Origin of the sequence: Mycobacterium sp. E342, assembly GCF_001667665.1 — a bacterium.
Taxonomy (GTDB): Bacteria; Actinomycetota; Actinomycetes; order Mycobacteriales; family Mycobacteriaceae; genus Mycobacterium.
This window is the reverse complement of the sequence record NZ_LZJM01000075.1, coordinates 1-55440: the sequence shown is the minus strand read 5'-3', so window position 1 is coordinate 55440 and position 55440 is coordinate 1. Positions and strand designations below refer to the sequence as shown.

Sequence of the window (55440 nt, the reverse complement as noted above, 5' to 3'; positions counted from 1 at the left end):
GCGAGGACCACAAGAAGTGGCGGCGCCTGCTCGACCCGATGTTCGCGCCGAAGCAAGTTGCGCGCCTGGAGGCGCAGGTGCGCGACCTGGCACGGGAACTCATCGACGGCTTCGCGCCCACTGGCAAGGCGGAACTGTACGAGGATTTCTGCACACCATTGCCGTGCCTGATCTTTCTGCGCCTCGTCGGCGCGCCCGTCGAGGATCTCGACTTCTTCCTCGAATTCAAGGAAGGCGTCGTTCATCCGAAGGGCGAAACCACCGAAGAGATCGACGCCGACATGGCCGCTGCAGGCGGCAAACTGATGGAGTACTTTGTCGGGTTTCTCGCCGAGAAACGCAAGAACGCCGACAGCGAGGACGACGTCATCGCCAACCTGATCAGGTCAGAAATCGACGGGCAGCCACTGGCAGAGTTGGACCTCGTCAACATCCTGTTCCTGTTCATGTTCGCGGGGCTCGACACCGTCACCTCATCCATGTCGTGCATCTTCGGCTGGCTGGGCCGGCACCCGGAGGAGCGCAAACGGCTCGCGCAGGACATGTCATTGATCACCGCGGCGGTCGAAGAACTGCTGCGATACGAGTCGCCCGTACCCTCCGGAATGCGATATCCCACAGAGGACATCGACCTCGGCGACGGCCTGGTGATCCGGGCGGGGGAGGACATCAATGCGTTCTGGGCCTCGGCCAACGTTGACCCGACCTTCTACGACGATGCGTTGACGGTCAAGCTCGACCGCGGGCGCAAAGATCACATGGTGTTCGCCACCGGTACCCACCGATGCCTTGGCTCCCATCTGGCACGGCTCGAGCTGCGATTGGCCGTCGAGGAGCTGCTCAAGCGGATCCCCGACTACACGGTCGATACCGCGGCACTGACGTACGACAACTGCGCGGTGCGGGCTGTGGAGAATCTGTGGATCTCGTTCCCGCCGAGTTCTACGAGATGATTGGAGGATGATGGACAAGGGCGAGCGTTACGACCCTCGGCTCTCGGAGTGGGTGCTGGCCATGGCCAGCGAACCACACCCGCAGCAGCACTACCACGACAAGGCGCGGGATGTGCGTGCCGAGCGTTCGCCGGACGGTGTCCTCTGGCTGTACCGACATAACGACATCGTGGCGATCAATCGTCACCCCGGAGTCACGGGCGCGGGCGGCCGCGGCGGCAGCTTCGGCAACGACAATCCGTTGATTCCGCTGGAGATCGACGGCGAGGAACACAAGAAATGGCGAAGGTTGCTCGATCCGCTGTTCGCGCCGAAACGTGTAGCGCTGCTGGAGAATTCGGTTCGTCAGTTGGCCAGAGAACTCGTCGACGAGTTCCTGCCCAAGGGCCAGGCCGAGTTGTACAACGACTTCTGTGTACCGCTTCCATGCCTGACGTTTCTGCGACTCGTCGGTGCTCCCGTCAGCGACCTGGACTTCTTCCTCGAGTTCAAAGATGGCGTCATCCATCCCCAAGGGGCCACGATGGAAGAGATGCAGGCCAACATGGCGATCGCCGCGGGAAAGATCTACGAGTACTTCGTCGGGTTCCTCGCCGAAAAGCGCAAGACGGCCGAACACGAGGACGACGTTATCGCCAGCCTCATCAAGTCCGAGGTCGATGGCGAGCCCATGCCGGACCTCAACTTGGTCAATATCTTGTTCTTGTTCATGTTCGCGGGACTCGACACCGTGACATCGTCGATGTCACTCGCTTTCGCATGGCTGGGGCAGCACCCGTCCGAACGCGACCGGCTCGTCAAAGACAAGTCTCTGATCCCGGCAGCCGTCGAGGAGATCATGCGCTTTGAGTCGCCGGTTCCGGAGGGCTTTCGGTATGCGGAGGAGGATATCGATCTCGGCGACGGCCTCGTGATCTTGGCCGGCGAGGTGGTTCACGCGAGTTGGGCTGCGGCCAACGTCGACCCCACCTTCTACGACGATCCACTCACGACGAACTTCGACCGTGCACGCAAGGACCACCTGGTCTTCGCGAGCGGCACCCACCGGTGCTTGGGGTCGCATCTCGCGCGTTTGGAAATGCGGCTGGCTCTAGAAGAGCTTCTCGACCGCATTCCCAATTACACGGTGGGGCCGGAGGATTCGCTGGTTTACGACAACGTAGCGGTGCGGATGGTCAAGCACCTGCCGATCACTTTCCCGGTGCCAGCGGTTGCAAGTAGTTGATCAAGGCCGATATCACCGTCGATGTGACACTCGCCTGCAATATTGAGCGGCCGCTTCGTATCGTCGCGACAATCTGCCCGCCCGAACCGGAGCGGCGACAATGGCGCTGTCGCACTGAGGGTCACGGCCACTGGTGAGCAGATGCAACAGTGCCCGATTTCGCCCTGAACTAGGCAGTTTCGCGTCTGCTCCCGGTTCGGCTTCGCCGGCACGGACTTGGCCAGCGCGTCGCGTCGTAGCACCGGCAACCGTTGGGCGAAAACGTCGCTGGGCTTGCTGAGCCGACGGTTCAGAGAAGTGCAGCCGCGAGCTGGCGCACTGATCGCGTGGGAACCCCTCGTCATCCGTGGTCACCACTTGCAGGCACACCCGGTCGCTGCGAACCTCGGCCTCTAGTGCCCTGCTCCGACCGGTGAGGTCGACCAGGACGCGGCGTTCATCGTTTCGGTCACGTTGGCGTGTGACCATTCCGGCGGCTTCCAGCCGTTTAACGACAGGCGTGATGGTGCCGGTATCCATATCCGGGCGCGCGCCCAATGCGCCCCACGGTCTGCGGCGCTCCGTCAACCAGCGCCAGGATGACGAGCTACTGGGAGACGTCAGGCCTGGCGGTTCGAGAATGGGTTTGTGGAAACGAATCATTCGGTTCGCCGCCCGTACAACGCGAACGACAGCTGCCGGCCCAACTCGTATCGCGAACCCCTTCTAGTGCGCTGTTTCACAGCGCGCTAGATACTAGTACTAGTACCTAGGCGGGCGCATCGTCTCTAGACCGTGAATCCGGCGACACCATTGCGAGGCGGTGGAACTACGTGGACGCGATTCCCGCGGTTCTCCGAGATATCGCGTCACGTCTCCGGTTACAGCCTCGGCCGGTTTTGCCGGAGTATGGATTTCACTTCGCGCGGTTCATACCGCTTGGACACCTGTGACGCGCTAGTCGAGGGGAAGCTGCTCCCCGACTGGACTGGTCGGGCTGAAAGTCACTGGCAACGTCGAATATCCGTTCACCTGACCGAGTGACGGATACCGTTGTGCCGCAGCAAGGTCAACCTTGAGATCCGGCAGCCGGCGCAGCGTGACCTTCAGAACTTCCTGAAACTGCACCCGGCCCAGATTCGAGCCGAGGCAGCGGTGTGCACCAAGCCCGAAGGCCTGATGACGGTTCGGCCAGCGCTCCAGATTGACCTCGTCGGGATTTTCGAACACCGAGTCGTCCTGGTTCGCCGAAGCCCACGACAGCAGCAACCGGTCACCGGGGCACAAGCGTTGGCCGCCAAGTTCGGTTTCGGTCGTCACCGTCCGGGCCAGCGCAGGTGCCGGCGACGCCCACCGGAGGAACTCCTCGGTGGCGCGCTTCAATAGCTCCGGCTCATCGATGAGCCGCTGCTTTTCCGCCGGATGCTCCGATAGCCAGGCGTACGCGTGAGAGAGCAGGCCAGTACTGGTGTCCACACCACCGATTAGCTGCAGGAAGCAGATCTTGAGGATTTCCTCCTCGGACAGCGGTTCATCATTGATCTTCGAGTCCAAAAGGAACGTCAGCAGGTCCTCAGCGGGCGTGTCGCGGCGCTTGCTCAGCTCCTCGGACAGCCGCCCGAGGACACGGAATATGCCCTCAATCGCGCGTTGATACATTTCAGAGCCCGGCACCGCCCAGGAAATCTCGTGAAAGGGAGTGGCAACATCCTCCCAGTCGGCCAGTGGTAGTCCGAGCAGCTTCATCGTGAGCATCGCCGGCGCGGGGCTGGCGAGGTCCTTGACGATGTCGCATTCGCCGGCTTCGCAGAATCGATCGATAAGAGCGTTGGAAACCTGCTCGATGAACGGGCGCCACTGCTCGGCCGCGCCTGGCGAGAACTTAGGATTCAACAACTCGCGGTATTCGTTGAACCGTGGCGGGTCGACCTCGAGTGGGATCAGCTGCATTGGGGGCGACGGGATGGCGGTTCCCTTGTACCCCTTGCGCTCGCCCATCAAGTCGTTGTCCGATGAGAAGGTGTGATCGTCCAGCGCGACCTTCTTCACGTCGTCGTAGCGGGACACCACCCAGTAGCCGCCGTGCGCCTCGGTCCACGCGACGGGGCATCTGGACCGGAGGTCCTTGGTGACTTCGCGCCAGTTGTCGGCGAATACGGCCGAATGATGATCGAAATCGACGGTCGGGCGTGCGGTCGGATTCTCGGTCTCAGTCATGTTCTCTCGATTCAGGTCACATCAGGTTGACGAAAACGTTTTTCGGCTGCGTGAATTCGCGGATCCCGTCGAATCCGCCCAGCCGTCCCCACCCGCTCTGCTTGACGCCACCGAACGGCACCGATGTGGGAATGCCAAGGAAGCCGTTAATCCAGATCAATCCGACGTCCAATTGCTGGGCCACCGCGTGGGCGCGCTTGAGGTTCGACGTCTGGACGTAGGCGGCCAACCCGAACGGCGAGTCGTTCGCGATCCGCACGGCCTCCTCCTCGGTGTCGAACGGAATCACCGCGACGACGGGGCCGAAGATCTCTTCTCGGGCCAGTGGTGAGGAGTTGTCGACGTCCGCGAACACGGTCGGTGCGATGAAGTAACCATCGGAGAGGTCACCGCCCAGTCGCTCGCCGCCGGCCACGACGCGCGCTCCGCTACTCCTGGCGGTGTCGATCACGCGCATGATGCGTTCTGCGGCACTGGCATTGATGACCGGTCCGAAGAAGGTCGAAGCAACCAGCGGGTCACCGACCTCGAGAGTCCCCAGCACCCCCTGCACCAAGGCCAGCACCTCTTCGTAGACCGGTCGTTCTACCAGTACCCGCGTACCGTTGATGCAGCCTTGACCGCTGCCCTGCATGCCAAGGATGGCCTGCATGGCGGCGTTGTTGAGGTCGGCGTCGGCGAAGATGATGTTCGCCGACTTCCCGCCGAGTTCCAGGCCCACTGGCTTGAGCACGTCCTTTGCCGTGTCAAGGATGTGTTTCGCGGTGGCGCCGCTGCCGGTGAAGTGGATCTTGTCGATGCCGGGGTGCGCGACCATCGCCTGGCCACCCTCGGGGCCGGCTGTCACCACGTTGAGCACGCCGGGCGGGAATCCGGCCTCCAGGAACAGCTCGCCGATACGGATCGCCGCGTAGGGCGCCAACTCCGGCGGCTTCAGCAGTACGCAGTTGCCCGCGGCAAGCGCGGGCGCCACAGTCATGCCCACGGCGTAGATGGGACCGTTCCACGGAATGATGATGCCCACAACGCCGTAAGGGTTGAGCGTCGCATAGTCGAGTGATGGTGTCGGCCAGGTCGGAATGACGTCGCCGACCACCTTGTCGGCCCACCCCGCGTAGTACGAGAAGGCGTCCGCCGCGTTCGAAGGGCCACCGGCAGCGGCGAACACCGGCATGCTGTTGTCGATCTGTGAGATCGCTATCAGTTCGTCTGCGTTCTCGCGGAAGACTTGTGCTGCGCGAAGCAGGAGCTCGCGGCGTTGGTCGGGGGAGGTCGCGCGCCATGCCGGCAACGCCGATTGCGCGGCCTGTACCGCAAGGTCGATCTCCCGAGCCCCCGCCAGCGTCACATTGGCGGTGGTCTTGCCGGTCGCGCCGTAGACATGGTCGAAAACCCCGCCGGAACTGTCTTCGATGCGCTGGTCTCCGATGAGAAGCGCTGGCTTCGGCAGCTTCTCAAGCGGTGGAGCGGTGATGGGCACTTGGTCTCCTGGGTGTGGCGTGGCTCTCGAATTCGGGCCGTAGGCCACGCTACCGCCAATCGAGGTTTCCTGACAAGAGCGTCGATTCTGTCCTGTCGGAATGACAAAAACCTGTGCGGGTGTTGCTGTGTGCGGCCGTGTCGGTCGCGGTTGCCCGCGCCTACGGCCCGGACATGTCAAAATCTGTGTATGCCCAGGACCTCCCCGCGGCCGCAGACGACTGTCCGACAGACCGGACCGGTGTCGGACATCGGTCGAAAAGGACTTCGGACCAAGATGCGCATCATGGTCGAGACAAAGCGCCTACTGCTGGAAAAAGGCTACGACGCCACCTCGATCAGCGATATCACCGAGGCCAGCGGCATTCGACGTGCATCGTTCTACACGTACTTCACCAGCAAGCAGGACGTGCTTCTCACCATCGGACACGATGCCGAGGAAGCTGGCATCGTCGCCGCCGAGGGTTTGCGGCAGATGGACCACGCGGCCACCATCGACGACGTTGCGGGCTGGGTGGAGGAGTACCTCGCCTTCTGGGACGAACACGGATCCTTCGTCCACGCCGCGTTCCAGGCCGCGTACGCTCACGCGGAACTACGGGAATGGAGCATTACTGCCGAGATGACCGGCGCCAAGATCTTGTCTCAAGCGCTGATCAAGCTCCGCGGCGGCAAGCGCCTGCCGGGTATCGATCCGATGGTGCAAGGGCTCGCAATACAGTCGATGATCGAACGCTTCTGGTACCACTGGCGCGTCGCGGGCGCTCCGGTGAAGGAAGCGGCAGTCTGCCGCAGTATCGCCCAGATCATTTGGGCAAGCGCGCACAGTGGTCCTGCGAACTGAGACGCTGCGAATTGTTTAGCCGCTAAGTAACGCGGGCGGAGGGGCCCGCCAGACGCTTTGCCGCGCAACCTCATGCATGGCGACGCGTGGTATCCGTGCCTTCTTGACAACAGCGTTGACTTTTGTTTGCCTCAGCCGAGGGCTACCTCGGGGGGTGAGGGGAATTGGTGTGGTGACAGGAACGAGCCGGAGCGACGTACGACCTGCACACCAGGGAGGACTTATCCCGACGGCCGCGATTGCGGCCAGTGGCATCGCGCTAATGGCCTTGGTGCTCTTTACGGCAGGGCGTAGCGGAGGCACTCTCGCTGATCCGGTGGGAGCACGCCTGTGGGCGATCGCCATGTGGGCAGTCGCTGTCGCGTTCCTGACCATCGGTGTCGTGCAATCGTTCCGCAAACGCAAGTTGAGCCGCGTCTTCCTAATGACGGTGGCATCCGCGTCGGCATTCTGGCAGGAAACCTATGGGGACTGGGGCAGCTATCTGCTCTACAGTCCGAGATTCGCCAGGTACGGATGGGGCGAAACTATCTGGACGTCGCCGGTGCGGTGCTGGTGGTTCATCGCTGGCTACGTTTTCTTCTACGTCAGCTTTTTTCTAGCGCTCGAGAAGGCGTTCTACGTCGTCAAGGATCGCTGGCCCAACTCCAATCCATACATGACGACGACGATCGTCTCGTTTCCGATGTTCTACCTCTTCGATCTAATCGTCGAAGGCGCCGCACACGGCTTCGGCTGGTGGCACTATCAGTTTGCCTTCGGCCCGACCATCGCCGTCGGTGACGGACACTTCCCACTTGTGTGGCCGATATTGGAGCAGGTGCCGTTCATGGCGCTGGTCGTATTCGCCGCCACCTGGCGAAATAGCAACGGCGAAGACATCTTCCAACTGCTGGCGCGCAAAGTGGTGAAGCGGCGGCCCGGACAGCTTGCGATCCTGGCGTCGTGGATCGTCACCCTGAACGTCACATTCCTGTTGACCACGATCCTGCCCTTGATGGCTTTGCGCTGGCTGGCGGGCCCGGCCAGTCTGACCATCCCATGAGTCAGCGTTGTTCGGGTCGGGAGCGTGTGTGCCGCCGCCGCTCGCGCCAGGCGAAGCCCGCGGGCTCCTGTCGGGTACAAACCAACTAGTGTGTCGATAAAGTGCCGACGTGAATGGAGTAGAGGATGACCTCAGACGGCGTCGGCGCCAGGATCCGAGTTGCACATGTTGGTACCGGACTCACGGGTCGGGAGGCATTGCGCGGGATACTCGCGAACGATCGCCTGGAGTTGACGGCCCTCTGGGTGTCGTCAGAGGAGAAGATCGGTCGCGACGCAGGCGAGCTCATCGGGGTCGACCCTGTCGGTGTCGCCGCTGTCGGGTCGTTCGACGAACTGCTGGCGACGACGCCCGACGTCGTGAGCTACTGTGCGAACGGGCTCGGTCGAGAAGTTGAGGTGGTCGCCGAGATCGCGCGGGCGCTGTCGGCCGGCGTCAACGTCATCACGATCTCGCTGTTGGGCCTGTTGTACCCGCCCGCTGCGCCCGAGAATTTGCGAAAGCCATTGGAGGAGGCTGCGGCTCAGGGTGGTTCGACATTCCTGTCGACGGGACTGGACCCCGGCTTCTCCAGCGACGTTCTGCCGCTTGCACTACTGACGATGTCGGATGAGGTCGAGCATGTGCTTGTGCAGGAGATCGGGATCTACGACCACTACGACGTCGAGCCGGTCATTCGAGACATCATGGGTTTCGGCCGCCCACCCACTTACGAAGCACCGATCACCGCCGGCGGTGCCTTCGAAGCCTTCTGGGGTCCGATGGTTCGTCAGCTGGCCGACCGCCTTGGCGTTGAACTGGACGAGCTGGTGGGGACGTCGGATAAGGCTGTACACGACGAGGATCTGAATACCTCGGTCGGCCTGATGGAGGCGGGCACCGTGGTCGCGCTGCGAGTCGCCTGTGAAGGCCGGGTGGCCGGACGCGCCGTGATCACCGCCGAGCACATCACGCGAATGGCTGCCGAAGTGGCGCCGGAATGGCCGACATTCGACGGTGTCGGTGAATCGAATTATCGTGTCACGATCACGGGCAACCCGAACATGCGGTGTGATCTCGACCTCGGGCGCGCCGGCGACGTGTGGGGATCGGTCAGCGGTACAGCGATGCGCCTGGTCAATCTAATCGGCGAGATGCCGAATGCGCGATCGGGTCTCATCTCCGCACTTGAGTTGCCGCTGGTTCCATCGCGCCACGTCGTCACGGCTCAAAGGGTGAGCCAATGAACAACCGCACCCGCGTCGTCATCTGGGGCCCCGGCCGTCTCGGCGGATTCGTGCTACGGGTGCTGCTGCAGCGACCAGAGGAGTTCGACGTGGTCGGAGTCTTCGCCTTCTCGCCCGAAAAGGAGGGGCGCGACATCGGGGAACTCGTCGGCCTGCCCCCGCACGGCGGTGTGACCGTCACCCGCGATCGCGATGAGATCGACCGGCTGGACGCTGATGTCGTGATCTTCACTCCGCTGGTGGCATTGGAGCCCACCCAAAGCCACGCGGACGCACTGCGACTGCTTGCCGGCGGGAAGAATCTCCTGCTCGCGCACGATTACTTTTATCCGGCAGGAATCAGCGACGGGTACGCGCGTGAAGTCGACGACGCCTGCCGGCGTGGAAACTCGTCGGTATTGGCTGTGGGTTCCTCTCCGGGATTCGTCGCCGAACGGTTGGCGACCACTTTGGCCGGTCATACGTTGGAGGTGGCCCACGTCGATGTCCTCGAGCGGATGGACTGCACCGACCTCGATGCGCACGTCTATCCGCTTCTGGGTTTCGGCGCGAAACCCGATGACTTCCCGCGCGATCAGATCATCGCGATGTTCGACCACATGTACCGGCAGACACCGCATGCCGTCGCCGCGCAGCTGGGGCAGCGGCTCGACAGGGTCGATGTGGATGCCCGCTTCGCCACGACCACCCGGGAGTTGACCGGGGCGAGCGCGCCGGTCCCGCCGGGAACGGTCGCGGGCACGGAGTTCTCCTGGACCGGGATCATTGACGAGGAGCCGTTCGTGACGGTCATCTGCCGGTGGGTGTGCGATTTGGAGATCGCCGGTTGGGAGGCCGACAACGACTGGATCATCACCGTGGAGGGCACGCCTTCACTGCAGATCCGGTATGCCCGGGGACTTTCGTTCGCCAACGGAATACGGCACGGCGGGCATGTCGACGATCCCGACGGTGAACACTGGATGGACTCGCAGTCCTGGACGTCGGTGGCGGCGTTCGTCAACGCCATTCCCGGCGTGATCGCGGCGCCACCAGGCCATTTGCTGGCCCCGGTGTTCGGCATCCCGCAGCATCGCCGAATCGGTTCGGGCTTGGCGATGCGCTGAGCGGACGACCACGCGCATACCACTATCGAAGGAAGGTTCACAGTGCCCAACCTGCTCGACGGCGTACGCGTGGTCGAATCGGCCGTGCTGCTCAATGGCGACACCGTGGGAATGCTGCTCGGTGACCTCGGCGCCGATGTCATCAAGGTCGAGTCACCCCCGGCCGGTGACTACCTGCGCTACTTTCTCGGCCAGATCGTCCCCGGCGTGAGCGTGCCGCACGCCCAGGTCAACAGAAACAAGCGCTCGGTGCTGCTCGACCTCACCGAGGACGCCGACCGGGACACATTCTGGCGACTGATCGACACCGCGGACATCTTCGTCGACGGCAACCGCCCCGGGGTCTGCGACAAGCTGGGGGTGGGTCCGGACGCGATGCGCGCCCGCAAACCGAGCCTTGTGTACGTGCAGCACACTGGTTTCGGTGCCACCGGCCCCTACGCCAGCATTCCGACCCACGGGATGCTGATGAACGCCCTCGTCGGTGCCCACGCCGTACAGCGCGGCGAGGACGGTCTGCTCGAGCGTGGTTCGTTCGAGGACGACGGAGCCAACCTCGGTGGTGAGGCGACGAGCGTGGGCGGCCTGCATGCCGCACTGCAGGCCGTGGCGGCGTTGCTTCGGGCCAGGGAAACCGGCGTAGGCGCCTACATCGATGTCGCGGGTTCGGATGCGACCGCCATGACGGCGTGGTTGCCGATAGTGTTGCAGCGCAACGCCGAGCGCATCACCGACCGCTCCGGTATGGCCGCCAGATCCGACGGTGAGATGACGGGTTCGCGCTACCAGTTCTACGAGACCGCGGATAACAGGGTTGTCCTGTTCGGTTGTATCGAGCAGCGCTTCTGGGACAAGTGGGCGGCGGCTGCAGGGCGCGACGACCTGATCGGCCGACAGGCCGACACGTCCAACGATTCGGTGGACTGGGGCGATGAGGCGGAGCGCCGTCTGGTTGCCGAGGTGATCGCCACGAAGACGTTGGACGAGTGGCTGAGACTGGCCGCCGAATACGGCTTCGCGCTCGGGGCGGCCCATCAGAGCGTCGACGAGGTCGCCGCCGATCCGCACATCGCCGGCCGCAACGTCTTCGTCGAGGGCCAACATCCGGTGGCGGGACCGATCTCGTACGTGGGATCGGCCGCAATCGTTGACGGCGAACCTTTTACGGTGCGTCGCCACGCACCGGCCCCGGGCGAACACACCGACGAGATCCTCGCGGAATTGGATATTGCCCGGTAACCGAATCAGCGGCCCGCCGCACCTATCGACGAGCCGCCGTCGACACTCCACACCTGACCGGTCACGTGCGTGCACGCGTCGCTGGCAAGAAATACGGCGACCTCGGCTATCTCCTCCGGGGCTGCGATGCGGCCGTCCGGAATCGCGGCGGCCACCTGCGCCCGCACGTCGTCGTCGGCCGTGCTCAGCAAGTCCGTGTCAGTGGCTCCCGGAGCGACGACATTCACCCGAATTCCTTTGTCTGCGTACTCGATCGCGGCGTGGCGAGCCATGGCGTGGGTCGCCGCCTTACTCATGCCGTACGCCGATGCTCGGGGTGCCGGACGAAGCGCGCCGAGGCTGCCGACGACGACTACGGCACCTCCTCCTGAGGCTGACATCAGTCGAATTCCCATTTGCAGACACAGGTATGTGCCGCGGATATTGGTGGCGATGATGGCGTCGAGGTCTCCGACGATGTCTCGTGCAGCATCGCATTCACTCCGATGGCGGAGTTGCAGATCAGGATGTCCAGCCCACCATTTTGCTGCGCGATGTTCTCAGCAAGATGCTCGACCGCTCGATGATCGGTGATGTCGCAGACGTGCGTCGCCATGGGAGAGCTCGCCAACGATGCGGTCTCGGCCAGCCGGGCAGCTGTGCGACCCACCACCGACACGTGAGCGCCATCGCGGGCCAGCTGCAGCGCGATCGCCCGTCCGATCCCCGCGCCACCGCCGATAACGACGGCAAACCGACCTGCCAATCGGTTGCCGGTCAACGCGGAACGCCGATCTCAGGAACCAGCGCGTGCAACTGCTCGAGCGTGCGCAGGTACGCGGCATGGTCGTCCAGCCTCAGTCGGGCGTCGTCCAGTACCGCCGGGTGAGTGTGAGCGATGCTGCGACCCTCCTCGATTGCTGCGACGAGGATCGATGCGGCCTGTTCGGGTGTGATCGCGTCCGCGAGCGCCGCGCGGGCATAGGCATTCGTCTGCGCGTGCTGCTCCAGTAGTGGCGTCCGCATTCCCTTGGGGCAGAACGCAGTAGTGGTGACGCCGGCCGCGCCGTAGGTCATGGCCAGCCATTCCACGGCCGCGAGTTGAGCGTGCTTCGTCATCGCATAGCCCATGGAGACCGGGTTGGTGGTCAGCGCGTTCGAGGACACGACGGCGACGAAATGTCCGCTGCCGCGCTTCAGCCAGCCGGGCAGTAATGCCCTGGCCGCCCACACTTGCGACATCGCATGCAGGTTCCACATGAGGGAGAAGGTGGCGTCGTCCGTGAACGGGTCACACGTTATCCCAGTGCCGGCGTTGGCAATCCACATGTCGACTCTGCCGAAACGGTCGACTGCGGCGTCGACTACGGCCCGGACACCGGACTCGCTACCCATGTCCGCAGCAATCCCGTAGCTGTCGTACTTAGCGGCAGTCAGGTGGGCTGCCTCCTCGTCGATGTCGGCGATCACGAGACCACCCGGCGCTTTCGCGCTGATCGTGCGCGCCAACGCGGCGCCCAGGCCAAGGCCGGCTCCGGTCACGACGACAACCCGTTCGCGAATGTCGATGATCAGTCCTCCGATGACTCGACAGATACTTGACAAGTATGTCGAATAATTCTTAGCGTGACGGACAATCGAAGAACGGGCAAGGGGCAATATGAGTGATTCATTCCGGGTCGACGGCAGGACGGCACTCGTCACAGGCGCCGCCCAGGGCATCGGCACCGAGATCGCGCGGGTTCTCCATGCGGCCGGTGCCCGGGTCGCAGTCGCCGACATCCAGGTAGAGGCCGGGCGCGCACTCGCGGGAGCTTTGGGCGAGCGCGCGATGTTTGTCGAGTTGGACGTCACGGATCCGGACAGCTGGGCTGCCGCGGTCTCGTCCGTCCGCCATACGCTGGGCTCGATCGATGTTCTGGTGAACAACGCGGGCACGTCGGGCCCATTCGCCGATGTCGCCGACATCAGCGTCGTGGACTACCTGAAGGTGATTGCCGTCGACCAGCACGGAGCGTTCTTCGGGATGCGGGCGGTGATCCCGCAGATGCTCCAAGCGGGCGGCGGATCGATCGTGAACATCTCGTCGGTGTGTGGCCTGTCCCATGCTCCTTTCACACCTAACGCGGCCTACACCACTGCCAAGTTCGCAGTCCGCGGTATGACCAAGGCGGCCGCGGTGCAATACGGCCCTAGAGGGATCAGGGTGAATTCCGTGCACCCGGGTGGGGTCTTGACCGACATGCTCGCGCAGGTGCTCCCTGAAGACGCTCGTAGCGTCATATCGGCGGGCGTTCCGATGAGCCGGATGGCCGATCCCGCCGAGGTGGCAAGGATGGTGTTGTTCCTCGCCTCCGAGGCGTCGTCGTATACGACCGGTTCCGAGCTGGTCGTCGACGGTGGCCTGACGGCGGTCTGAGCGCGGTCGCGCTTTCGACCAGCTACCGCGAATCGACGGTATTGTCGAAGAACGTACCTGGTCAGGTGTCGAGCGAAAGGAGGATACCCATGGGCAGCGACGACGGCCCGGCTCCCGAGCACGATCCACTCGCCGAGGAAATGGACCTCATCACCTTTCAGGAGGCCGACGCGCGGCTGCACCGCGAGCAGGTCCACACCAGAAACCTCATCGCACGGCTGATGGAGGCCGCGGATCTCGATCGAGAGGAGATCGAGGCTCAACAGACTAGATTGGCAGCGCTGGACCGGGTGCAGAATCGCTTACAGGGCCAGCGCACCCAACCGCCCCTGCAGAAGCGCTAGGTAACCCGGCCATCACGTTGGTGGCAGTCGGCTGATCGGGGGGAGTGCGCTGTGGCGTCGTCGAGTGTTGTAGAGCTCAAGCCAGGGCGCAAGGGCGGAGGCCCGCTCGGCGTTGGAGCCGAAGACCTGGCGGTAGGCCCACTCGGTTTGCAGGGTGCGGTTGAACCTCTCGACCTTGCCGTTTTGCCAGGGGCAATGGGGCTTGATGAACTTGTGCGCTGCTCCTAGGTGGGTGATGGCGAGAGCTACGTCGGTCGATCGGCGGTAACTGAAATGGTTGTCGGTTATCACTTGCTCGATACGGGAAATGCCATGTGCTGCAAAGTGATCAGCAGCTCGGGTGATGAAGGCCGCGCAGGTGGGACCTTTCTCGTCAGCCAGGATCTCCGAATACGCCAGCCGGCTGTGTTCATCGACCATCGAGTGCACGAAGTCATAGCCGATGCCACGGCCACGGACTTCTTCGCTGCGCCCATGAGCGCGCCATCCCCCGCCGTCGGGGATACGGCCGAGCTTTTTGACGTCGAAGTGAACCAATTCACCGGGGCGATCCCGCTCGTAGCGCACCGCCGTGGTCTTCGATGCCTTGATCAGCACGCCGGTCATCGGTTCGCAGTCGCGCAGATAGGGTTCGCCGTGCCGGCGCAGGATGCGGGCCACCGTGCGCGCGGGGATGCCCAGCTCGGGTCCCAGCCAGTCCTGACCCCGGCGATGAGTGCGGCGAGCCGCCACGACTTGCTGCTCAATTTCGGCGGCCGTGCGGCGCGGTGAACGGTGCGGACGCGAACAACGATCCTGCAGCCCAGACTCTCCCTCAGCGCCATGGCGGCTGATCCAGGTATGCACGCACTTACGCGAGATACCCATCGCGTCGGCGATCTGGGCTTGCTTCCACCCGTCGTTATGGCGCTGCACAATTAGCAGTCGACCGTGAAACGTTGTGCGGGCTTTACGGTGGGACACGAGAACCTCCGGGCGGTGATGGGCCTTAGACAAGCCACACCCCACTCGGAGGTTCTCCTCAGATCAAGCCGACACGCCAGCTACCAAGGTCCTGGCCGGGTACACCTAGCGCCCGCAAAGTGTGCTATTCGACGAAAGTGGATGCGATTCAGATCCTGACTAGCACCCAGGCTCGCCCGCGAGGTATAGCAAGCCCCGCGAGCTCACTTGGCCAGCCCCAACTGGCAGCCTATTTGGTAGTTCCCGCGACGACACTGCTGACGTCGGGAAGGTCCCCGTTGGGGGTGGCGTCAATGGCGTAGGCCTTGATGGCCGGCGGTCGCTCGCCGTTGGCTTCGGTATTATCGAGGCGATGCTGGATGCCAGCGGCTTTGGCTTCTTTGGTCACCGGGAAGTTGAAGACCCGCTCGGCGTTCTTGTGGGTGATTTTGTCGATCTGCTCCGGTGTGAGGTGCCCCAACGCCTTGGCGACCTCGGTCTGGCTGGACGGCCAGGTGGTCTCCGAGTGCGGGTAGTCCGACTCCCACAGGATGTTGTCGATGCCGATGCGATCGATGGAATCCTCACTAAGCCCGAATGATTCGTTGACGGCGCACACAGCGAACTGCCGATGGAAGATCTCCGACGGAGTGATATCCCCGAACGGCGCCCAGAAACGATGCTTGCCCCAGACGAAGTCGGCGCGTTCGAGCACGTAGGGGATGTAGCCGATACCGCCCTCGGTCAGCACGAACTGCGCGTTGGGGAAACGCCGGGGCAGCGTCCCGAACAACAGGTCGGTGATCGTCTCGATGCCCACCACCGCGGGCGCTGCGGTGATCGCCACACTGAAGTGCGAGTCCGGCGTGGGAATGGGGATGTGGCCGCTGGAACCCAGGTGCATCGAGCAGACCACACCGGTCTCCTCGAAGGCGTGGAAGACCGGATCCCAGTGGTCGGTATGCAACGAGGGCAGCTTGAGGTAGCCCGGGTTCTCCGGGAACGATACTGCGCGAGCCCCGCGCTCTGTGCACCGGCGCAGCTCGGCGGCCGCGAGCTCTGGGTCCCAAAGTTGCAGGATGATGGTGGGCACGAAGATGTCCGGGGCCGCGGCACACCATTCGTCCATCACGAAGTCGTTGTAGGCCCGCACGCACAGGTCGGCCAGCTCCTTGTCCTTCATCTCGAAGAACACCCGGCCTCCGAATCCCGGGAGTGACGGGAATAGAACGCTGCCCACGATGCCGTCGGCGCGGAAGTCGTCGGCTCGCGCGGCGGCGTCGTAGCACCCCGGGATCAGATCGGTGAAGCGAACCGGATCGGTACCCCAGTCCTCAGGGGCCTTACCTGCCACCGCATTGAGACCCATGGTGGCCGAACGCTGGTCCTCGTAAACCCAGAATTGGCGACCATCGGCCTCGATAACGTGCGGGCCCTTCTCTTGGAACTTCTTCGGCAGCCGCTTAGTCCACACGTCGGCTGGCTCGACGATGTGGTCGTCGACGCTGAACAATCTGAGCATCATTCCTCCGATAGCTGCGGCGGGCCGAATCTGGATGCCGCCTATTGAGGCGCGCGTCACAATGCGCTAGATTCGACAATACCGTCGACTTTGTGGTCAATGCAACGCTCACTTGGTCACGGGTGCCACGTGAACCTCCCACGAGTGCAGCGTGATTGACATTGCATGCCATCAAACCAGGAGGCGCGACGCACGTGACGACACCGGCAGTAGCCAGCGCCAAGGTTGTTAGTCTCGCAGGCGAACTTGCCGGTGGGTATTGCTGCCGACTGCTGGCGGACGGGGGAGCGCAGGTGCTGCGGGTGGAAGATCCCGCGGGCGATCCGCTGCGGAAGTGGTCTCATTCAGGCGTCACGATTTCTGATGGCGCGTTGTTCAAGTTCCTGGCTGCTGGCTCGTCGTCAGCGATCGTCACCGACCCGGCCGAGCTGACCGAGACCCTGCGAGCCGCTGACGCGATCGTGTGGTCACCGCACTCCGATATCGCCCGCAGCCTGCCGCCCGACACGCTTCGCGGGATCAACCCTCGCGCTGTCGTCACCGCGATCACCAACTTCGGGCTGAGCGGGCCATGGGTGGATCGACCGGCGACCGATCTCACGATGCAGGCGATGTCGGGCGGCCCCGGACAGCGCGGTACGCCAGAACGTCCCCCATTGATCGCCGGTGGCCGGCTTCCGGAATGGACGGCTGGAATGTTCGCGGCCGTGCATACCGCGGCCGCCTTGTTCGGCGGCGGAGCCGAACTTCTCGACGTGTCGATCCTCGAATCACTGATCCTGACCACCACCGTGCACCCGGTGTCGTGGTTCACGATCGCCGGCCGCCCCATGCGCCCGATCCGTGCCCGCAATCTGCCCGACGTCCACCCCACCAAGGACGGCTACGTCGGATTCATGGTGGTCACCGGCCAGCAGTGGCTGGACTTTTGCTCGTTGATCGACCGAAGCGACTGGATGGACGACGCGGAGCTCGGCATCATGGCGAATCGGTTCGTTCGCCGTCACGAGCTGATGGAGGCCATCGACGCGTGGTCCGTCGAACGCACCACGGCTGAGATCCTCGAACTCGCCGACTTGCTGCGGGTGCCCGCAGCCAACATCGGTACGGGAAAGTCGATCCCTCACCTGGAGCACCTAGTGGAGCGACGGTCCTTTGAGACCAATGCCTCGGGTGGTTTCCTACAGCCGGCCGTGCCCTGGCGGATACACGGGCAGACGGCACGGCCGCGTGGCAAGGCTCCCGAGCTTGGCTCAAACGGCCTGCCCGGATGGACCCCGGGAGAACTGCGACCCAAGCGGGACAAGCCCTTTGCGGGAATCCGCGTCGCTGACTTCACTGCCAATTGGGCCGGTCCCATCGTGGGACATCTGCTTGCGACGTTGGGTGCCGAGGTGATCCACGTCGAGGGCGGCAGGCGCCCGGATGCGATCAGAAGCAACACGTGCAAGCCGATGAGTGATCCTGACTGGCCAGAGTTTTCAGGCATTTTCGCGGGAACCAACACCGGCAAGCGGTCGGTCACCGTCGACATGGGGACCGAGGAAGGCCGCGCTCTGGCGCGGAGCTTGATCGGCACCTGTGACGTCGTCATCGAGAACTACAGCCCGCACGTCATGGAGTCCTGGGGCCTGGGCTGGGACGAGGTGCACCGGATCAACCCGACCGCGGTCATGGTGCGGATGCCCGCGTACGGCCTGGACGGGCCGTGGCGCGACCGTGGCGGCTACGCCCAGACAATGGAGATGACCTCCGGCATGGCGTGGTCCACCGGATGGCCTGATTCCACGCCGGAGATCCCCAACGGGCCCTGCGATCCCATCGCGGGAAGTCATGCCACCCTGGCGTTGATCCTGGCACTCGAGCACGCACTGGCTGCTGGTGAGGGCGTTATGGTCGAGGCGCCCATGATCTCGGCGGCGCTCAGCGTCGCGGCCAACGTGGTCATCGAGCAGAGCGCCTACGGCGTCGACTGCGTCCGGTCCGGCAACCGTTCGAATAGCGTTGCACTGCAGGGTATTTACCCCACCTCTGAGACGGACCGCGTCGGGCTGGGGGACAGACGCTGGGTGGGCCTGTCCGTTACCGATGACGATGAGTGGCGAGCACTGTATGTGCTCCTCGATCGGCCGGAGTGGGCCATGTGGGGCGAGGCTGAGCGTCGGGCACGTCACGACGAGGTTGACGCCGTTATCACGGCGTGGACGTCGAGTGCCACCGTGGACGCTGTCATCGAGGCGATGACGGCACGCGGTATTCCGGTTGGCGAGGTGGTACTCGGGCATCTGGTGCCCGAGCTCGAACAGCTCGAGCACCGTAGGTTCTTCGAGCAGGTGGAGCATCCCAAGACCGGGGTGAATACCCACGCCGGCATGCCCGTGCGGTGGTCATCCATCCCCGGAGCGGTGCAGGTAGGCCCCGCGCCGATGCTCGGCGAGCACGACGACGAGGTATGGCTGGGGCAGGTCGGTGTGACCGAGGAGGACTACCGACGCTTGCGTGAGGCGGGCGTCATCGGACGCTCAGACATCAAAGCCCTTGTCTGGTAACAGTACTCGCTAATGAAGTATGAACGGAAGGCAGTCAATGACTATCGACACACCAATTGAGACGTCGTCCGGAAGCGTCATATCACCGCCGTCGCGTACCGCCGCCTGGTTGCCTTGGATGGTCGTGGCAGTGTTGGCCGCGATCGTGGTCGGCACCCTGGTGCTCACTGACAACAGTGCCACGGTGGTCGCGCCGCCGTATCCTCATGATCATCTCGACAATCCGCATCTGCCGTGGTTGTGGGGGTACGGATTCCAGGCGATCTGGACGGCCATGTTCATCCTCTTCGCGATCCAGACGTTCCGCGCCAAGAAGATCTCCATGCCGGCGATGCTGTTCCTCGCGGGAACCACGATGTTCTGGATCGAGTGGCCGGCTGACTGGGGGTCTTACCTGGTCTACAACCGCGAATTCTGGACCTTCACTGGTTGGACCTCGACCTGGTACCAGACCTACACCAAGCCGGTGATTGCCATTTTCGGCTACGGAATCTTTTTCGCCGTCGAATGCGTCATCTTGCTCAAGCTGGTACCGAAAGTGTCCGCCCTCCTGCAGCGTGCTGTACCGAAGGCATCCCCGACGGTCCTGCTGGTGGTATCGGCCATGGCGGTGTTTTACGCAATCGATATCCTCGGCGAGCGGCTGATGACTGTTGCCGGCTGGTATTCCTATGTCGAGGCGGTCGGACCCAAGTGGGAATCCGCGCATGGGACACTGTCATTCGTCTGGCCGGCGATCCCGTTCATGCTGTTCGCCGTCTTCATCTCGCTCACCCTGCGCGAAGATTCCGATGGAAACTATCCGAACGAAAAGCTGTTCAAGGTCCATACGTTGACGCCGGGATGGCAACGGGAATCCGCCAGGCTGGCGGTGTGGATCATCACGATGAACATCGCGATCTTCATCGCCCAGCCATTGATCCTCTGCGTCGGTCGCGCGTTGTTCCTGCACGACAGCGTCTACGTGCCGTGACCAACACGCAGACCGCGCTGCCTCACGAGGGCCGTACTGCGCTGGTGACCGGGGCGGGTCGGGGCCTCGGGCGAGCGTCGGCCCTGCAGCTTGCATCCGAGGGTGCGGCGGTGATCCTGGTCGGCCGTGGCATGGACGCGCTAACTGCGGTGGCCGACGAGATCGATGCAGCGCGGGGACGATCCAAAGCTATTGCCGCCGATGTGTCCAGTGATTCCGACGTGGCACGGTTGGCCGCGGAGGTGGGTCGGGTGGACATATTGATCAATAACGCGGCTGCCGAAGAGCAGTATTCTCCAGTCGCAATGGCTGACATCGATTCGTGGAAAACGATTTTCGACGTCAACGTATTTGCTGCAGTAAGACTCATCAGCGCGTTTGCACCCGGCATGAGCGAGCGTGGCTTCGGCGTCATCATCAATATGAGCAGCATCGGTGGCAGTCAACCCGCGCCATTTCTGGCTACGTACGGTGCGAGTAAGGCCGCGCTGGACATGATCTCGCGCACGGCGGCCATGGAATTGGCCTCCAGCGGTGTGCGGGTCAACAGCATTGGATCCGGGATCACCGACATGGGAAAGACCTATGAGTTGCTCCCGCCCGGTCTGCTCGCCGACATTGGCAAGATCATCCCGGCAGGCAGGTTGGCCAGTGAACGGGATATCGCCGCCGCGGTGTCCTATCTGTGCAGTGACGGTGCGGCTTTCGTCAACGGCCACGTCCTCACCGTTGACGGTGCGATGACGGCGGGCCAGTGGTCGACAACCACGGTGATGGCGGGCTTCCTGGCCTAGGCGACGTAGGTCGCTCCCACGTCGTCAAACCTTGACTACCCTGACTTCGACGATGCCGAAGGCGGGAGTCCCCGAAAGCGGGTCGACGTCGGCATCTGCTACCAAAGAGTTGCGATTGACGCCGTAGGCGACTGGCGGCTCGGCACCGTGCGCGTCGAAAACCCGCGACCCCCAGCCGTGGCCGAGGATCACCACCCCTTGACGCGGTGCGGAACTCACTTCGGCAGTGCACTCCAACGTTGCGGTGCGGGAGGACACCCTCACGACATCGCCGCTTGAAATCCCGAGTGGCGCAGCATCATCGGTGTTGAGGTAGACGGTGTTCGCCGACTGCCGCTTCAGTGCGGTCGGGGTGTCGTTCAGCCACGAGTTCATCGCCGACTTCCAGCGTTGATTGGATAGCAGCAGCGGCCAGTCCGGTGACGGTGACGCCGGTGCGGCGTCCAGGACCGCGCGTACCCGCTGGAGGAACGGTTCTGGAGCCAGATGCACGGCTCCGTCGGACGTGGCGACGGCCTCGGTGAGCCGACCGTATTCCTTGTCGCCGTACACCACTCCGTGTGGGCTGCCCTCGACATCGGACCACGAGAGCTTGCCGCCGTCGTCGACGAGCTTCTTCCACATCACCCGTGGTGTCATGGAGGCCGTCGCCGGGCCGAACATCGGCAGCTCGAGGACCAACGCCAGGTCGCGGAAGAACATCCACTCCTCGCGAGCATCGTCAGGGGGTTGCACGACTGCCTGGGCGAGCTGAGCGAACGGTTGGTCCTCGAACGAGGAGTAGATCGGCAGAAAGTCTTCCCGCTCGAGGAAGTGCGCGGCCGGTAGCAACCAGTCGGCGTGACCGTGGCTTTCCCGCTGAACTAAGTCGATAGCCACCAGCAGATCCAGTTGGGCAAGTGCACCCTCGAGGCGGTTGCCGTGTGGCCCGCTGATCACTGGATTGCCGCTGTTGCAGATCAACGCTTTGATCTGTCCATCGCCTGGTGTGAGGATCTCATCCGCGAGTTCGGCAAGCGAGCGGGCACCCGCGACGGCGGGTAGGGAGCGCACCCTGCTCGGCTTAGGCGGGCTGGTGCCGAAGGAGTCCTTGATCGATGTGTAGCCCGGCTCGAACCGCCGTCCGCCCACCGTGTCGAGGCGACCGGTGATGGCGTTGAGTACGTGACTGAGCCACTCGGCCAGCACACCTTCGCCGTTGTGTGCTACGCCAGTGTGGGCGACACACATCGCCGTGCGTGCTGAGGCGAAACCGCGCGCAGTGGATTCGATGACGTCGGCGGGAACTCGGCAACGCATGGCGAGGTCGGTGAGATCTACTTCGTGGACGAGGCGATCGAGTTCGCCGAGGCCAGTCATCGCGGGTTGGTCGGGGAAGCGCGCCAGTCTGTTGCGGACGATGACGGCAAGCATGGCTAGCAGCAATGCCCAATCTTGGCCCGGCCACACCGAAATATGTCGACTGGCCTGTTCGGCGCTTGGTGTGCGATTGGGATCCACGATCACGACCGTTGCTCCGTCGGCCTGCCGCGTCAGCACTCGTCGCCATCCGTTCGGCACGTTGTGAATCCAGCCGAACGTGGAAACGGCTGGGTTCATGCCAACCAGAAGGAAGTAGTCGCACTCGTCGACGTCTGGAACGAGAGGTATGAGCCACCGGCCGTACATCTCGTAGCACACCCGTTCGAGGTTGTTCTGATCGACCGACGACACGGAGAACATGTTGTTGGTACCCAGCGCACGGACGAAGCTGGCGAACCATGCAACATTGGCGCCGTTGAAACCGACGGGATTTCCCAGGTACGCGGCGATCGAGTCGGGGCCGAACCGATCGCGAATCGCCTTCAGCCGCCTAGCGATATCCTCGGTTGCCTCCGCCCAGCTGGCGCGGCGATAGCCGCCGTCGACCCGGCGCATGGGCCACTTCAGGCGGCGGGGGTGATACACCACCTCGCCCGCGGAACGGCCCTTGGAGCAGAAGTCCTGCCACGAATAGGGATTCGCCTTGTCCGGTCCGATGCGAGTGATTCGCCCGTCTCGCACCTGCACATCGATCCCGCAGCGGGATTCGCAGATCCGGCAGAAGGTCGACCTGACGATGGCCCTCTCGGATTCGGTGGCCACTTCAGCCACGCGCCGAACGAAGCTTCGCGATCACGGGCGGCAGCGCCGCCACGCCGATTCCAGATCCGCCGCCTGTGACGATCACTGCTTCGCCGCTCATCGGGCGGCGCATTGCTCTGCGTTCATTCGCGTCACACACTCCGTTCCTCCGTGGCCGATTGCTGAGATGCATCTGCGTCGACTTTAGGGGATCGCTGACCACCTGACTACCCAGAATCAGTGCAACAATATGACTCTATGAGTCTTGGTGGGGACGACGGCCCACCCTCAATTCATTCTGCGCGCTCAGCCTCGAGCGTCATCTCGATGCGAGGTCGAACCGCGGGTACACGGCCCTGTGAGCACCAACTCGAACTATCGATCGGGCTCTGCCGACGTGTGTGTCCACCTTCGGAGGTGTCGCTCGCGGAGCGCAGCCGGCACGGTACTCGACAAGCAGGTCGATTCCATCATTCTATTTGCCACATCGATCGCCGCAGCGTCTTACATCGACTGGCGGGATGACCGACAGCACACACTTGACAAGTGCGTCGATAATTTCTACGGTCAGCTGACACCGCCCGTGAACGATGGAGTGGCACGTGGTCGACTATCCAGACGGAATTTCGCGCAGCTTGCCGAAGGTCAACTCGGGCACCCGAGAACCGCACCGCGTGGCGATCATCCAGGACTGGGGAGTCGGTCTGCAGCCGCTCTACGATCAATACGACGCCACTCAACTCGCCTTCGACGAGGCGCATCAGAGCGGGTTACTCGACCGCCCGGTGGAGCTGAAGGTCGTCGAGGTCGAGGGTTTGCCCTACGCGCGGGCGACGACGATCTTGGACGCGGTCGAGCGCACGGTGCGGGAGTTCGCACCGATCGCCATCATCGGCCCCCACACGTCGGAGAATGTGCCTGTCATCAATCCCTACGTGGAAGAGGTCGGGATCCCGTTCATCGCGATGTGCGGCGGCCTGGAACTCGCAGGTCCGTGGACATTCCTGACTCCCAACGGGACCTTCTGTGACGAGGCGATTCTGATGGTGGACCACGCGGTCGACGTAGCCGGTGCGCGCAAGCTCGGTGTCATCCGCGAGGACAACCTTCTCGGCGACGAATACACGACGTATATGAAGAAGCGCGCTCACGAGCGGGACGCATCATTTGTGGCAGACGTGCGCGTCGGGTCGTTCATCGACGCCGACACCGCCGCGGCCGCAGTGACTATGATGCGTAACTCCGCTGTCGAGGCCTACATGTACGTGGGATTCGGTGCCAATGCGTTCTCGGTGCTCGGCGCTTCTCAGAAGCTTGCTGCCGAAGGCTACGCCGCTGCACGCATCACCATGTCGATCTTCATGGGCACCATTGACGGACTTTCTCAGTACACCGGGTTGATCGACAACTTCGAAGGTTGGGTCGGCGTCGATCAGTTCGACGAACGGAACATCACATTCACGTCCATGCTTGACCGTTTCGAGAAGCGGTTTGGGCGACGGCCGGTGCACTGCTACACCGCGCAGGGATACGACATGGGCAACGTGGTGGCCCATGGATTGGCAACGGCGAAGCCGCATTCGCGGTACGGCTTGCGCCAAAGCTTGGAGAAAATCCGGAGGTTGGACGCCGCCGTCGGCGGCCCCGGCAACCACATCTCCTTCGGTCACTACGACCATCGCGGTTATAAGGGCGACTACATCACCATGCGCACGGTCGTAAGTGGAAAAAATGTGCTCGCCGCGGATTGACAGACCCTTTTCTTGCTCACATTGGCGCCCTGCATGCGCCGCGGTGGCCGCGACACCTCGCAGCACTCCCGACGAAGCGAGGGGCTGGAAATGACTTCGAGTAGGCGGCTAGATCCGGACAGTTATGACAGGCGATTGGAATGGCTTGGCGCTTGGTCGGGTATAGCCTGGGTGATCATCTGCGGCGGAGGCTTCGGCGCTTCGGGTTTGCTACCTGTTTGGTCGCCCTCGACGAAACCCAGCGAACTGGCGGCGCACCTATCGGACATCAAATATCAGATCTTGATCGGTATGCTGCTGGTCCTCGTCGGTGGCCTGACGTTCTTACTCACATGGTCGCTGACGCTGGCCTATCAAATTCGCAAATACGCGAATTCATCACCGCTGGCCGCCGGCGTTCTCATCCTGGCGGGTTTTTCAGGCGCGTTGATCGGCATGCTGTTTGGCGTCGTCGGATCGGCGATGGCTTTTCGGGTCGGCACACTTGCGCCGGACACCACCCAGTTGCTCTTCGATCTCATGTGGTTCTTGTTCCTGATTCCCTGGCCGCCATTCATGTTGTGGCAGCTGGTCACCGGGTTCGCCATCCTCAGTGACACGAACAAGCAGACGATGTTCCCACGCTGGACCGGCTACTTCTCACTGTGGGCATCCGCACTCGAAGTGTTCTCAGCGCTATCGGTCTTCTACTACAGGGGCCCGTTCAGCTACAACGGCTTGGTGACGTTCTGGGTGCCCGGCGCATCGTTCTTCGTCTGGGTGCTGGTGCTGGCCATCATGCAGGTGCGGCGGCTCCCACGGGCACAGGAGGCCCTCGCCGGCGCATCGTCCGCCGACCCGCTGCGGAGCAATGAGGTCGAAGTCGAATCGGTTCGCATCACGTCGGCCGCGGGGATCTGACATGAGCGCAACAACTTCCGGCGTCAGCGTCAAGGGTCGTAGGGGACTGCGGCGTGTTCCGGGTGAACCCGGGATCTGGGTCTTCGTGATCCTGGACATGCTCATCTTTGCCGAGATGTTCGGAATCTATGGCTGGTATCGCGCTGATAACTATCAAACCTTCCACGCCGCTCAGGCCAAAGTGATACCGGCGTTCGGCCTCGCCTACACCGTGATCCTGCTGACCAGTTCGTGGCTGGTGGTGTTGGCGATCAGTGCGGCGCGTAAGACCGCGCTCGAGTTGGCCGACAAACTGGCCAGGGGCGGTCTGGCATTGGGCGTGTCTTTTGCGGTTCTGAAGCTCATCGAGTACGGGACCAAGTTGTCGCAGGGAATCACTCCCCGCACCAACGACTTCTTCATGTTCTTCTTCGTCATGACGTTTGTTCACTTGCTGCACGCCTCGGTGGGCATCGGCGTGCTCGTCTACATGCGACGGAGGATACGTAGGTTGACCCCGGGCGCGGGTCCAAACTCCAAGAGCTTCGGGGTCATCGAGACCTGTGGAATTTACTGGCACATGGTGGATCTCCTGTGGATCGTCTTGTTCGCGCTGTTCTACCTGAGGGGCTGAATCATGAAGGAACTTGTGCGCCAACGAGCAACCGTGTCGTTCGCGTTGCTGCTTGTCGTCACACTAGTGGCCTTTTGGCTCACGGTCGGCCATGGCGGCACGGTGCTGAGCGAGGGACAAGCGCTGATCTGGACACAGGTCATCGTGCTCGCCTTCGTCAAGGTGCGGTGGGTGCTCCTCGATTTTATGGAGTTGAGGTCTGCGCCAATCGGTTTAAGGCTGCTATATGAATCGTGGGGGGTCGGGGTGGCGGCGGTGCTGATCAGCTTTGCGTGGCTCGTCACCTGAGCCGTGACCGCTGGCGTGTCATGAATCGGTGAGTCATGCCATATCACCAACAGTAAGGAGAGCGGTTGACGCTCGACGCCTCCGAGGATGCTTCCACCGATGACGGGGTTGACGTCGATGTCCCCAACGACGGCGTCTTGCGAATATCCCTGAACCGTCCGCGCCGGCTCAATGCGTTGGACGACTCTGCGATCGAAAGTATCCACGGCGCCCTCGATCTTCTCGCGTCTGACTGCGCTCATCGAGTCGTACTCATTCGGTCGCTTGGACCTGCATTTTGCTCGGGCTTCGACATGAACGATTACGATGGCGATCCCGAAAGCCGTGGCGGGGCAGCAGCTCTGGTCGATCAGATGAACAGGCTCGCCGACATACCGTTGAGGTTGCGTGCATGCCGCGCCGTTGTAGTCGCAGCGGTTCGCGGACCCGCCATCGGCGGAGGATTTGCATTGGCGTTGGGCGCAGACATCGTATTTGCCGGAGAATCCGCAGTATTCAGCCTCCCGCAGACCCGCCTAGGCGTGCTCGCGGCTGAGATGGGCATTAGCTTTCTCTTGCCTCGAGTCGTCGGTATGAACCGCGCCGCCGATCTGATGTTGCGTGGACACAACCTGGACGCCGCGGGCGCACTGGCCGCGGGCCTGGCAGCTGAGGTGTGGCCCGACGAGGACGTCGACGACGCGACGTTGCGGGCTGCCATCGAGTTGTGTAACCACAGTGCCGAGGCGTTGGCAGCGACCAAGGAACTCTTACTCACCGGCCTGGAGAGTGGCAATCTGACGTCTACAGTGCGACGCGAAACAGATGCTCAGGTTCTTTCGAACTACCGGCCCGAGTTGCGGGCTTCGATAGCACGGCGAAAAGCTCGCCAGTCCACGCAACAATGAGTTGTCGCTACTGGCATGTCGACGTCTTGCTCGCCGCCCAGAGTACTGACATGGAGGCTTCCGCGATCTCGGCGTCGAAGGTCGAAACAAGGCAGAGGATTAACCGCGCAGCACCGGATCTCGCTGACCGTCCCATCATGAGATCGCCAGTGAATCGAATCGGCAAGTGCTGCAGTGTTGTCAGCGGCATGCCACCATCCGAGATAACCGGTCATTGCGGCGTACGCAAATTCAACCTTGGCGCTGTAAAGGTTTGTGGAAACAATACATATGCGCTCCGTGATCGCCGATCACAGCGTGTCAGGCGCAACGGTGCAAGCTGATGTGCGATCTGAAAACCTGCCCGCCACGGGTGGGGACGGAATCTCAACTGTTTAGGAGTCGTCTGTGACTGGGAAAGCCGTTAAGGTAGGCGTCTATGGGGGTAGTTTTGCGCCTGTTCGCGATTCGGTGAATCAGGCGATCGCGTGTGAACAACTCGGCTTGGATGTCGTCGCGTTCACCGACCAGATCTCGGGAAATGTTCCCAGCGACGCGTTCTATGAACTCGAGATCGCCAAGATGTGGAAGCACCAGCACGGTTTCTTCGACGCGCTGATGCTGGCTGGCGTTGTTGCAGCCCAGACAGAGAAGATCAGACTGACGATCGCGGCCATCGATACCCTCCGCAATTCCCCGACTCGACTGGCGCAACAGATTCTCACACTCGACCATCTCTCCGCCGGCCGGGCGACAGTCGCGCTTGGCGTTTCCGAGGCCAAGAATGCCCTTCAGTATGGGCACTCACGTGTCGGTGCTACGGCAAAGTTCCATGACGCGTCGCGCATTATCCGCGCAATTCTTGATAGGCCTGGCGAACCCATTCACTACAACGGCGAAAACTACTCGATGAAGGGCGGAATAATCGACCTTCCTCAATACGGTGAGAATACAGCGCGTATCTACGCCGCCTGCGGTTCGTCGTCCGACAATATCGACATCATCGGTGAATGCTATGACGGAATGATGACGGTAATCCCCTCCTTCTGTCAGGGCGGCCCGGAACAGGTTGCCGATGACATTGCGAAGGTTCGCGAAGCCGCCGAGCGTCACGGACGCGATCCGGAGATGCTGGGTTTCACTGCGGTTGCCATGGTGCTGATGCACGACGATCCCGAGATCATCGACCGGGTATCTGCGACCGACTACATGCGATGGAACGCATACATCTACGGCTGCGCTCGCGGAAGCGACTGGGATCAGCATGGTTTCACACATCCAGCTGGCCCCGACTATGGCTACGCGCGCCACCTGGTTCCTGAACGGATGACGAAAGCCGAGTGGTACACCGAGGCGCGCAAGGTATCGCCGCAAGCGGTCAAGGATGTCGCGCATGTGAGTGGGACCGCGGAGGAAGCCGCCGACCGGCTCAAGGCCTACGTTGAAGCGGGTATCGACGAGCTGATCCTGCTCGATCACGCTCCGGCGGGCGATCTCAGCCTGGCAATGGATTCAGCGGCAAATATGGGTCGGTTGGTTGCTGCGTTGCGCGGCAGGCGATCAGATGGGCCGCCAGCAGGCATCGGCTACGTCGGCTTGGCCAATGCGGTTGTGCCAAGCTGACGTCGAATCCCAAAGTGGCTGAATCCCTGAGTTTCCAGGTACGACGATTCTGTCGGGCACCGGCTGCAGCGGTGCCGGGCACGATGTGGGGCGATGGATCACGGCCCATACATCACTTGGGATACTGGCGGACGACATTATCGCAGAATCGGCGGAGCTCGAAAAGTACGGTCTTCCATGCGTTGCCGGCGCGATTGTCGACGCTGTGCTGTTCGGCTTCGCCTACCACGGCGACTCGGGACAGGCTGCTCGTCGAACTCGTCGATCGATCAGTATTTCCCGACCGGGAAGGCTTCCTTAACGGCAATATCGCGTTTGGCCAGCCAGCCGATTAATGTATGTGCGTACATTTGCGCCCCATTATGTTGCCACCGCCGCCGCCGGAACATGTCTTGTCACCGGGGCATCGTCGGGTATCGGCGCGGAAATCGCCCGCACGCTCGCGCGGCGCGGCTTCGGCGTCACCTTGATCGCTCATCGCGAGGCGAGATTGCGTGAGTTGGCCGATGAACTTGCCCCCACAGGTATTCGCGTCGAGGTGATTGCCGCCGACCTGACCGATCCTGCTGAACGACGCAGGCTCGCCGAGGCCGTTGCGGGGCGTGGGCCCGCCGTAGATGTGTTGACTTGAACCGTCTCGAGTCGCATCGGTCCTGTCAGTTCTGTTCCCGCGCAAGGTGGTTCGCAGTGAAAGACAAACTCCTGGCCTGCGTGCACTGCGGTCATCAGATCTAACGGCACGGCGCGTAAGACGTCGGCGGATTCAGGCGCCCAGTGTGCAGATGCCTTTAAAAACGTTGCCGGCGATACTGAGTCCGCAGCGATGAAGTGGTCCGGATGAGCGCTGCCAATCGCCTTTGCGAACTCTGCAATCTTTGCAAATCCCCGACGATGGCGGCCTTGTCCCGTGAGCTCACAGCCTGGCTTGCCTGCTAGCGGTCGATGGAGATAAGCCGGTCTGTATCCACGGTGATCGTATGCGGTATGGGGTATTACGCCTCGGTCTACGGTTTTCGGTGACCTGGGCCGGTCGCTACCTCGCTACACACGAATGTCGCGTCCGACTGGTCGCCCGACACCTTTGACGGCTCATTGCGACGTGCTGTCCCGGCGATCTGCTTCTCGGGTAAGTGCGCTTGCCGTGTGGCCGATGGCCATACTCATCGCGAGGCGGATGAGATTGCCCGTGCCCGGGATTCGCGGCGCGAAGCTTGCGCCCCAAGTGATCGATGAGCCCTCGTTGCAAGGCTCGATCCGAACTTCGCCGACATAATCAAGCCCGGGCAGGCCCGACAACATGGTGTACGTCTGAATGTGCGGATCGAGCCACTAACCTAGCGGGTATCGATGCCGGCATGGATCAGGTGGATCGGCACCGACGAGTTGAATGCCCTGCAGGCGACTACGGGGTATCAGCCGTCGCGATACAGTCGATGACGCTGCAGTCCTACGACACGAGGGCGCTCAGCTTCAAGCGGTTTCGTACCAGCTTGATCCGGCACTCCCATTCGGGGCGTTGCCGCGTTCGCAGTTTCTGCCCGCGATGCTTGGGGGCGGCGCAGGCGTGTTGGCAACTTGGCTGGCGTCTGGGTTGGTCGTTCCTGTACGTCGAGCATCGATGTCTACTCGTTGATGGTCGCCCTAATTGCGGGAAACATCAACGGCGACAACAGAACTATTCGCGCACATCTACGCCATCCAAGTGCGCGTGCGGCTGCGACCTGATAGGGTTCGCGGCGACCGTCCCACATTGGGGCAATGACCTCGGGTGAGTGGGTGACGACGGTGACGACGGTGATGACGGCGAGCTTGACGGAACGTTAGGTCACTCAAGTACTCTCGATAGAGGCGGCGGCCACGCCGGTCAGGAGGCATCGCAAGCCGTACTCAGCGATGTGTTCTGCGTCCAAGCCTTTGACGGCTTGCCGCGTCAGTGCGCCTATAGCCGGAAATTCCCTCGCCGAGATCCCAACGGGCAGTTCGACATTGGTGTGGATCAGACCGGCGACGAAGCAGAGGCAGGTCGTGTAGATCTTTAACGCGCTGCGCTGATCGAACCCGGCTTCGAGGAGCACGGCAAAGATCTGGTCGGCAATGCGCATGGATTGGTGCCCGTAACCGAAGATCCCGTGGTCCAAGATGTGCGCGGCCGTGCCGGGATAGACCTGGAACACCCGCATCGACTCGAGCGCTTGGGACACCAGCCAATCGGTCCACGGCTCGTCCCCGCGGGGTTGTTGTCGAACTTCGCTGAGCGCAGCGTCGACGACCGCCTCGTTCAACCGCCTCTTGTCTGGGAAATGCTGGTAGAGCGCCATCGGTGAAACCTGAAGCAGGGTAGCGACTTTGCGTATCGTCAGCGCCTTCAGTCCGTCACTGCGAACGCATTCGAGTGATGCCTGGATGATCTCAGCGTGGCTGAGGTCAGCGACGCCGCTGCGGCGAGTCGGTCGGCCGCGCCGCCGCGGAGCCTCAGCCGCGGTCGCGGGCGAGTCGTCGGCTCTTGACGTCATCGGCTCAATCTACCTGGCGAATGCCGCGAACTGCAGACAGGGCGTACCCAACCGATCTATATTTGTGTACACAGTACGTAAATATTGTCGGAGAGAGGTCAACCATGCGCGTGGGAGCCTATGGAGCGATGTATCCGCCCTTCGATCGGTGTATCGAGAGCGCCGTGCAGGCGGAGGCCGCGGGGATGGACTGGGTGATCTATGGCGATCAGATGTGCTTCAGCCATCCGATTTGTCTGTGGACGCCCGACATCACCACGGCTGCCGAGTACATTCCGTCCTTCGACGCCTTCTACGAGCCGGGCACGCTGATCACTGCCGCCGCCGCCAAGACCTCGAAAATCAAGTTCTTCTATGGTCCCGTCGACGTCGTTCGACGCGCGCCAAACGTGTTGGCGCAGACGCTGTTGACACTCGATCACGCGACGCAGGGCCGAATCACGATGGTCCTCGCCAACGGCGAGAACAAGCAGATGAAGCCCTACGGTATCGCGCGAAAAGGGGCCAATGACAAGCTGTGGGACGCCTCGCACATCATGCGATCGTTCCTGGATACGAACGAAGAGGTCGATTACGACGGCCGGGTATGGAAGATGCGGCGCGCCAAGTTCGATCTGGGTCCCTACGGCGCTGAACCACCACCGTTCTGGGTTGCCGGCGGGAGTCCAGACAACCTGTACTTGGCCGGTGCCGTCGCGGACGGCTGGATCACCGCCGCGCCGGGTCACACCGAGGACGACCCACAATCGTTCATCGACAAGGTCAAGATCGTCCGCGATCATGCCGAGCGCGCGGGCCGTGACCCCGATTCACACGCGATCGCACTGCTGGTATTCCTCGTGGTCGACGACGATGAGGCGACCTGTGACAAGCTGCGCGACCATCCGTTCATCAGGTGGAATACCCTGGCGTACACGCCAACTACCGCGACCTTCAAGAAGTGGGGCCTCCAGCATCCGTGGGGTTACGATTGGATCTTCTCCCGTGACGCCATGTGTCCGTGGTACGACCGCGACTATGTCCTCGATTCGTGCAACAAGGTGCCCAAGGAGGCCGTCGACAAGGTCAATTTCGTCGGCACTCCCGAACAGGTGATGAAGCGCTTGTCCCCGTATCTAGATTCCGGCTTCGTCACCGATGTGATGATCTGCAACTTCAACGCGCTGTGCGGTATCGAGTACGCGGAATCCTCCGGGCGTGCCATCAATCGGTTGGTGGGCATGATCAAGGGCGTCGAAGTCGATGCGGATGCACCAGGTTTCGCATCGTTGGTGTGACATTAACTGCGTCGGATCGACGAACACCTTCATGACACGAGCCTCGTGAAGGGCCTCGAAACCGTCCTCGATCCGTCGGCTCAGGCCGATCGTCTGCACCACGGGATGTGTGGAGGCTGGCTTTCGTCGGCTCAGGGCCGACCTGTGCCTCCCGCCGGGCCGGTGCCGCGAATGGTGTCCAGCGTTTGCAGATCCTCACCGGTGCAACATTTGGTCGATGATCAGCTGAAGCCAGGACCGGTCGGACAGTCGCACTCTGCAGTAGACGGGTTGACAACACGCCGACGGCCGGGTGGCGAAATGACTACGACCCACCCGCTGCGCGAAGTACGTCGCCGTTCGTCCACCACCGCCAGGGATTCTTGTCTGTCAGGCGAATCGCGCGGCGCGCTTCGCCGCGAACGCGTCGACGCCTTCGATGCCGTCCGCGCTGGCGGCGTTCCGCGCTATCAACTGGCCCTCGGCCTCCATCTGTTCCTCGAGCCCGCTACCCCATGTGGCGAGCAGCAGCTTCTTCACCGACGACTGAGCGCCCGCTGAGCCGCCTGCGATCGTCGCGGCAAGTTCGGTCGCCCGCGCCTCGAGTCGATCGTCATCGACCACCTCATTGACCAGATTCCATTGCAGTGCCTCATCTGCGCTCAGCGTGCGGTTCGTCAGCATCAACTCCTGCGTGCGACGCAACCCGATGAGGCGCGGCAGAACGAAGGACGCGCTCCCATCCGGACTCAACCCCACCCTGGTATAGGCCATGGTGAACGAAGCCGACCGGGCGGCCACGACGAGATCGCCGCTGGCTGCCAGTGACATTCCCGCGCCGGCGGCTACACCGTTGACAGCGGTGATGACGATCGCGTCCATCCGTGCGAACGTCGACATCGCGCGGTGCAGCGCATCCGCGACCCTCTTGATGTGCGGTCCCGGATCGGGCGCTGTCGAGAAGTCCCCGAGATCGCCTCCCGCGCAGAAAAATCGGCCGGTACCTGTCAGCAGAACAGCCTTGACGCCGGCGAAGGCGCAGCGAGCCGCGACATCCGCCAGTTCCTCGGTCATGGTGAGGTTCATGGTGTTCGCCGCTGACGGGCGATTTAGCGCGATCTGCGCGATGGGTCCGGATACGTCGGCGGTGATCGTCGTGTACTCGTCCATGGTGTACTGCCCTCCCCGCTCAGTCGGCTAGCCCGCGCGCGATAACGAGCCGCTGAATTTGGTTGGTGCCCTCGAAGATCTGCGTGATCTTGGCCTCACGCATATAGCGCTCCACGCGGTAGTCGCGGGTATAGCCGGCGCCGCCGAATACCTGCACGGCGTCCGTCGTCACCTTCATCGCGGCATCTGTGGCGACGAGCTTGGCAACGCTAGCCTGTGCGCCGTACGGCCTGCCGCGGTCGCGTCGGCGTGCAGCATCGAGATATGTGGCGCGGGCGCTGACCACCGCGGCGCTCATGTCGGCGAGTAGGAAACCGAGCCCCTGGTGGTCGATGATCCTGCGGCCGAAGGCCGTTCGTTCGTTGGCGTATCGGGTGGCCTCGTCGAGTGCGGCCTGCGCCAGGCCGACGGCGACTGCGGCGATGCCGAGCCGCCCGCCATCCAGCGCGCTGAAAGCGATGTGCAGGCCCTGGCCCTCTGCGCCGATGCGCCGATCGCCGTCGATGCGGGCGTTGTCGTAGAACGCCGATGTGGTGGGCACGGCGTGCAGACCCATCTTCTCCTCGGGTCTGCCGAAGCTCAGTCCGTCCAGCTCGCTTGGCACCAGGAAACACGAGATGCCCTTTGAACCTTCACCCGTGCGTGCGAACAGCGTGTAGAAGTCCGCGACACCACCGTGTGTGATCCACGACTTAGACCCGTTCAGGATGTATCCGTCACCGTCCGCCTTCGCGGCGCACCGCAGTGCGGCCGGGTCGGAACCGGCCTGCGGCTCGCTCAAGCTGTAGGCGCCGATCTGGTTGCCCGACAGCATCTCCGGGAGCCAGCGCTGCTTCTGCTCGTCGGTGCCGAAGGTCAGCAGTGGGTGCGACGACAGGCTGTGCACGCTGACTGCGACCGCGACGGCGGCCCAGCGCGCGGCGAGTTCCTCGAGCACCTGAAGGTAGACCTCGAACGGCTGGCCGCCGCCACCCCATTCCTCGGGCTGCGGCAGACTCAGGAGGCCCGCCGCGCCCAATTGTGCGAAGACACCCTCGGGATACGTCTCGTTCTTCTCGTGCTCGTCGACGATCGGCTCCAACACCTTGTCGGCGACGTCACGGGCGAGCGCGATCAGTTCGGCGGCTTCGTCGGTGGGCAACAGCCGGTCGACGGGCATACGAGCTCCTCTCGTCCATCGTTCGGCGGGGCGATACGCAAAACCGTACTATAGTCTGTTTCGCAGTATCATTCGGTGGTGACCGGCAGGCCTCCTTCGAACGTCGACCGCCACGCCGAACTATTCGACGCCGTCGTGGAGATGTTCTTGACTCGCGGTTTCATTGACCTCACCCTCGACGACGTCGCAACGCACTGCGGCTGCTCGAAGTCGACGCTGTACAAGCTGGTCGACAGTCGCGAGCAGCTGATCCGATCCGTGGTCGTCCACTTCTTCCGTCGAGCCACCGAGGACGTCGAACGCGAGGTCGCCGCCGCGACGGGCGCTCGCGACCGGATCACCGCCTACCTGTCCGCCGTGGGCGCCGCGCTGGATGTCGCCTCAGACGCATTCATGGCGGACGTCAACTCCCACGCCGCGGCTCGGGAGGTATACGCCAGAAACATGCGCATCGCGACGCGACGCGTGTCGGAACTGGTCGGCGAAGGTGTCGCGGCCGGCGAGTTCCGACCGGTACATGCGGTGTTCGCCGCCGACATGGCCGCCACGATGATGGTCCGGATACAGCGGGGTGCGGTTCGCCGCGAGCTGGGTCTCGACGATGCGAGTGCTTACCGCGAACTTGCGGCCATCCTAACTGCTGGTTTGCAGGCTTGATGTTGCGGCCACCGAGGCATGGCGGGTACGGCGAAGTCCCCGCCATATCGGTTGCAGTTCAGTGATTTACAACCGGGCGTTGAAGCCGGCGTCGACAGGCAGCGTCACGCCGGTGATGTACTTCGCCTCGTCGGAGGCGAGGAAGGCCACGGTATGGCTGACGTCCCTGGGGTCGAGTGCGGGCACCGGCATCGGGTTGGTCATCCGGTCGGCGATCTCCGGATGGGTCGCCACCCACGCGACGAACGAGTCATTCATGATCATCGGAGTCATCACGCCGGTCGGATGGATCGTATTCACCCGAATGTTGTGCGGGGCAAGGAGGTTGGCATAGGTGCGCATAAGCCCGACAACGGCGTGCTTGGACGCCACGTAGCCATCCGGGCCACCGTTTCCGTCGGACATGCCCTTGAGTCCGGCAGCCGAGCTGGTGATGATGATCGAACCGCCGCGCCCGCCGTCGATCAAGGGCTGCCTGGCCACCTTGATGGTGTTGCGCACCCCCCCGAGCAGGACGGCGACCGCGAGTTCCCACGACGCGTCGTCGTTCTCGTGGTTCTCATCCATGTCGCCGAAGTGCATGATTCCCGCGTTGGCCACCACGATGTCGATGCGCCCACCGAGTTCGGCGACACCTTCGTTGAAGGCAGTGCGCAGAGCGGTGATGTCCCGCACGTCGGCAACTTTGGTGACGGCGCGTGTCCCGGCCTCGTCCACGAGCTTCGCGGTGTGCTCGAGATCGTCGATCGAGGCCAGTGGATACGGCACCGTGGGAAGGTCGGCGCAGATATCGACGGCGATGATGTCAGCGCCCTCTTCGGCCAGTCGCACCGCATGAGCTCGGCCCTGGCCCCGACCCGCGCCGGTGATGAATGCAACGCGGCCGTCCAACTTGCCCATGGTTTTGTCCCTCACTTCGTTGTAATGAGCTCTGCGTGAGCTGCGCCGCCGATCGCCGTAGTTCAGGCCGCCTTGGTCACGCTATGTGGGTTTCGACACACTTGTCAACTACTGGCAAGTGCTACGACTCTGAATCAAACGGTTCGGGCACCGAAGTTCGATCTGGCGTGATTAAGTGCCAATGCGGTATATTATTGAGCTACACCCCAAGGATGGAGACGAGAGATGGCCCTGATACAGGACACCGTCGGTCCACTGCCCTACAAGCTGGTCGACTTCGATCAGCACTCCTACGAGGCCAAGGACTGCTTCACCAGATTCATGCCCAAGGAGAAGCTCGACACCGCGGTGCATCTGATCGATACCCCGACCGGCGGCAAGGCGCTTCTCGCCAACGAGCGCATTGTTACGGCGTTCGAGACCGACCCGGACAAGGCCTACGTTCCGGGCTCGCTGGTCGAGATGCTCAAGCAGCGAGCGTCGGGTAACGCCGCCGACGCCGAACGGTTCTTCGAGCCGGTCCAGATCGAGTACCTCGACAGAGACGCGCGGATCAAACAGCTCGCTGAGCAACAGATCGAGCGGTCCATCATGTATCCGGGCGGCTGGGCGCTGCTGGCGGAGCCCTTCCTCGACGGCATCGATCCGCTGTATGACAACTTCGAGTCGTTCAACAAGTGGATCGACGAGGACTGGGGATTCAACTACAAAGACACCATCTATGCGCCGGCGCTGAACTCGCTGCGCGACCTCGACCGCGCGGTCGCCGAGCTCGATCGGGTCCTCGATGCCGGAGCGCGTTTCATCTACCTGTGCACCGGACCGGCGTACGGCCGTAGTCCCGGTGACCCGTACTTCGACCCCTTCTGGGCTCGCATCAACGAAGCGAAAGCGGTGATTTGCTATCACATTTCGGAGAATCATTATCAGGAGCACGTCGCTTCGCAGTGGGGCTGGAAGATGGGGCCGCCGTTCCAGTTCTCCGCCTGGCAGTGGCAGAACACCTACGGTGAGCGGCCGATCACCGACACCCTGTCAGCGCTGATCTTCGACAACCTCTTCGGGCGGTTCCCCGACATTCGGGTTCTGGTCAGCGAGCACGGTGCAGCGTGGATTCCTCACTTCATCAGCCACATGGACAAGAGTCGCGGCATGGCGCGGCTGGGCCCGTGGCTCGGAGGGCCACTCACCGAACGGCCCAGCGAGATCTTCAAGCGACACGTCAACGTCGTACCCTACCCCGAGGACGACACGGTCAAGCTCGTCGAGGCGCTCGGCGGAACCGAGGCCCTTGTCATGGGGTCCGACTGGCCGCACGCCGAGGGGCTGCGCGAGCCGGCCGAGATGTATCTAAAGGTCGAGGGTCTCGACGAGACGCGTCGCCGGGAATTCTTGCGCGACAACGGGCTGGCCTTGCTGAAATAGCCAGGAGCCTGACATGGACGTCCACCCGGTATCGGCTCCGGGGCGGCCCCGCGATCCGTCGACGGAAAACCGTGTTTACGCCGCGGCCAAGCAGGAACTGGCCGCGCGCGGGTTCGAGGGGTTCAGCATGCGCGGCGTCGCGCGCCGTTCGGGAGTCGCCCGCCCGAGCCTGCTGCTGCGGTGGCCGAATCGGGATGCGTTGATTCTCGACACGCTGGAGCGGCTCATCGAGTGGCCGCGGCCGCGACCGGAGGCCGGCGTGCGAGCCGAGCTCGACGCCATCGTCGCGCACCTGGGTAGGGTCATGGCACCGGAGATGCTGTCTATTCAGCTGCGCCTGATCGCGGACGCTCCGCGGCACCCGGAGCTCTACGCCGCATTCCAGGACAAGGTGATCGCCAAGGCGGGTAAGCGGCTCGTGGGTCTGTTGGAAAGCGCCGTACGGGAGCGGCTTTTACCGCCCGATGCGGACGTCCGATGGGCGGCAGATGCGCTGATCGGCGTCATGTACATGCGGACTATCCGGGCCCCGGGCCGGCAACCGCCGTCGCCGGCCGCCCAGCGGGAAATCATCGACGCGCTGTGGGAGGGATTGACGGCGGTACGCGGCTGAAGCCCGCCACTGAGGCGATGGACCGGAGGGGCGCGCTGCTCAGAGCCGCCCTGCCTACCCATCGATCAAGAGCCGGGTGTTTAAAGTAGAGCGATGCCGGTGAAGGTAAAGGGCGATGGCGAGCCCGTCGGACGCGCTGCGGACGTCATCGCACGCCAGCTGCGCCGGAGAATCATCCGCGGCGAGCTCACCGAGGGGGACGTGCTGCCTAGTGAAGCAGATTTGCTCAACCAGTTCGGCGTTTCAAGGCCCACGCTACGCGAGGCGATCAGGGTGCTCGAATCCGAGTCGCTCGTCGTCGTCAAACGAGGCTCGCGCGGCGGCATCGAGGTAAGCGTGCCGCGCGTGCAGAAGGCCGCTCACTACGCCGGACTGCTGCTGGAGTACCGCCAGGCGACGACCGCGGACGTGTTCACCGCAGCCGCGGCCATCGAGGGACCCTGTGTTGCGATGCTCGCGCGCAATCGGAGCGCCGACGACTTGAAACGCCTGCGCGAAGCGGTGACCGCCGAGCGCGACGTGAACGTGGACCCCGGGCACCTGCTCGAACTGCAGAACGAGTTCCACCGGTTGGTCATCGACATGGCGGGAAATCAGACGCTCGCGGTCCTCAGCGATGTGATCCGCCACATCATCGAGCTCGCGACGCAGAGCTACGTCGATGACAACGGCGGTTCGAGTCCTTCGTCGGCCGCCAGTGCGGCGGCGGCCACCCGCACTCACACGAAGGTCGTCGAACTCATCGCGGATAAGGACGCGGCCGGGGCGGAAGCGCTGTGGCGCAAGCATATTCTTGCGACCAGCGCCCGGTTGCGCAGCTCCGGGGTCGCGGGTTCAGTCGTCGACCTGCTCGAATGAGCCCCCATCAGACCGGCAGGTGCTCGAGAAAACTGATCATGCCGACGCCCTTGAGACTCCATATTCATGAATTCTCATCGCCATAACAGCCGCTTCCAGATGGTGAAGCTCGGGTTTCCCGAGGTTCACACTTGTTGCGGCATAACGGCGTCGGGTTCCGGCGGCGTGGCGCCCATTTCGATATGAAGTTTCATGAGGAACTCGCCGTAGGCGACCTGGTCCTCGAACACGTGGCTGCTCCCGAGGTCTCCGAATTTATCGATCTCTGTGAAGTGGTCGCGCACATCGTCGACTGTGAGATCGAGGTGACACAGACCGCGTGACTCGACGTAGTCGAACCTCGCTACTCGGCTGCCCATCGCCTCGTAAAACCGGCCGTTCGCCGTGCAGTCGGGGTGAACCAGCCACGCCGCCGCGGCACTGACCAGCTCCGGGCGATAATAGTTCTCCCAGAACTTCTCCAGGTTGGGGCTGTCCTTCAGCATATGGGCGGTCATCCGGGTATGCGCACCGACGGCGAGCACGTTGGCGCGGATGTTGGCCGAAGCGCCCTCGTGGGCGGCCACGCGGGCCAAACCCATCATTCCGGTCTTGGCCGCACCGTAATGCGCGAGTGTCGGCGACCCGTCCAGGCCGGCTCCGGAAGAGATGTAGAGAACCGACCCGCCGCCCTGCGCGACGAAGTGCGGCCACGCTGCGCGAGTCAGGAACAGCGACGCGTCTAGCGAGACGCTGCGGATATGGTCCCAGGTGCCGTCGTGAATTTGCGCCAGCGGGGTGAACGTGAACACCCCCGCGTTGTGCAGCACCGCGTCCACCCGACCGAATTCGGAGACCGCCGCCGCAACCAGCGCATCGCATCCGCGAGACGTCGACACATCGTCGAAATTCGCGATCGCGTTGCCGCCCCTGGTTTGGATCTCGGCGACGACGTCGTCCGCCGGGCCAGTATCGCTGCCGCTGCCGTGCATGCCGCTTCCCACGTCGTTCACCACGACAGTGGCTCCGCGTTCGGCCAATAGCAGCGCATGCGCTCTGCCCATACCTCGTCCGGCGCCCGTCACGATCACGACCTGGCCATCGAAACGCACTTCCGTCATGGCTCCCTCAGCTCTCGATGACCTCGGCCGACTTCGAGGTTTCATTTCTTGCGATGCTTGCCCGCCGCAGAACGGGCACCAGAACTTTGAAGCCATGCAATGTGTCACTGTATTCGCGTACTGAGACGACTTGCCCGGAGGCGGGATCGACCCGCACGACGAAGGAGTACGCGTTCCGGTAATACTCGTTGGCGTCGATGTGGCCCTCGCTCTCCGCCAGGAGCACGGCCCGGTTGCCCTCCACGATCGCATCGATCAAGGTGAAGCGAATCGGAACGATCGAGAGCAATTGCGCGATAAAGGTTTTCATCTCAGGCATGGGGCGCGACTCGCGGCTGGACACTTCCCAGAACGTTCCGTCATCGGACAGCAGACTCAGGCCTTCGTCAATTTTGCCCTCGCTGAACAGATGCCATGGTTCCCATGCAACCCCAATGAGCTCGTCTCGGCGCGCGTTTGATTCAGTCACCAGTTAATGTGCCTTCCTCTTCGGGGAGTCGCGAATTGTGTCGGGCGCCGAACAGGATCCAGCGCAAGCCCTGCAAGTGGGTATCTCCAGGGTCGAGATGTCCTGTTACCGAACGGACCTCTGATAAGGAGCGATAGCGCGCGGGCGACTTTCCGTGGGGCAGGAACGTGGGATTGACAGGCCGCCCTTTCGACGCCGTCTCTGCACCGTCGATGAGCATCTGCCCCATGTTGTAGACGGTGATGACGTGGTAGGCGGTCAAGGCTGTCGAGTGGTCGAGCTCCTCGAGGAGTATGCCTATGGTTGCGTCGGCGAGTCCGATCGCCGCTGGCAGAGGGTGATGACCGTTGACGAAGGCGGCAACTCCGGGGTGGCGGGCGAAGATGGCGCGGGTCCGCGCGACAAGGTCGATCACCCTGTCTTGCCAGCTACCCTCGAGGGGAACCTCGATCTGAGCTATGACAGCGTCACTGACCAATTCGTACAGCTCCTGCATGCTGCCCGCGTGGTAATAGACGGTCGGCGCTCCGACCGACAGCTCGGCGCACAACCGCCGCACGGTAAGCGCCGAGAGCCCTTCTTCGTGAGTGATCCGCAACGCCGCCATGACAACGGCGTCCCTGCTGAGGGGGGCTCGGGCGTGCCTGGCTCGCGCAGCTGTCACGATCGGCTCCTCCAGATGATCAGTACAGTTTGCCAATCCATATATCAGCGCTATAGTAACAACGCTATACGGGCGGCGCCATAGCCGTACGAAAATTGGGAAGGGTTGTGCTGCAGGATGTTTACTCGCGACGAAGTCGAGGCTGCGTTCAAGACGTACTACATGACCGGGCCGGTATTCGAGGATTGGGCGTCCTGGGCGGCGTTGTTCACCGATGACGCCGTCTACCGCGAACACTTTTGGGGCTGGTTCCGGGGACCGGCAGAGATCAAGGTGTGGGTCGAGGGTGCGATGGCGGCCGTGCCGCAGATCTACACGCCGCTGAAGTGGTACAACATCGACGGGGACCGGGTCGTCTACGAGGTTGAGAATTGGGCGGACAACCCTGAGCCCGGGGGTGCCCCGATCGGCTTTCCCTCGGTGCAAGTGATTCAGTACGCCGGTGATGGGAAGTGGCGTTCGGAAGAGGACTGGTGGATCCTGCCCGAGGCGCGCAAGGCGGCCGAACGGTACGCCGCTGCCGCGGCCGCGCATGACCCTGACCACGCGAGCAAGATGACCAGGCAGGACTGGGGGCCATGGGTGGACTGGGCCAGGCCGCCGGCTGGCTCGCATCCCGCGCCTTCGTGGTTTGGTCGCGATGACGTTCTGCCGGTATTGCGTCCGCGGGACCTGACCGTGGGAGTGCGCAACCAATGAGCGTGAATGGCAAACGTCGGGCCGACACCGTCGTGTGGATCTCCGGTGCCACGAAGGGCGTCGGAGCCGGCCTGGCCAGCACAGTCCCGTATCCGGACGCACGCGTCATCAACATGTCTCGCGGAACCGCTGGACAGCTTGAGAACATTCCGCTCGATCTGTCCGTGCCAGATGACTGGGAACGTGCCGCGGAGAGCATGGCGAAGGAACTCAGGCAGTTCGATGGCAGCCGGGTCGTCTTTGTTCACAACGCATTCATGGAAGGACCCTACGGGTACGCCGGCGAGGTCGATAAGGGGCGCGTGCGCGAACATCTGATCGCCAATCACGCTGCGGCGCTGTGGCTGGGCAATGCCTTCCTCGAGGCGGTGTCTCCGGGACTCGAATCGACCTTGGCGATGGTGTCGTCACTGTCGGCCAAGATCCCGATGGAAGGTGCGTCGTTCTACAGCGCGTCCAAGGCGGGCATCGAGATGTGGGTACGCACAGTTGCACTCGAGCGCAAGCGTCGAGGAGTCGGTCCGCGGGTGATTGGCTTGCGGCTTGGCCTGGTCGAATCGCCCGGCGTGCACCACATCGCCGAGGTCGACCCCCGAGACTGCCCCGCGGCCGGTGCAACCAGGGACAGCATCAGCCGCGGCGAGCCCATGCCGGCAGAGCAGGCCGGGCGTCAAATGTGGGGACACATCACGGAGCCTTCCGAAGCCGGCCCTATCTTCGAGATTGGAACTCTCCCAGCCACAATCAAGAATTACTGAATGGGAGTACAGCGACACCTGCGACACCCGATCTCGTATTCAGACTATGCGCGCGCCATCGTGGCCTGAATGGCGGTGACGCACAGTTCGTCTGCGCGTTCGTCCACGAGTGAGCCCTTGAAGGCCCGGCCGATCTGAGTATGAGCGGTCGCCACGACGACCGCGTCGCGGCCACCCGTCAGAATCCCAGCCCCTTGCCAACGATGTCGAGCATGATCTCGTTGGTGCCGCCGTAGATCCGCTGAACGCGAGAGTCGCGCCACAGGCGCGCGATCTCGTACTCGTTGATGTAGCCATAGCCGCCGTGCAGCTGCAGGCACCGGTCGATGATCTTCCACTGTGTCTCGGTCGCGAACCACTTCGCTCCGGCTGCTTCGTCGGCGCTGAGATCCCCACTGTTGACCGCCATGATGCATTTGTCGATATAGGTCTGCATGACGTCCAACTCGGTCCGCATCTGGGCGATCGCGTGCCGGTTCACCTGGAAGGTGCCGATCGGCTGACCGAAGGCCTTGCGATCGCGCGCGTACTGAACGGAGAGATCCAGGGCCCGTCGAGCCGCCGCCGCCGCGTGGATTGCGATACCGAGGCGTTCGGCGGGCAGGTTCCGCATCAGATGGTAGAAGCCTCTGCCCTCTTCGCCGAGCAGATTCTCGGCGGGCACCCGAACGTCGGTGAAGATGAGTTCGGCTGTGTCGGCGGACTTTTGACCGATCTTGTCGAGCTTGCGGCCGCGTTCGAATCCGGGCATTCCGCTCTCCACGATGATGAGACTCAAACCCTTGTGCGGCTTGTCGGCGTCGGGATTGGTGCGACAGGCGACGACGACGAGGTCGGCAAGCAGCCCGTTGGAGATGAACGTCTTCGCGCCGTTGACGATGAAGTCGCTGCCGTCGCGGCGCGCCGAAGTCTTGATGTTGGCGAGGTCAGAGCCGGCGCCGGGTTCCGACATCGCGATCGCGGTGATCAGCTCACCCGTGACGTAACCGGGCAGCCAGCGCTTCTTTTGCTCGTCGGTGGTCAGCTCGGTGAAATAGCCGGCGAGGATGTCGTTCTGCACACCCAATCCCAGCCCGACGCTTCCGGTGAGCCAGAACTCCTCGTTGACGATCGCGTTGTAGCGGAAGTCCTTGATGCCCATGCCGCCGTACTCCTCGGGCACCTCCCAGCCGAGCAGCCCAAGCTTGCCGGCTTCCAGCCACGGCTCTCGATCGGTGTAGCCGCGCTGCTCCCACTCCTCGACGTGGGGCACGCAGCTGGTTTCGAAGAACGCCCTGGCGGTCGCTCGAAATTCGTCGTGTTCGGGTTCGAAGATGTCTCTGCGCACGATTCCTCCGGTTCCAGATGACTAGCTGACTACGTTGTTGGTCGGACTAGAAGACGCCGCTGCTCAGTGCGGTGACGACTTCCCATACGCCGTCGGGTGATTCGAGCACCAGTTCGCCGAGACGGTGTTGCCATTGCCGCTGCACCCCGAACTCCGCGCGCCACGCCAGTGCCCGAGAGGTGAAGTGGCGCAGCCGGTGGTCGAGGGTGAACCCGATCGCGCCGTGTACCTGATGCGCGTTGCGCGCCACCAACGTGGCGGCGCGGGCGGCTTCGATCTTCGCGACGGACACCGCGAACACGCCGGGTGGGGTATCGAAGCCGTGGGCGGTCACGGCTTCGACGGCAAACTCCGAGGCCGCCTTCGCCAGCGCGATCGAACTCGCGGCGCTGGCGATGAGTGCCTGCACCGCCTGGAATTTCGCGATGGGCCGGCCGAACTGTTCACGCTGCTGGGCGTGCTCACATGTCAATGCGAGCGCACGTGAAAGCGCCCCGCATGTCTGCACCGACCGCGCCAGCGCGCCGCGCAGGCGGAACTCTTGTGCCGGCGACCCCGCCACCTCGATGCACCACTCGGGCTCAAGCTGAATATCGATGTGCACCCGACCGCCCGGCTGGCCGGCGATGTCGAGGACCGGGTCGATCCGAGCCGCTGCCAGTGGGACCTTGGCGATAAACCCGTCGCCGGCGACGACGAGCGCCTCTGCGGCACCGGCCCAGGGCACATCGTCGAGCACGGCGGTGAGCCGGCGCTCGCGCAGCTGCTGATCGGTCACCGCAGCCGTCATGACGCCAAAATCTGCGGGCAGGTCAGCGATACCCACTAGCCACGATGCCAACAGGTCGTGCTCGGCCAGCGGGACCGGGGCCGCGTGGTACCCGCACGCCTCGAGCACCACCGCTAGTTCCCGCAGACTCGCGCCGGCGCCCCCGCGCGCTTCCGGCGTGGTCAACAGAGTCAGGCCGGCGCCGGTCAGCGTGCTCCAGAGTTCAGGGCTGTACTCGAGATCCACGCGCTGCACGTCGAGCAGGGGCTCGGTGCTCGACGCGAGAATGTCATCGGCCAGTTTGCGAACCGCGAGCAGGTCGGCGTCGTCGGTCGCCGTCGTCATCGCAGCCCCAAACCGCGTGCGACGACGCCGCTGAGGATCTCGTTGGTTCCTCCCCGAAGCGTGAAGCCGGGAGCATGCAGGATGCCCTCGGCCAGCAGCCGGGCCACGTCGTCGTCCGCGTGCACGCCCGGGCGCACGACTGCCGCAGCGCTGGCCGTGTCCACCACCGCGCCCTCGTAGCGCGTGCCGAGATCCTTGATGACCGCGGCGGCGATCCCAACCGGCTCGCCGCGGCTCAACGCGGCGGCCACCGAAGCGGACATCTGCCGCAGGGTCGCAAGCTGGGACACCAGATCACCGAGATCGGAAGCCGCCCAGGGATACTCCCGATGCATGTCGCTCTTGAAAGTGCGGGCAAGCGCCTCGAGCAGCGGTTGGGTGGAAAGGATGCGCTCGGGCCCGCTGCGTTCGAATCCCAACTCGGAGGTGACCTGCGCCCAGCCGTCCCCGATATCGCCGAGCACCATCTCATCGGGCACGAAAACCTTCGACAATGCCACCTCGTTGAAGTGATGCGCCCCAGTGAGCAGCCTGATCGGCCGGATGTCGAGGCCGGGGGAGTCCAGAGGGACCACGAACTGACTGAGCCCCTCATGACGCTTCGCGACGTCGAGTTCGGACGTGCGGGCCAGCACGACGAACGCGTGAGCGTGGTGTGCGCCCGAAGTCCACACCTTGGTGCCGGTCAGCTCCCACCCGCCATCGACGCGAACGCCGCGCGTCTTCACACTGGCCAGGTCGGACCCGGACTCCGGCTCGCTCATGCCGATCGCGAAATAACACTCGCCGCGGGCGATGGCCGGCAGGTAGCGCTGCCGCTGCTGCTCATTCCCGTACTTCAGGAGCGATGGTCCCGCTTGGCGGTCGGCGACCCAGTGCGCGGCCACCGGGGCGCCGGCGGCGAGGAGTTCCTCAATCACGACGAATCGTTCGACGTGGCCGAATCCGCCTCCCCCGTATTCGCGGGGAAACGTCATGCCCAGCCATCCCCTGGCGCCGAGTCGGCGGCTGAACCCGGGATCCCACGAGGCGATCCACGAGTCGACCCGCGGCGTCCAGCCGTGTTGGGCACGGTCGTCGTGGATGTACTGCCGCACCTCGGTGCGCAGGCCCTCCGTTTCGGGTGGCAGCGCGCGGAAAGGCGGCACCAAGGCACTCGTCATCCGGTACATCCCAACCAGTCGTTAAGCGGCAGCTAAACCGTTTACTTATTCAGAAGGTAACTCACCCGGTGCTGGGCGCCCAAGGTGGTGTACAAAGTATCTAATAAATTCAACTGATTTGGCAAAGAGAGGGATTTGCGATGCGAGATGCGGTCATCGCCGCCGCGGTGCGGACACCGATAGGCAAGCGCAACGGCGGTCTGGCGGGCCTGCATGCCGTCGAAGTCTCGGCCACCGTACTCAACGAACTCATCGCGCGCGCGGGGCTGGATCCCGCGCTCGTCGAGGATGTGCACTGGGGGAACGTCATCAGCATCGGCCAGCAGTCCGGAAACATCGGTCGCATGGCGGTGCTCGCCGCCGGATGGCCGGAATCGGTGCCGGGCTTCACGGTGGACCGGCAGTGCGGCTCGTCTCAGCAGGCCATCTCGACGGCGGCGGCGGCTGTGGTGTCCGGGCAGGCCGACATCGTCGTCGCCGGAGGCGTGGAGATGATGTCCAACGTGCCGATGGGCGCCGCCACCGTCCCCGGTACCGGCGACATGGGCGGGCCCGCGGTCGAACGGTACGCGTCCGAGCTGACGGCGCCGGGCTTCAACGGAAGGTTCAACCAGGGGGCGGGCGCCGAACTCATCGCCGAACAGTACGGGCTGTCCCGTACCCAGCTCGACGAGTACTCGGTCGAATCGCATGAGCGTGCGGCGGCGGCGCAGGACGACGGGCTCTTCGTCGACGAGATCGTTGCCGTGCGCACAGCGGCCGGCGACGTCATCGCTGACGAGGGAATCCGGCGCGGGTCGACGGTGGAGAAGCTGGCCACGCTGAAAGCGCCGTTCCTCGACGGCGGAAAGATCACGGCGGGCAACGCATCACAGATCTCCGACGGGGCCGCCGCCGTGCTCATCACCACGTCGGAACGGGCCGCCGAACTCGGCATGACGCCACTCGCGCGCGTGCACACCGCGGTCTGCACCGGCGACGACCCGGTGAAGATGCTGACCGGACCCATACCGGCGACGCAGCTGGCCCTGAAGCGCTCCGGCTTGGATCTCGGCGACATCGCCTTCTTCGAGGTGAATGAGGCGTTCGCCCCGGTTCCGCTGGCGTGGCAGGCGGACACCGGGGTGTCCCGCGACAAGCTCAACCCTGTCGGTGGCGCGATCGCGTTGGGCCACCCGCTGGGCTGCTCGGGCGCGCGGCTGGCCACCACCTTGATCCACCACATGCGTCGCACGGGTGGCCGCTACGGCCTGCAGACCATGTGCGAGGGCGGCGGAACGGCGAACGCCACGATCTACGAATTGCTCGAGTGATCTTCGTCGGTCACCGCTCCCGCCCGCAGCTCGCCGCGCTGTGCCGTATGTTCGGCATGACCCGCGTGTTTGGCCGTGGCGGTCGCGCGCGTAGCTTGCGGCTTGCTCACTGCCTCGGCAAACCAGGTCGGCGTGATCTACACCCGGTCCCGCGTGAATCCCGCGGCTAGCCCCTCCGTAGGTGACGCATCGGTCATGGAGCGCCCTATAACGGCAAAAATGTTAACTAATTTAGTGCCCGGTGGACGAGTGGAGTTCTGTCGACAGGACTCCGGTCTGGAGGAGGCTCGTGTTGGACGAACTGCAATGGTCGGTGCGCGACGGCGTGGGCACCATTCGGCTCAACCGGCCCGAAGCGCGCAACGCATTCACTTTCGAGATGATCCGCGAGTGGGCTGAACTGCTACGGGCTGCCAAGCACGACGACGAGGTGCGGGTGCTGGTCCTCACCGGCACGGGGGACAAGGCCTTTTGTTCGGGCGTCGATCTCTCCTCCATCTCAAACGCCAATCCCAACCTGACGCCCCTGCAGCGCAAGAGCCAACTCCACGACGAGATCCATCAGATTGCTCACACACTCGCGGATCTGGACAAGCCGGTGATCGCATCGATCAACGGCGTCGCGGTAGGCGCAGGTCTCGACATGGCTCTGATGTGCGATATGCGCATCATGTCGATGTCGGCGAGAGTGTCCGAGGGCTACGTCAGGGTCGGATTGACCCCCGGCGACGGCGGCGCCTACTATCTTCCGCGCATCGTGGGTACGTCCAAGGCCCTTGAGTTGCTCTTGACGGGGAACTTCATCGACGCCCACGAGGCGCTTCGCATCGGACTCGTCAACCGTTTGGCCACTCCGGAAACCCTGGAAGAGGAGACGGTGAAGTTCGCGCAGTCGATCGCCCAGCACGCCCCGGTGACCGTCCGCATGATCAAACGCGCCACCTACCAGTCCGCCGACGTCGACCGGCGCACGGCACTGGATCTCATCTCGTCGCACTTCGCGGTGGTCGCTGCGACCGAGGACGCGGCGGAGGCGTTGGCGGCCATGCAAGAAAAGCGCCCACCGAAGTACGTGGGCAGATGAGGAGCACCCGGTGAGCGGCGATACCGCCCACGTAGGCGAGTAGAACTAAGGTCTGGCCCAAGCGGCGCCATTGCGCTCGACGCACCCGCAGATCAAAGTCACAGGTCACCTGGTGGACTTTCCGTATCCGGCGCGGAAACTGGCATCTCCACGCGGCAGCCGCATTGGCCAGAACGCGCGCGATATGGTCATCAGATTACAATCAATCAAATGATTCCGATAGATGGACTCATTCCTATCGGGTAGGCGGTGCTGGTGTCTGTGGCGACGAGGAACGGTGTGACGCGATGAAGAAGTCCACGATCGTCAAAATTCCGAAGGCCAGTGAACTGGTGGCAGCAACCCTTCGGCGCCAGATCGTCACCGGTGAGCTGAAGCCGGGCGAACTACTCCCGAACGAAGCCATCCTGATGCAGCAATTTGGTGTCTCCCGGCCAACGCTGCGTGAGGCTTTCCGGATCCTGGAGTCCGAGGCGATCATCACGGTCCTGCGGGGGGCACGCGGTGGCGGACGCGTGCTGGAGCCTGACGGGGCGGTCGCCGCACGTTACATGGGAATCCTCCTGCAGTACCAGGGCGCCCCGCTGACCGACGTGTACCAGGCGCGCACCGAGATCGAGGTGTCCGCGGTGGGGATGTTGGGTGGCTCCAAGCGCAGGTCCGCCATTCGCACGCTCGGGGAATTGGCGGCCGAGGCCGAGGAACTTGTCGATGACGACGACGCTTTCGCAGCGCACGATCTCAAGATCCACTCCGCCATCGTCGAGGCGACCGGTAACATGACGCTGGCGGAGCTGAGCAAGATGCTGTTCCACATCATCGACGCGCACAACGCGTTGTTCATCGCATCGCACCCGCGCGGATCCAGCAGCACCGTGAACAAACAGGCCCAGCGCGCATACGCCCGTCTGGTCAAACTGCTCTCAGACGGCGACTTCGAAGCCGCGCAACGCCATTGGCGTCGCTACCTCGAAGCAGCTGAAACTTTCATGGTTGGCGAAGCCGACTCGACTCTTATCGAGGTGCTGTCTTAGCAGATCACGGTCTGGCCAATCGCTCTGCGAGCAGGTGGCGTCTCCTACCGCGCGACGTTGGCGCCGCCCGGATAGCCGCCGCCGCCGTAGGCCGCGTCGAGCGCGTCGTAATCGGTCACCCCGTTCACGGTCGGGATCACCTCCACGAACTCGACGAACTTCGGCTTCTTGTAGGACGCGATGCGCTCGCGACAGTGTTCGATGATGTCGGCGGCGGTGAGCGTCTGCCCCTCCTTGAGGACGACGATCGCCTTGACCGACTGCGTGAACTTCGGATCGGGCACGCCGATGATCGCGGCCTGCTTGACGGCTGGATGTGCGGTCAGGCAGGTCTCCACCTCGGGGGGATAGATGTTTTCGGCTGCCGACTTGATCATGCGGGTCAGCGTGCCGATGAACTCGATGGTGCCGTCGGCCTCGCGACGCCCTTGATCACGAGTGTGCCACCAGCCGTTGTGCATTCGCGCCGCGTTGGTCTGCGGACGGTTCCAATATCCCAGGTGAACGATATCGCCGCGGATCGCGATCTCGCCGGGTGTGCCGTCGGGTACCTCGTTGCCGTGCCCGTCGACGATGCGCACCTGACACAGCGGTGAGGGTCGACCGGCGTTTCCGATACCGGATTTCCCCCACGCGTTAAGCAGGGCGAGCCCGGTAACCTCAGTCTGACCGAACCCGCCGGTGTGCTGCGCCCAAAGGCGGTCGTCTGCCGGCAATGCGTCGCCCCAGATCGGCGCGAATGGGCCGGAGCGCAGCGAACTGATGTCGTATCCGGCCTCCTTGTTCAGTTCCAACATCTTCATGATCGTCGGCGGCATGAGGAAGGCCGACGTGACCTTCTCGACTTCGATGAGCTTGAGCAACTCCGCTTCGTCCACCCGGCGGACATAGACGTTCGTTCCTCCCATGACGAACGTAGGAAGCGAATCGAACTGGAAGTTGCCGATGTGGAATAGCGGGCCGGAGTTCACGAACACGCTCGAGTGGTCGGTTTCGGTAACCCTGCCTGTGAGCATCGCCATCGTCGTCAAATTGCGCTGGGAGAGCATCGATCCGGCTGGGCGGTCGATGATGGCGGCGGTGTAGATGACGAGGAGGGCGTCGTGCGGGTCGGCCTCGGATTCCACTGGATCCGTGGCGAACTCGGCAACACGGCGGTCATAGCCGTCGGCATCGTCGGAGTCGTGTCGGATCCAGACCGCGGACCCGCCGGCGAGGGTGCGCGCTTCGGCGACCTGAGGCGCGATTTCCTCCTCCTGCCACACGATGATCTTCGGGTCGAAGTCGTCGATGACGAAGGCGAGTTCGTGGCCCGACTGCCGCCAGTTGGCCGGGCAGATCATCGCCCCGAGGCGGGCGCATGCGATCATCAACTCGAGAAATCTGGACGAGTTCTGCGCAAGCCACAGCACCCGGTCGCCGCGCCCAACGCCGTGGTGCACGAGCAGTCGCGCGGCCTGATTGACGCGGTTGTCGAATTGCGGCCAGGTGTACCGAACCGGCCCGTCGATCACCGCCAGGCGGTCCGGATACCGTCGCCGGTGTTCACTGCATATGTCGGACAGAGTGAGGTCGGGCATCGCACTCCTGGTTCGCTCGCGTGTCGGCTCAACGCGACGCCGGCCTGAGGCGATGCTCAGATCCGGCAATCGCTTAGATCACATTACACTGTAAGGTGATGCTGATCACTACCGCGTGGTGCCGGTGACGGCCTTGTCAAGCTCCTCGTCGGCCAGGCGAGGTGACGTTAGTATCTGAACCGACGTCACCGGAGGATCGGAGCCTGCGATAGCCGAGAACAGTCGGTCAACCGCCGAAGCGCGTCGGTCCGCGGCTCGCAACAAGCCCCCGGCGCTCACCGAAGAACAGATCGTCGCGGCCGCCCTCGAGATCATTCGCGCCGAGGGGCTGGAAGCCCTGTCGATGCGTCGGCTATCGCGTCAGCTGAAGCGTTCGGCGATGGCCGCCTACTGGTACGTCTCCGACAATCGGGAACTGCTGGATCTCGTGGCCGGCAAGCTCCTGTCGCGCGTGGAGATACCCGATCCGGATTCCGGCCCATGGGATGAGCGACTTCGTGCGGTCATCGACGGGATCGACGCGCAGCTGCACAGTCATCCGGATATAGCGACCATCCTGTTGGAGCGGATGCGGAGCACAGATCGACGGCTGATGAACGGCATCATGCAGATCCTGATGAGCGCCGGCTTCGAGGGGCCCGAGGTTTTCTTGTCGTACGCGATGATCCACACCTACCTGTTCGGGCGGTATCAGGTCATCGAGTTCGAGGACGACCTCGACCCACCCGACTTGGAGGACACCATCGTCGAGCTCAGACCGCACCTCGCCGGGTTGCACGGCCGGGACTTCTTCAGCTACGGGGTCGACACCATCATCGAGGGACTACGTGCCCGTCTGGCCGCACCGCGCGGCGCCGCCCCCGGGCGCAAACCGAGAGCTGCGCGCCCCAAGAAGTGATTCGGATCAGCTGGTTCCCGGCCGGCGTCACGGGTATGACTGTACGGTGTACGGTCACATGACAAGGCCCGGGTGGAAGGGATGCAAATGAGCGACACCGCATGGGAGTCCGATCTGGGGTCGTGGGTCGGCGCCGACTTCCAGGCGATGCCTCGCACGGAAGGCGGAGTCGCTCTCTGCGGGGCATGCATGCGGACCGGTGAGTGCCGGCTCGGCGTAACGCAGGAGGAACTGCGTACCGACGACGTTCTCACGTCGAACCTCGCGTGCCCACCCGATCACGAAGGTGGGCCGAACGTGGCCCACGGCGGATGGACCGCTTCCGTGATGGACGAGATATTGGGCCACGTCCCAATCGCTCACAACCAGCTGACGGTCACCGCGACACTCACGGTCAACTTCAAGAAGCCGGTGCCCATCGAGCGCCCGCTGCAAGCGCGCGCGTGGATCGACAAGATCGACGGGCAAAAGTGGTTCATTTCGGGCGAATTGGTGCTGTTGCCGAGTGAGGCCGTCCTCGCGACGGCTACAGGCATCTGGATCGCGCGAGACGTCGGCCATTTCGCCCGACACCGCGCCTGGCTCGCCGAGCAGGACGCGTCGGCCGAGGACTTGCGTTGACTGCGCACCGATCAGCTCGGAGTCGAAGGCTGCCGTTGAGGAGGAGCGGGTAGTGCAAATAGGTCTGATGGCGACGGCATGGGACGACCCGCGCGACTGTGTCCGTCTGGCGGTGATGGCAGAGGAGCGTGGCATCGAGTCGATCTGGTTCGGTGAGCACAGTCATCTGCCGGTCGGTGAAGACCACGCATTCGTTCGCCAAATGCCTGAGTTCTACCGCCGGATCCCGGATCCTTACGTCGTGTTGGCCGCGATCGCTGCGCGGACCAGGGTTATCCGGCTCGGTACCGGCATCGCTTTGCCAGGTCAAGGCGATCCACTTCACCTTGCCAAGACCGTCGCCAGCCTTGATGTCTTGTGCGGCGGGCGCTTCGAGTGGGGAGTGGGTTACGGCTGGAACGAGACGGAGCTGCGCGATCACGGGATCGATCCGAGGTATCGGATGAGCCGTTTCGGGGAGGTCCTCGCGGCGGTGCGCGGACTCTGGACACATGATCGTTTTACGTTCGGGGGCAAGCACATTCAGTTCGCCGAGTGCTGGTCATACCCGAAGCCGGTACAGGCGCCGGGCCCGCCGATTCTGCTGGGCTGCCGTGCAACCGCACGTGCCTTCGAGCAGTTGGTCGACCACTGTGACGGTTGGCTGCCCAGCATCGAGCAAGCGCTCGATACAGCCGATGTGTCCATCGCGAAGCTGCGCAGCCGGTTCGCAGAAGCCGGCCGCGATCCGGCCTCGCTTCAGCTGACCTTCATGGACTCTCGCGGCTTCTGGCTTGACGTCGACACGGACACTTACAAGACCAAGCGTCGAGTGAAGCGGGCGACAGTCGAGCGGGTTCGCGACCTCGGGGCCGATCGGTTGATCGTCGGAATGCCGCTGTTCACTGTCGACACCATAGAGCCGATGCTCGACGCCGTTGCCGAACTCATCCCCGCAGCGGCCTGAGGAATTGCGGACCGCAACGAAAGGCATCCCGTGAACAAGAGATTGACGGGCAAGCTTGCCTTGGTGACCGCCGTCTGGCAAGAGGTTGGGCGGCGCCACATTACGGCGTATAGTCGAGAGTTCGACGACAGGGTCCTTCCACCCCCCTTCACCGCCGAATGGCTTACACCATCGAAAAGAGTGATCAGCTTGAGTCAAACGATCGACTCCCCGGTGGATGTCTCCCTCGAGCCGGAGAAGAGCCTGAGGCAGAAGTGATCGCTCGAGTGGGTATCTGGATTCGTTCTACGCCAATAACGTTCATTCTTGGTCGGTGCAGGACATTCCGCTCTAACGTCAATCCATCGATCGGCTTCGGATAGGAGCGCATCATGTCGGTCAGTGACGAGGATCTGGTCAAACGCTTTCCCGGCCAACCGATCACACACGACAACGCGGACCATTATCGCGGTCGCCTGGATCATCGACTTTTGCTGGGCAAGTGCCGCTCCTGCCAGCGCTGGCAGTCCCCACCCAAACCCGTGTGCCCGCAGTGCTGGTCGTTCGACGTCGAGTCGGCACCGGTTTCCGGCGATGGCACCATCTACATGGCGATCTTCCTGCGCCAGGGTCCGCCTGCCCCCGGTGTCGACTACTCGACGCCCTACCCGGTCGTGACCGTAGAACTGGACGAGCAGCCGGGGTTGCGATTCACCGCGACCGTGTTAGGAGCGGAGAACGACGCCATTCGCATCGGCGAGCGGGTGCGGCTGGGTTGGATCGAACGTGCCGGCATGCCGGTTCCGGTCTTCGAATTGAGCGGGGCGGCCTCGTGAGGAACGCCCTGAAGGACAACGTGGCAATTGCCGGTGCAGCGACCACCGGATTCGTCGCGAAGAATTCCGGACGCAGTCAGACCTCGCTGGCCGCGGAGGCCGCGATCGCAGCGATCCGCCAGTGCGGTTTAGGGAAGAACGACATCGACGGGCTATGCGGAAGCTGGCCCGCGGCACGCGAACTGCAATCGGCACTCGGCTTGCCGCGGCTGACGTGGTTCGGAAACCCCTTCATCCCGATGGTGGATCACGTTGCGACGGCGGCGGCCGCCGTCCACGCCGGTTTGTGTGACACGGTGCTGGTGTATCACGCGGCACGATAGGC

52 protein-coding genes and 2 pseudogenes are annotated in these 55440 nt (G+C 63.3%); 34 read left to right on the top strand and 20 right to left on the bottom strand.

The annotated features are described in order from the left end of the window. Both A5692_RS04715 and A5692_RS04710 read left to right on the top strand, forming a co-directional pair. On the top strand, nt 1–953 hold a 953-nt coding region (locus A5692_RS04715; RefSeq protein WP_068052703.1), incomplete at its 5' end, for a cytochrome P450. Between the two features lie 7 nt (nt 954–960). Next, nucleotides 961–2178 (top strand): cytochrome P450, encoded by a 1218-nt coding sequence (locus A5692_RS04710; protein WP_369830259.1) that lies wholly within the window; start codon nt 961–963, stop codon nt 2176–2178. A gap of 12 nt (nt 2179–2190) precedes the next feature. On the opposite strand, the gene A5692_RS27990 is transcribed toward A5692_RS04710, so the two are convergent. The 3 genes from A5692_RS27990 to A5692_RS04700 form a co-directional block, all read right to left on the bottom strand. Further along, complete coding sequence (locus tag A5692_RS27990) at nt 2191–2820, bottom strand: MarR family transcriptional regulator (RefSeq protein ID WP_083169657.1); 630 nt, start codon at nt 2818–2820, stop codon at nt 2191–2193. A gap of 294 nt (nt 2821–3114) precedes the next feature. Then, nucleotides 3115–4374 (bottom strand): cytochrome P450, encoded by a 1260-nt coding sequence (locus A5692_RS04705; protein WP_068052700.1) that lies wholly within the window; start codon nt 4372–4374, stop codon nt 3115–3117. A 16-nt stretch (nt 4375–4390) separates the two neighbouring features. Next, a complete protein-coding gene (locus tag A5692_RS04700) occupies nt 4391–5854 on the bottom strand; it encodes an aldehyde dehydrogenase (protein ID WP_068052697.1) in 1464 nt (487 codons plus the stop codon). A 276-nt stretch (nt 5855–6130) separates the two neighbouring features. Here A5692_RS04700 and A5692_RS29385 point away from each other — a divergent pair, with 276 nt between their 5' ends. The 5 genes from A5692_RS29385 to A5692_RS04675 all read left to right on the top strand — a co-directional run bounded on the left by A5692_RS29385 (nt 6131) and on the right by A5692_RS04675 (nt 11313). After that, nucleotides 6131–6697 (top strand): TetR/AcrR family transcriptional regulator, encoded by a 567-nt coding sequence (locus A5692_RS29385; protein WP_068052694.1) that lies wholly within the window; start codon nt 6131–6133, stop codon nt 6695–6697. A gap of 262 nt (nt 6698–6959) precedes the next feature. Further along, nucleotides 6960–7742 carry a spirocyclase AveC family protein gene (locus A5692_RS04690; protein WP_197514354.1) on the top strand — a complete coding sequence of 261 codons (783 nt, stop codon included), beginning with the start codon at nt 6960–6962 and terminating at the stop codon, nt 7740–7742. A 125-nt stretch (nt 7743–7867) separates the two neighbouring features. Then, on the top strand, nt 7868–8968 hold the full coding sequence (locus tag A5692_RS04685; RefSeq protein WP_156764328.1) for a hypothetical protein: 1101 nt from the start codon (nt 7868–7870) through the stop codon (nt 8966–8968). After that, nucleotides 8965–10074, top strand: a complete 1110-nt coding sequence (locus A5692_RS04680) for a hypothetical protein (protein WP_067920482.1) — start codon at nt 8965–8967, stop codon at nt 10072–10074. Before A5692_RS04685 ends, A5692_RS04680 begins: the two co-directional genes overlap by 4 nt. 42 nt (nt 10075–10116) lie before the next feature. Beyond that, nucleotides 10117–11313, top strand: a complete 1197-nt coding sequence (locus A5692_RS04675) for a CaiB/BaiF CoA-transferase family protein (RefSeq protein ID WP_067920480.1) — start codon at nt 10117–10119, stop codon at nt 11311–11313. Between the two features lie 5 nt (nt 11314–11318). Here A5692_RS04675 and A5692_RS29695 read toward each other — a convergent pair. Further along, a pseudogene (locus A5692_RS29695) lies at nt 11319–12058 on the bottom strand (SDR family NAD(P)-dependent oxidoreductase). An 11-nt stretch (nt 12059–12069) separates the two neighbouring features. Then, nucleotides 12070–12834 carry an SDR family oxidoreductase gene (locus A5692_RS04660; RefSeq protein ID WP_158086196.1) on the bottom strand — a complete coding sequence of 255 codons (765 nt, stop codon included), beginning with the start codon at nt 12832–12834 and terminating at the stop codon, nt 12070–12072. A 118-nt stretch (nt 12835–12952) separates the two neighbouring features. Between A5692_RS04660 and A5692_RS04655 the strand changes: the two genes are divergently transcribed. Both A5692_RS04655 and A5692_RS04650 read left to right on the top strand, forming a co-directional pair. Further along, complete coding sequence (locus A5692_RS04655) at nt 12953–13711, top strand: SDR family NAD(P)-dependent oxidoreductase (protein ID WP_067920476.1); 759 nt, start codon at nt 12953–12955, stop codon at nt 13709–13711. A gap of 89 nt (nt 13712–13800) precedes the next feature. Continuing rightward, complete coding sequence (locus A5692_RS04650; protein WP_156764327.1) at nt 13801–14055, top strand: hypothetical protein; 255 nt, start codon at nt 13801–13803, stop codon at nt 14053–14055. A gap of 12 nt (nt 14056–14067) precedes the next feature. Here A5692_RS04650 and A5692_RS04645 read toward each other — a convergent pair whose 3' ends face one another. Continuing rightward, nucleotides 14068–15018, bottom strand: a complete 951-nt coding sequence (locus tag A5692_RS04645; protein WP_082962360.1) for an IS481 family transposase — start codon at nt 15016–15018, stop codon at nt 14068–14070. A 229-nt stretch (nt 15019–15247) separates the two neighbouring features. Beyond that, on the bottom strand, nt 15248–16519 hold the full coding sequence (locus A5692_RS04640) for an amidohydrolase family protein (protein WP_231984191.1): 1272 nt from the start codon (nt 16517–16519) through the stop codon (nt 15248–15250). A gap of 194 nt (nt 16520–16713) precedes the next feature. Here A5692_RS04640 and A5692_RS04635 point away from each other — a divergent pair, with 194 nt between their 5' ends. The 3 genes from A5692_RS04635 to A5692_RS29370 are packed head-to-tail and all read left to right on the top strand — an operon-like array spanning nt 16714 to nt 20835. Continuing rightward, entirely contained in the window at nt 16714–19068 is a 2355-nt protein-coding gene (locus A5692_RS04635) for a CoA transferase (protein ID WP_067920468.1), read from the top strand. A gap of 37 nt (nt 19069–19105) precedes the next feature. Next, nucleotides 19106–20041, top strand: a complete 936-nt coding sequence (locus A5692_RS29375; RefSeq protein WP_197509141.1) for a hypothetical protein — start codon at nt 19106–19108, stop codon at nt 20039–20041. Continuing rightward, nucleotides 20038–20835: an SDR family NAD(P)-dependent oxidoreductase gene (locus A5692_RS29370; protein WP_197509140.1), complete on the top strand. Its 798-nt coding sequence runs from the start codon at nt 20038–20040 to the stop codon at nt 20833–20835. The genes A5692_RS29375 and A5692_RS29370 overlap by 4 nt, the downstream gene beginning before the upstream one ends. 24 nt (nt 20836–20859) lie before the next feature. Here the strand turns inward: A5692_RS29370 and A5692_RS04620 are convergent, their stop codons facing one another. Next, complete coding sequence (locus A5692_RS04620) at nt 20860–22968, bottom strand: molybdopterin-dependent oxidoreductase (protein WP_231984190.1); 2109 nt, start codon at nt 22966–22968, stop codon at nt 20860–20862. A 572-nt stretch (nt 22969–23540) separates the two neighbouring features. Between A5692_RS04620 and A5692_RS04615 the strand changes: the two genes are divergently transcribed. The 7 genes from A5692_RS04615 (at nt 23541) to A5692_RS27970 (ending at nt 29610) form a co-directional block, all read left to right on the top strand. Beyond that, complete coding sequence (locus A5692_RS04615) at nt 23541–24689, top strand: ABC transporter substrate-binding protein (RefSeq protein ID WP_197509139.1); 1149 nt, start codon at nt 23541–23543, stop codon at nt 24687–24689. A 135-nt stretch (nt 24690–24824) separates the two neighbouring features. Continuing rightward, nucleotides 24825–25589, top strand: a complete 765-nt coding sequence (locus A5692_RS04610; protein WP_156764325.1) for a hypothetical protein — start codon at nt 24825–24827, stop codon at nt 25587–25589. Between the two features lies 1 nt (nt 25590). Then, on the top strand, nt 25591–26202 hold the full coding sequence (locus A5692_RS04605) for a cytochrome c oxidase subunit 3 (RefSeq protein ID WP_067920459.1): 612 nt from the start codon (nt 25591–25593) through the stop codon (nt 26200–26202). Between the two features lie 3 nt (nt 26203–26205). Then, entirely contained in the window at nt 26206–26490 is a 285-nt protein-coding gene (locus tag A5692_RS04600) for a cytochrome C oxidase subunit IV family protein (RefSeq protein WP_067920457.1), read from the top strand. 65 nt (nt 26491–26555) lie between these two features. Continuing rightward, entirely contained in the window at nt 26556–27377 is an 822-nt protein-coding gene (locus tag A5692_RS04595; RefSeq protein ID WP_068052682.1) for an enoyl-CoA hydratase/isomerase family protein, read from the top strand. A 387-nt stretch (nt 27378–27764) separates the two neighbouring features. Continuing rightward, nucleotides 27765–28979, top strand: a complete 1215-nt coding sequence (locus A5692_RS04590; RefSeq protein WP_082962358.1) for an LLM class flavin-dependent oxidoreductase — start codon at nt 27765–27767, stop codon at nt 28977–28979. A 334-nt stretch (nt 28980–29313) separates the two neighbouring features. Beyond that, entirely contained in the window at nt 29314–29610 is a 297-nt protein-coding gene (locus tag A5692_RS27970) for an SDR family oxidoreductase (RefSeq protein ID WP_082962357.1), read from the top strand. 35 nt (nt 29611–29645) lie between these two features. Here A5692_RS27970 and A5692_RS30330 read toward each other — a convergent pair. Continuing rightward, nucleotides 29646–29804: pseudogene (locus tag A5692_RS30330) on the bottom strand (dehydratase); the annotation flags it as partial. A gap of 1004 nt (nt 29805–30808) precedes the next feature. Next, nucleotides 30809–31492 carry a TetR/AcrR family transcriptional regulator gene (locus A5692_RS04585; protein ID WP_067920450.1) on the bottom strand — a complete coding sequence of 228 codons (684 nt, stop codon included), beginning with the start codon at nt 31490–31492 and terminating at the stop codon, nt 30809–30811. Nucleotides 31493–31596: 104 nt separating this feature from the next. Here A5692_RS04585 and A5692_RS04580 point away from each other — a divergent pair, with 104 nt between their 5' ends. Further along, nucleotides 31597–32769, top strand: a complete 1173-nt coding sequence (locus tag A5692_RS04580; RefSeq protein ID WP_197514352.1) for an LLM class flavin-dependent oxidoreductase — start codon at nt 31597–31599, stop codon at nt 32767–32769. Between the two features lie 369 nt (nt 32770–33138). Here the strand turns inward: A5692_RS04580 and A5692_RS04575 are convergent, their stop codons facing one another. Both A5692_RS04575 and A5692_RS04570 read right to left on the bottom strand, forming a co-directional pair. Beyond that, a complete protein-coding gene (locus A5692_RS04575; RefSeq protein WP_067920446.1) occupies nt 33139–33918 on the bottom strand; it encodes an enoyl-CoA hydratase/isomerase family protein in 780 nt (259 codons plus the stop codon). 19 nt (nt 33919–33937) lie between these two features. After that, a complete protein-coding gene (locus tag A5692_RS04570) occupies nt 33938–35077 on the bottom strand; it encodes an acyl-CoA dehydrogenase family protein (protein ID WP_067920444.1) in 1140 nt (379 codons plus the stop codon). 78 nt (nt 35078–35155) lie between these two features. Here A5692_RS04570 and A5692_RS04565 point away from each other — a divergent pair, with 78 nt between their 5' ends. Beyond that, on the top strand, nt 35156–35734 hold the full coding sequence (locus A5692_RS04565) for a TetR/AcrR family transcriptional regulator (protein ID WP_255396486.1): 579 nt from the start codon (nt 35156–35158) through the stop codon (nt 35732–35734). Nucleotides 35735–35800: 66 nt separating this feature from the next. Here A5692_RS04565 and A5692_RS04560 read toward each other — a convergent pair whose 3' ends face one another. Continuing rightward, nucleotides 35801–36634, bottom strand: coding sequence for a mycofactocin-coupled SDR family oxidoreductase (locus tag A5692_RS04560; protein WP_067920503.1), 834 nt, complete (start codon nt 36632–36634; stop codon nt 35801–35803). A gap of 225 nt (nt 36635–36859) precedes the next feature. Here A5692_RS04560 and A5692_RS04555 point away from each other — a divergent pair, with 225 nt between their 5' ends. The 3 genes from A5692_RS04555 (at nt 36860) to A5692_RS04545 (ending at nt 39530) form a co-directional block, all read left to right on the top strand. Next, a complete protein-coding gene (locus A5692_RS04555) occupies nt 36860–38059 on the top strand; it encodes an amidohydrolase family protein (protein WP_067920442.1) in 1200 nt (399 codons plus the stop codon). A 13-nt stretch (nt 38060–38072) separates the two neighbouring features. Beyond that, nucleotides 38073–38672 carry a TetR/AcrR family transcriptional regulator gene (locus tag A5692_RS04550; protein ID WP_067920440.1) on the top strand — a complete coding sequence of 200 codons (600 nt, stop codon included), beginning with the start codon at nt 38073–38075 and terminating at the stop codon, nt 38670–38672. Nucleotides 38673–38765: 93 nt separating this feature from the next. Next, nucleotides 38766–39530 (top strand): FadR/GntR family transcriptional regulator, encoded by a 765-nt coding sequence (locus A5692_RS04545; RefSeq protein ID WP_067920439.1) that lies wholly within the window; start codon nt 38766–38768, stop codon nt 39528–39530. 125 nt (nt 39531–39655) lie between these two features. Here the strand turns inward: A5692_RS04545 and A5692_RS04540 are convergent, their stop codons facing one another. Genes A5692_RS04540 through A5692_RS04530 form a run of 3 tightly spaced genes read right to left on the bottom strand, consistent with a single transcriptional unit; the run spans nt 39656 to nt 41706 of the window. Further along, nucleotides 39656–40630: an SDR family NAD(P)-dependent oxidoreductase gene (locus A5692_RS04540; RefSeq protein ID WP_068052679.1), complete on the bottom strand. Its 975-nt coding sequence runs from the start codon at nt 40628–40630 to the stop codon at nt 39656–39658. 7 nt (nt 40631–40637) lie between these two features. Beyond that, nucleotides 40638–41099 carry a nuclear transport factor 2 family protein gene (locus A5692_RS29365; protein WP_067920435.1) on the bottom strand — a complete coding sequence of 154 codons (462 nt, stop codon included), beginning with the start codon at nt 41097–41099 and terminating at the stop codon, nt 40638–40640. Further along, nucleotides 41092–41706 (bottom strand): TetR/AcrR family transcriptional regulator, encoded by a 615-nt coding sequence (locus A5692_RS04530; protein WP_067920433.1) that lies wholly within the window; start codon nt 41704–41706, stop codon nt 41092–41094. The genes A5692_RS29365 and A5692_RS04530 overlap by 8 nt, the downstream gene beginning before the upstream one ends. Nucleotides 41707–41880: 174 nt before the next feature. On the opposite strand from A5692_RS04530, the gene A5692_RS04525 reads away from it, so the two are divergent. Then, nucleotides 41881–42462, top strand: a complete 582-nt coding sequence (locus A5692_RS04525; RefSeq protein ID WP_067920431.1) for a nuclear transport factor 2 family protein — start codon at nt 41881–41883, stop codon at nt 42460–42462. Next, nucleotides 42459–43220: an SDR family NAD(P)-dependent oxidoreductase gene (locus tag A5692_RS04520; RefSeq protein ID WP_068052676.1), complete on the top strand. Its 762-nt coding sequence runs from the start codon at nt 42459–42461 to the stop codon at nt 43218–43220. Before A5692_RS04525 ends, A5692_RS04520 begins: the two co-directional genes overlap by 4 nt. 178 nt (nt 43221–43398) lie before the next feature. On the opposite strand, the gene A5692_RS04515 is transcribed toward A5692_RS04520, so the two are convergent. The 3 genes from A5692_RS04515 to A5692_RS04505 are packed head-to-tail and all read right to left on the bottom strand — an operon-like array spanning nt 43399 to nt 46824. Further along, nucleotides 43399–44547, bottom strand: coding sequence for an acyl-CoA dehydrogenase family protein (locus A5692_RS04515; protein ID WP_067920427.1), 1149 nt, complete (start codon nt 44545–44547; stop codon nt 43399–43401). A 46-nt stretch (nt 44548–44593) separates the two neighbouring features. Then, nucleotides 44594–45661: an acyl-CoA dehydrogenase family protein gene (locus A5692_RS04510; protein WP_067920425.1), complete on the bottom strand. Its 1068-nt coding sequence runs from the start codon at nt 45659–45661 to the stop codon at nt 44594–44596. Beyond that, nucleotides 45658–46824, bottom strand: coding sequence for an acyl-CoA dehydrogenase family protein (locus tag A5692_RS04505; protein WP_067920500.1), 1167 nt, complete (start codon nt 46822–46824; stop codon nt 45658–45660). Before A5692_RS04505 ends, A5692_RS04510 begins: the two co-directional genes overlap by 4 nt. A gap of 140 nt (nt 46825–46964) precedes the next feature. On the opposite strand from A5692_RS04505, the gene A5692_RS04500 reads away from it, so the two are divergent. The 3 genes from A5692_RS04500 (at nt 46965) to A5692_RS04490 (ending at nt 50255) form a co-directional block, all read left to right on the top strand. Then, nucleotides 46965–48137, top strand: a complete 1173-nt coding sequence (locus A5692_RS04500; RefSeq protein ID WP_067920423.1) for a thiolase family protein — start codon at nt 46965–46967, stop codon at nt 48135–48137. Nucleotides 48138–48429: 292 nt separating this feature from the next. Next, complete coding sequence (locus A5692_RS04495) at nt 48430–49221, top strand: enoyl-CoA hydratase/isomerase family protein (protein ID WP_067920498.1); 792 nt, start codon at nt 48430–48432, stop codon at nt 49219–49221. Between the two features lie 287 nt (nt 49222–49508). After that, a complete protein-coding gene (locus A5692_RS04490) occupies nt 49509–50255 on the top strand; it encodes a FadR/GntR family transcriptional regulator (protein WP_067920422.1) in 747 nt (248 codons plus the stop codon). Nucleotides 50256–50299: 44 nt separating this feature from the next. On the opposite strand, the gene A5692_RS04485 is transcribed toward A5692_RS04490, so the two are convergent. After that, nucleotides 50300–51835, bottom strand: a complete 1536-nt coding sequence (locus tag A5692_RS04485; protein WP_067920419.1) for an AMP-binding protein — start codon at nt 51833–51835, stop codon at nt 50300–50302. 379 nt (nt 51836–52214) lie between these two features. On the opposite strand from A5692_RS04485, the gene A5692_RS04475 reads away from it, so the two are divergent. The 5 genes from A5692_RS04475 (at nt 52215) to A5692_RS04450 (ending at nt 55438) form a co-directional block, all read left to right on the top strand. Then, nucleotides 52215–52733: a TetR/AcrR family transcriptional regulator C-terminal domain-containing protein gene (locus A5692_RS04475; protein ID WP_231984189.1), complete on the top strand. Its 519-nt coding sequence runs from the start codon at nt 52215–52217 to the stop codon at nt 52731–52733. 87 nt (nt 52734–52820) lie between these two features. Further along, nucleotides 52821–53354, top strand: a complete 534-nt coding sequence (locus A5692_RS04470; protein WP_142274852.1) for a PaaI family thioesterase — start codon at nt 52821–52823, stop codon at nt 53352–53354. A gap of 67 nt (nt 53355–53421) precedes the next feature. Beyond that, on the top strand, nt 53422–54300 hold the full coding sequence (locus A5692_RS04465; RefSeq protein ID WP_067920413.1) for a TIGR03619 family F420-dependent LLM class oxidoreductase: 879 nt from the start codon (nt 53422–53424) through the stop codon (nt 54298–54300). A gap of 371 nt (nt 54301–54671) precedes the next feature. Next, entirely contained in the window at nt 54672–55115 is a 444-nt protein-coding gene (locus A5692_RS04455) for a Zn-ribbon domain-containing OB-fold protein (protein WP_067920410.1), read from the top strand. Continuing rightward, nucleotides 55112–55438, top strand: a complete 327-nt coding sequence (locus tag A5692_RS04450; protein WP_067920407.1) for a hypothetical protein — start codon at nt 55112–55114, stop codon at nt 55436–55438. Before A5692_RS04455 ends, A5692_RS04450 begins: the two co-directional genes overlap by 4 nt. Nucleotides 55439–55440 lie beyond the last annotated feature (2 nt).

Excerpts from the sequence above, each read along its gene's own strand:
- A5692_RS04710 (WP_369830259.1), top strand. The coding sequence starts at position 961 with ATGATGGACAAGGGCGAGCGTTACGACCCTCGGCTCTCGGAGTGGGTG.
- A5692_RS27990 (WP_083169657.1), bottom strand. The coding sequence starts at position 2,820 with ATGATTCGTTTCCACAAACCCATTCTCGAACCGCCAGGCCTGACGTCT.
- A5692_RS04705 (WP_068052700.1), bottom strand. The coding sequence starts at position 4,374 with ATGACTGAGACCGAGAATCCGACCGCACGCCCGACCGTCGATTTCGAT.
- A5692_RS29385 (WP_068052694.1), top strand. The coding sequence starts at position 6,131 with ATGCGCATCATGGTCGAGACAAAGCGCCTACTGCTGGAAAAAGGCTAC.
- A5692_RS04690 (WP_197514354.1), top strand. The coding sequence starts at position 6,960 with ATGGCCTTGGTGCTCTTTACGGCAGGGCGTAGCGGAGGCACTCTCGCT.
- A5692_RS04685 (WP_156764328.1), top strand. The coding sequence starts at position 7,868 with ATGACCTCAGACGGCGTCGGCGCCAGGATCCGAGTTGCACATGTTGGT.
- A5692_RS04680 (WP_067920482.1), top strand. The coding sequence starts at position 8,965 with ATGAACAACCGCACCCGCGTCGTCATCTGGGGCCCCGGCCGTCTCGGC.
- A5692_RS04655 (WP_067920476.1), top strand. The coding sequence starts at position 12,953 with ATGAGTGATTCATTCCGGGTCGACGGCAGGACGGCACTCGTCACAGGC.
- A5692_RS04650 (WP_156764327.1), top strand. The coding sequence starts at position 13,801 with ATGGGCAGCGACGACGGCCCGGCTCCCGAGCACGATCCACTCGCCGAG.
- A5692_RS04640 (WP_231984191.1), bottom strand. The coding sequence starts at position 16,519 with ATGCTCAGATTGTTCAGCGTCGACGACCACATCGTCGAGCCAGCCGAC.
- A5692_RS29375 (WP_197509141.1), top strand. The coding sequence starts at position 19,106 with ATGACTATCGACACACCAATTGAGACGTCGTCCGGAAGCGTCATATCA.
- A5692_RS04605 (WP_067920459.1), top strand. The coding sequence starts at position 25,591 with ATGAGCGCAACAACTTCCGGCGTCAGCGTCAAGGGTCGTAGGGGACTG.
- A5692_RS04600 (WP_067920457.1), top strand. The coding sequence starts at position 26,206 with ATGAAGGAACTTGTGCGCCAACGAGCAACCGTGTCGTTCGCGTTGCTG.
- A5692_RS27970 (WP_082962357.1), top strand. The coding sequence starts at position 29,314 with ATGTATGTGCGTACATTTGCGCCCCATTATGTTGCCACCGCCGCCGCC.
- A5692_RS04585 (WP_067920450.1), bottom strand. The coding sequence starts at position 31,492 with ATGACGTCAAGAGCCGACGACTCGCCCGCGACCGCGGCTGAGGCTCCG.
- A5692_RS04580 (WP_197514352.1), top strand. The coding sequence starts at position 31,597 with ATGCGCGTGGGAGCCTATGGAGCGATGTATCCGCCCTTCGATCGGTGT.
- A5692_RS04575 (WP_067920446.1), bottom strand. The coding sequence starts at position 33,918 with ATGGACGAGTACACGACGATCACCGCCGACGTATCCGGACCCATCGCG.
- A5692_RS04570 (WP_067920444.1), bottom strand. The coding sequence starts at position 35,077 with ATGCCCGTCGACCGGCTGTTGCCCACCGACGAAGCCGCCGAACTGATC.
- A5692_RS04560 (WP_067920503.1), bottom strand. The coding sequence starts at position 36,634 with ATGGGCAAGTTGGACGGCCGCGTTGCATTCATCACCGGCGCGGGTCGG.
- A5692_RS04555 (WP_067920442.1), top strand. The coding sequence starts at position 36,860 with ATGGCCCTGATACAGGACACCGTCGGTCCACTGCCCTACAAGCTGGTC.
- A5692_RS04550 (WP_067920440.1), top strand. The coding sequence starts at position 38,073 with ATGGACGTCCACCCGGTATCGGCTCCGGGGCGGCCCCGCGATCCGTCG.
- A5692_RS04545 (WP_067920439.1), top strand. The coding sequence starts at position 38,766 with ATGCCGGTGAAGGTAAAGGGCGATGGCGAGCCCGTCGGACGCGCTGCG.
- A5692_RS04540 (WP_068052679.1), bottom strand. The coding sequence starts at position 40,630 with ATGACGGAAGTGCGTTTCGATGGCCAGGTCGTGATCGTGACGGGCGCC.
- A5692_RS04530 (WP_067920433.1), bottom strand. The coding sequence starts at position 41,706 with ATGGCGGCGTTGCGGATCACTCACGAAGAAGGGCTCTCGGCGCTTACC.
- A5692_RS04525 (WP_067920431.1), top strand. The coding sequence starts at position 41,881 with ATGTTTACTCGCGACGAAGTCGAGGCTGCGTTCAAGACGTACTACATG.
- A5692_RS04520 (WP_068052676.1), top strand. The coding sequence starts at position 42,459 with ATGAGCGTGAATGGCAAACGTCGGGCCGACACCGTCGTGTGGATCTCC.
- A5692_RS04510 (WP_067920425.1), bottom strand. The coding sequence starts at position 45,661 with ATGACGACGGCGACCGACGACGCCGACCTGCTCGCGGTTCGCAAACTG.
- A5692_RS04505 (WP_067920500.1), bottom strand. The coding sequence starts at position 46,824 with ATGACGAGTGCCTTGGTGCCGCCTTTCCGCGCGCTGCCACCCGAAACG.
- A5692_RS04500 (WP_067920423.1), top strand. The coding sequence starts at position 46,965 with ATGCGAGATGCGGTCATCGCCGCCGCGGTGCGGACACCGATAGGCAAG.
- A5692_RS04490 (WP_067920422.1), top strand. The coding sequence starts at position 49,509 with ATGAAGAAGTCCACGATCGTCAAAATTCCGAAGGCCAGTGAACTGGTG.
- A5692_RS04485 (WP_067920419.1), bottom strand. The coding sequence starts at position 51,835 with ATGCCCGACCTCACTCTGTCCGACATATGCAGTGAACACCGGCGACGG.
- A5692_RS04475 (WP_231984189.1), top strand. The coding sequence starts at position 52,215 with ATGGCCGCCTACTGGTACGTCTCCGACAATCGGGAACTGCTGGATCTC.
- A5692_RS04470 (WP_142274852.1), top strand. The coding sequence starts at position 52,821 with ATGAGCGACACCGCATGGGAGTCCGATCTGGGGTCGTGGGTCGGCGCC.
- A5692_RS04465 (WP_067920413.1), top strand. The coding sequence starts at position 53,422 with ATGGCGACGGCATGGGACGACCCGCGCGACTGTGTCCGTCTGGCGGTG.
- A5692_RS04455 (WP_067920410.1), top strand. The coding sequence starts at position 54,672 with ATGTCGGTCAGTGACGAGGATCTGGTCAAACGCTTTCCCGGCCAACCG.